General features: G+C 74.6%; 51 protein-coding genes and 1 pseudogene (1 of these 52 cut by a window edge). 32 read left to right on the plus strand and 20 right to left on the minus strand.

Features of this window, described 5'->3' with window-relative positions:
- Positions 1-41: 41 nt before the first annotated feature.
- The 4 genes from NPS70_RS09770 to NPS70_RS09785 all read right to left on the minus strand — a co-directional run bounded on the left by NPS70_RS09770 (position 42) and on the right by NPS70_RS09785 (position 3291).
- A complete protein-coding gene (locus NPS70_RS09770) occupies positions 42-728 on the minus strand; it encodes a response regulator transcription factor (protein ID WP_256523721.1) in 687 nt (228 codons plus the stop codon).
- The gene (locus NPS70_RS09775; RefSeq protein WP_256523722.1) at positions 725-1996 is read right to left on the minus strand and encodes a sensor histidine kinase; all 1272 of its coding nucleotides are present in this window, start codon (positions 1994-1996) and stop codon (positions 725-727) included. The genes NPS70_RS09770 and NPS70_RS09775 overlap by 4 nt, the downstream gene beginning before the upstream one ends.
- Positions 1997-2164: 168 nt before the next feature.
- Positions 2165-2446 (minus strand): hypothetical protein, encoded by a 282-nt coding sequence (locus NPS70_RS09780; RefSeq protein ID WP_256523723.1) that lies wholly within the window; start codon positions 2444-2446, stop codon positions 2165-2167.
- A gap of 50 nt (positions 2447-2496) precedes the next feature.
- Entirely contained in the window at positions 2497-3291 is a 795-nt protein-coding gene (locus NPS70_RS09785; RefSeq protein ID WP_256523724.1) for a PspA/IM30 family protein, read from the minus strand.
- Positions 3292-3572: 281 nt separating this feature from the next.
- Here NPS70_RS09785 and NPS70_RS09790 point away from each other — a divergent pair, with 281 nt between their 5' ends.
- The 3 genes from NPS70_RS09790 (at position 3573) to NPS70_RS09800 (ending at position 6227) form a co-directional block, all read left to right on the plus strand.
- Positions 3573-4172, plus strand: coding sequence for a DUF3043 domain-containing protein (locus NPS70_RS09790; protein WP_256523725.1), 600 nt, complete (start codon positions 3573-3575; stop codon positions 4170-4172).
- 59 nt (positions 4173-4231) lie between these two features.
- Positions 4232-5002 carry a class I SAM-dependent methyltransferase gene (locus NPS70_RS09795; RefSeq protein ID WP_374211975.1) on the plus strand — a complete coding sequence of 257 codons (771 nt, stop codon included), beginning with the start codon at positions 4232-4234 and terminating at the stop codon, positions 5000-5002.
- Between the two features lie 142 nt (positions 5003-5144).
- Positions 5145-6227, plus strand: coding sequence for a S1C family serine protease (locus tag NPS70_RS09800; RefSeq protein ID WP_256523727.1), 1083 nt, complete (start codon positions 5145-5147; stop codon positions 6225-6227).
- Positions 6228-6308: 81 nt separating this feature from the next.
- On the opposite strand, the gene NPS70_RS09805 is transcribed toward NPS70_RS09800, so the two are convergent.
- Positions 6309-6518, minus strand: coding sequence for a hypothetical protein (locus tag NPS70_RS09805; protein WP_256523728.1), 210 nt, complete (start codon positions 6516-6518; stop codon positions 6309-6311).
- A 102-nt stretch (positions 6519-6620) separates the two neighbouring features.
- On the opposite strand from NPS70_RS09805, the gene NPS70_RS09810 reads away from it, so the two are divergent.
- From NPS70_RS09810 to NPS70_RS09820, 3 genes and pseudogenes are all read left to right on the plus strand, one after another.
- Positions 6621-7820, plus strand: coding sequence for a bifunctional adenosylcobinamide kinase/adenosylcobinamide-phosphate guanylyltransferase (locus NPS70_RS09810; protein WP_256523729.1), 1200 nt, complete (start codon positions 6621-6623; stop codon positions 7818-7820).
- Between the two features lie 80 nt (positions 7821-7900).
- Entirely contained in the window at positions 7901-8959 is a 1059-nt protein-coding gene (locus tag NPS70_RS09815; protein WP_256524012.1) for a nicotinate-nucleotide--dimethylbenzimidazole phosphoribosyltransferase, read from the plus strand.
- 525 nt (positions 8960-9484) lie between these two features.
- Positions 9485-10219 (plus strand): annotated as a pseudogene (locus NPS70_RS09820) (hypothetical protein); the annotation flags it as partial.
- Here NPS70_RS09820 and NPS70_RS09825 read toward each other — a convergent pair.
- Positions 10156-10926 (minus strand): hypothetical protein, encoded by a 771-nt coding sequence (locus NPS70_RS09825; RefSeq protein ID WP_308314995.1) that lies wholly within the window; start codon positions 10924-10926, stop codon positions 10156-10158. The pseudogene NPS70_RS09820 and the gene NPS70_RS09825 sit on opposite strands and share 64 nt — an antisense overlap.
- Before the next feature lie 67 nt (positions 10927-10993).
- Here NPS70_RS09825 and NPS70_RS09830 point away from each other — a divergent pair, with 67 nt between their 5' ends.
- The gene (locus tag NPS70_RS09830) at positions 10994-11770 is read left to right on the plus strand and encodes an adenosylcobinamide-GDP ribazoletransferase (protein ID WP_256523731.1); all 777 of its coding nucleotides are present in this window, start codon (positions 10994-10996) and stop codon (positions 11768-11770) included.
- Positions 11771-11805: 35 nt separating this feature from the next.
- On the opposite strand, the gene NPS70_RS09835 is transcribed toward NPS70_RS09830, so the two are convergent.
- Positions 11806-13851, minus strand: coding sequence for a hypothetical protein (locus NPS70_RS09835; RefSeq protein ID WP_256523732.1), 2046 nt, complete (start codon positions 13849-13851; stop codon positions 11806-11808).
- A 349-nt stretch (positions 13852-14200) separates the two neighbouring features.
- Between NPS70_RS09835 and NPS70_RS09840 the strand changes: the two genes are divergently transcribed.
- From NPS70_RS09840 to aceE, 5 genes are all read left to right on the plus strand, one after another.
- Positions 14201-15712 carry a leucyl aminopeptidase gene (locus NPS70_RS09840; protein ID WP_256523733.1) on the plus strand — a complete coding sequence of 504 codons (1512 nt, stop codon included), beginning with the start codon at positions 14201-14203 and terminating at the stop codon, positions 15710-15712.
- A 315-nt stretch (positions 15713-16027) separates the two neighbouring features.
- Entirely contained in the window at positions 16028-17416 is a 1389-nt protein-coding gene (gene lpdA, locus NPS70_RS09845) for a dihydrolipoyl dehydrogenase (RefSeq protein ID WP_256523734.1), read from the plus strand.
- 55 nt (positions 17417-17471) lie between these two features.
- Positions 17472-19199 carry a 2-oxoglutarate dehydrogenase, E2 component, dihydrolipoamide succinyltransferase gene (gene sucB / locus NPS70_RS09850; RefSeq protein WP_256523735.1) on the plus strand — a complete coding sequence of 576 codons (1728 nt, stop codon included), beginning with the start codon at positions 17472-17474 and terminating at the stop codon, positions 19197-19199.
- A gap of 137 nt (positions 19200-19336) precedes the next feature.
- A complete protein-coding gene (locus tag NPS70_RS09855; RefSeq protein WP_256523736.1) occupies positions 19337-19960 on the plus strand; it encodes a GntR family transcriptional regulator in 624 nt (207 codons plus the stop codon).
- A 291-nt stretch (positions 19961-20251) separates the two neighbouring features.
- Entirely contained in the window at positions 20252-22933 is a 2682-nt protein-coding gene (aceE, locus tag NPS70_RS09860; protein ID WP_256523737.1) for a pyruvate dehydrogenase (acetyl-transferring), homodimeric type, read from the plus strand.
- Positions 22934-23012: 79 nt separating this feature from the next.
- Here the strand turns inward: aceE and NPS70_RS09865 are convergent, their stop codons facing one another.
- The 3 genes from NPS70_RS09865 to NPS70_RS09875 all read right to left on the minus strand — a co-directional run bounded on the left by NPS70_RS09865 (position 23013) and on the right by NPS70_RS09875 (position 26744).
- Positions 23013-23150 (minus strand): methionine/alanine import family NSS transporter small subunit, encoded by a 138-nt coding sequence (locus NPS70_RS09865; RefSeq protein WP_256523738.1) that lies wholly within the window; start codon positions 23148-23150, stop codon positions 23013-23015.
- A complete protein-coding gene (locus tag NPS70_RS09870; RefSeq protein ID WP_256523739.1) occupies positions 23150-24682 on the minus strand; it encodes a sodium-dependent transporter in 1533 nt (510 codons plus the stop codon). The genes NPS70_RS09865 and NPS70_RS09870 overlap by 1 nt, the downstream gene beginning before the upstream one ends.
- A 439-nt stretch (positions 24683-25121) precedes the next feature.
- On the minus strand, positions 25122-26744 hold the full coding sequence (locus NPS70_RS09875) for a protein kinase (RefSeq protein WP_256523740.1): 1623 nt from the start codon (positions 26742-26744) through the stop codon (positions 25122-25124).
- Between the two features lie 184 nt (positions 26745-26928).
- Between NPS70_RS09875 and NPS70_RS09880 the strand changes: the two genes are divergently transcribed.
- Both NPS70_RS09880 and NPS70_RS09885 read left to right on the plus strand, forming a co-directional pair.
- Positions 26929-27747, plus strand: a complete 819-nt coding sequence (locus tag NPS70_RS09880; RefSeq protein WP_256523741.1) for a MerR family transcriptional regulator — start codon at positions 26929-26931, stop codon at positions 27745-27747.
- A 71-nt stretch (positions 27748-27818) separates the two neighbouring features.
- The gene (locus NPS70_RS09885; RefSeq protein ID WP_256523742.1) at positions 27819-28802 is read left to right on the plus strand and encodes a YafY family protein; all 984 of its coding nucleotides are present in this window, start codon (positions 27819-27821) and stop codon (positions 28800-28802) included.
- 33 nt (positions 28803-28835) lie between these two features.
- Here NPS70_RS09885 and NPS70_RS09890 read toward each other — a convergent pair whose 3' ends face one another.
- Positions 28836-29810: an SDR family oxidoreductase gene (locus NPS70_RS09890; RefSeq protein WP_256523743.1), complete on the minus strand. Its 975-nt coding sequence runs from the start codon at positions 29808-29810 to the stop codon at positions 28836-28838.
- 140 nt (positions 29811-29950) lie between these two features.
- Here NPS70_RS09890 and NPS70_RS09895 point away from each other — a divergent pair, with 140 nt between their 5' ends.
- A complete protein-coding gene (locus NPS70_RS09895; protein WP_256524013.1) occupies positions 29951-30469 on the plus strand; it encodes a DUF4240 domain-containing protein in 519 nt (172 codons plus the stop codon).
- On the opposite strand, the gene NPS70_RS09900 is transcribed toward NPS70_RS09895, so the two are convergent.
- The gene (locus tag NPS70_RS09900) at positions 30457-31086 is read right to left on the minus strand and encodes a GNAT family N-acetyltransferase (RefSeq protein WP_305885698.1); all 630 of its coding nucleotides are present in this window, start codon (positions 31084-31086) and stop codon (positions 30457-30459) included. The two genes, NPS70_RS09895 and NPS70_RS09900, sit on opposite strands and share 13 nt — an antisense overlap.
- A gap of 56 nt (positions 31087-31142) precedes the next feature.
- Between NPS70_RS09900 and NPS70_RS09905 the strand changes: the two genes are divergently transcribed.
- Both NPS70_RS09905 and NPS70_RS09910 read left to right on the plus strand, forming a co-directional pair.
- Complete coding sequence (locus NPS70_RS09905; protein WP_256523744.1) at positions 31143-32042, plus strand: TIGR01777 family oxidoreductase; 900 nt, start codon at positions 31143-31145, stop codon at positions 32040-32042.
- A gap of 411 nt (positions 32043-32453) precedes the next feature.
- Positions 32454-33761 carry an NAD(P)/FAD-dependent oxidoreductase gene (locus NPS70_RS09910; protein WP_256524015.1) on the plus strand — a complete coding sequence of 436 codons (1308 nt, stop codon included), beginning with the start codon at positions 32454-32456 and terminating at the stop codon, positions 33759-33761.
- A 145-nt stretch (positions 33762-33906) separates the two neighbouring features.
- Here NPS70_RS09910 and NPS70_RS09915 read toward each other — a convergent pair whose 3' ends face one another.
- A complete protein-coding gene (locus NPS70_RS09915) occupies positions 33907-35367 on the minus strand; it encodes a regulator (protein WP_256523745.1) in 1461 nt (486 codons plus the stop codon).
- Positions 35368-35618: 251 nt separating this feature from the next.
- Here NPS70_RS09915 and lipB point away from each other — a divergent pair, with 251 nt between their 5' ends.
- The 4 genes from lipB to NPS70_RS09935 all read left to right on the plus strand — a co-directional run bounded on the left by lipB (position 35619) and on the right by NPS70_RS09935 (position 38725).
- On the plus strand, positions 35619-36458 hold the full coding sequence (gene lipB, locus NPS70_RS09920) for a lipoyl(octanoyl) transferase LipB (protein WP_256523746.1): 840 nt from the start codon (positions 35619-35621) through the stop codon (positions 36456-36458).
- Positions 36459-36581: 123 nt separating this feature from the next.
- Positions 36582-37535 carry a lipoyl synthase gene (gene lipA, locus NPS70_RS09925; RefSeq protein ID WP_256523747.1) on the plus strand — a complete coding sequence of 318 codons (954 nt, stop codon included), beginning with the start codon at positions 36582-36584 and terminating at the stop codon, positions 37533-37535.
- 253 nt (positions 37536-37788) lie between these two features.
- Entirely contained in the window at positions 37789-38007 is a 219-nt protein-coding gene (locus tag NPS70_RS09930) for a hypothetical protein (protein WP_256523748.1), read from the plus strand.
- A gap of 10 nt (positions 38008-38017) precedes the next feature.
- The gene (locus NPS70_RS09935) at positions 38018-38725 is read left to right on the plus strand and encodes a DUF4191 domain-containing protein (protein ID WP_256523749.1); all 708 of its coding nucleotides are present in this window, start codon (positions 38018-38020) and stop codon (positions 38723-38725) included.
- A gap of 154 nt (positions 38726-38879) precedes the next feature.
- Here NPS70_RS09935 and NPS70_RS09940 read toward each other — a convergent pair whose 3' ends face one another.
- Positions 38880-39347, minus strand: coding sequence for an RDD family protein (locus NPS70_RS09940; RefSeq protein WP_256523750.1), 468 nt, complete (start codon positions 39345-39347; stop codon positions 38880-38882).
- Between the two features lie 222 nt (positions 39348-39569).
- Here NPS70_RS09940 and glnA point away from each other — a divergent pair, with 222 nt between their 5' ends.
- Entirely contained in the window at positions 39570-40979 is a 1410-nt protein-coding gene (gene glnA / locus NPS70_RS09945; RefSeq protein WP_256523751.1) for a type I glutamate--ammonia ligase, read from the plus strand.
- Positions 40980-41267: 288 nt separating this feature from the next.
- Here the strand turns inward: glnA and NPS70_RS09950 are convergent, their stop codons facing one another.
- Positions 41268-41603, minus strand: coding sequence for a helix-turn-helix transcriptional regulator (locus tag NPS70_RS09950; RefSeq protein WP_256523752.1), 336 nt, complete (start codon positions 41601-41603; stop codon positions 41268-41270).
- Positions 41600-41971, minus strand: a complete 372-nt coding sequence (locus NPS70_RS09955) for a type II toxin-antitoxin system RelE/ParE family toxin (protein WP_256523753.1) — start codon at positions 41969-41971, stop codon at positions 41600-41602. Before NPS70_RS09955 ends, NPS70_RS09950 begins: the two co-directional genes overlap by 4 nt.
- Before the next feature lie 240 nt (positions 41972-42211).
- Here NPS70_RS09955 and NPS70_RS09960 point away from each other — a divergent pair, with 240 nt between their 5' ends.
- Positions 42212-43075, plus strand: coding sequence for an MOSC domain-containing protein (locus tag NPS70_RS09960; RefSeq protein ID WP_256523754.1), 864 nt, complete (start codon positions 42212-42214; stop codon positions 43073-43075).
- 46 nt (positions 43076-43121) lie between these two features.
- On the opposite strand, the gene NPS70_RS09965 is transcribed toward NPS70_RS09960, so the two are convergent.
- Positions 43122-43388, minus strand: coding sequence for a hypothetical protein (locus tag NPS70_RS09965; RefSeq protein ID WP_256523755.1), 267 nt, complete (start codon positions 43386-43388; stop codon positions 43122-43124).
- Between the two features lie 121 nt (positions 43389-43509).
- Between NPS70_RS09965 and NPS70_RS09970 the strand changes: the two genes are divergently transcribed.
- Both NPS70_RS09970 and NPS70_RS09975 read left to right on the plus strand, forming a co-directional pair.
- On the plus strand, positions 43510-43881 hold the full coding sequence (locus NPS70_RS09970) for an ArsC/Spx/MgsR family protein (RefSeq protein WP_256523756.1): 372 nt from the start codon (positions 43510-43512) through the stop codon (positions 43879-43881).
- Positions 43882-44044: 163 nt separating this feature from the next.
- Positions 44045-44671, plus strand: coding sequence for a septal ring lytic transglycosylase RlpA family protein (locus tag NPS70_RS09975; protein ID WP_256523757.1), 627 nt, complete (start codon positions 44045-44047; stop codon positions 44669-44671).
- Between the two features lie 118 nt (positions 44672-44789).
- On the opposite strand, the gene NPS70_RS09980 is transcribed toward NPS70_RS09975, so the two are convergent.
- The gene (locus NPS70_RS09980; RefSeq protein ID WP_256523758.1) at positions 44790-45692 is read right to left on the minus strand and encodes a Gfo/Idh/MocA family protein; all 903 of its coding nucleotides are present in this window, start codon (positions 45690-45692) and stop codon (positions 44790-44792) included.
- A gap of 220 nt (positions 45693-45912) precedes the next feature.
- On the opposite strand from NPS70_RS09980, the gene glnII reads away from it, so the two are divergent.
- On the plus strand, positions 45913-46947 hold the full coding sequence (glnII, locus tag NPS70_RS09985) for a glutamine synthetase (protein ID WP_256523759.1): 1035 nt from the start codon (positions 45913-45915) through the stop codon (positions 46945-46947).
- 399 nt (positions 46948-47346) lie between these two features.
- A complete protein-coding gene (locus NPS70_RS09990; RefSeq protein WP_256523760.1) occupies positions 47347-48840 on the plus strand; it encodes a DUF1996 domain-containing protein in 1494 nt (497 codons plus the stop codon).
- Positions 48841-49051: 211 nt separating this feature from the next.
- Here NPS70_RS09990 and NPS70_RS09995 read toward each other — a convergent pair whose 3' ends face one another.
- Positions 49052-49534 (minus strand): hypothetical protein, encoded by a 483-nt coding sequence (locus tag NPS70_RS09995; RefSeq protein WP_256523761.1) that lies wholly within the window; start codon positions 49532-49534, stop codon positions 49052-49054.
- 145 nt (positions 49535-49679) lie between these two features.
- On the opposite strand from NPS70_RS09995, the gene NPS70_RS10000 reads away from it, so the two are divergent.
- The 5 genes from NPS70_RS10000 (at position 49680) to NPS70_RS10020 (ending at position 55526) form a co-directional block, all read left to right on the plus strand.
- The gene (locus tag NPS70_RS10000) at positions 49680-50486 is read left to right on the plus strand and encodes a tyrosine-protein phosphatase (protein WP_256523762.1); all 807 of its coding nucleotides are present in this window, start codon (positions 49680-49682) and stop codon (positions 50484-50486) included.
- A 71-nt stretch (positions 50487-50557) separates the two neighbouring features.
- The gene (locus NPS70_RS10005) at positions 50558-52531 is read left to right on the plus strand and encodes a hypothetical protein (protein WP_256523763.1); all 1974 of its coding nucleotides are present in this window, start codon (positions 50558-50560) and stop codon (positions 52529-52531) included.
- Between the two features lie 72 nt (positions 52532-52603).
- On the plus strand, positions 52604-53326 hold the full coding sequence (locus NPS70_RS10010; RefSeq protein ID WP_256523764.1) for a TetR/AcrR family transcriptional regulator: 723 nt from the start codon (positions 52604-52606) through the stop codon (positions 53324-53326).
- A gap of 89 nt (positions 53327-53415) precedes the next feature.
- Positions 53416-54504 (plus strand): LacI family DNA-binding transcriptional regulator, encoded by a 1089-nt coding sequence (locus NPS70_RS10015; RefSeq protein WP_256523765.1) that lies wholly within the window; start codon positions 53416-53418, stop codon positions 54502-54504.
- A gap of 74 nt (positions 54505-54578) precedes the next feature.
- Positions 54579-55526, plus strand: coding sequence for a phosphatase PAP2 family protein (locus NPS70_RS10020; protein WP_256523766.1), 948 nt, complete (start codon positions 54579-54581; stop codon positions 55524-55526).
- Positions 55527-55578: 52 nt separating this feature from the next.
- On the opposite strand, the gene NPS70_RS10025 is transcribed toward NPS70_RS10020, so the two are convergent.
- On the minus strand, positions 55579-55888 hold the 3' end of the coding sequence (locus NPS70_RS10025; protein ID WP_256523767.1) for an oxidoreductase. The gene runs 521 nt beyond the window's last position; 310 of the gene's 831 nt are visible here — the last part of the coding sequence; its start codon lies off the right edge, out of view — the gene reads right to left on this strand; it ends in the stop codon at positions 55579-55581.

The following is a 55888-nucleotide window of genomic DNA, read 5'->3' on the forward strand; positions in this document are numbered from 1 at the left end:
GCCCCGGGCCCGCACGCTGACCGCCCGCCCCGGGCGGGCGGTCAGTCCGCCCCGGGGCGGACCAGGCCCGACTCGTAGGCCGTGACCACCAGTTGCGCGCGGTCCCGGGCGCCGAGCTTGGCCATGGCCCGGTTCACATGGGTCTTCACCGTGAGGGGGCTGACCTCCAGCCGCTCGGCGATGCGGTCGTTCGACAGGCCGCCCGCCACCAGGACGAGCACCTCCCGCTCGCGCCCGGTGAGCGCGGCGAGCCGCCCGCCGGGGTCGGGCACGCCGTCGCCCGCGCCGTACCCGCCGCCCTGCGCGAGGAACCGGGCGATCAGCCCCTTGGTGGCGGCCGGCGAGAGCAGCGCCTCGCCCCCGGCCGCGACCCGGACGGCGTTCAGCAGCTCACCCGGCTCGGCGCCCTTGCCGAGGAAGCCGGAGGCCCCCGCGCGCAGCGCCTGCACGACGTACTCGTCCACCTCGAAGGTGGTCAGGATGACCACCCGCACGCCGGACAGCCCCGGGTCCGCGCTGATCCTGCGGGTCGCGGCGAGGCCGTCGCAGTCCGGCATCCGGATGTCCATCAGGACCACGTCGGGCAGCTCGGAGCGGGCCAGCGCCACCGCCTGGTGCCCGTCGGCCGCCTCGCCGACGACCTCCATGTCCGGCTCCGAGTCCACCAGCACCCGGAAGGCGCTGCGCAGCAGCGCCTGGTCGTCGGCGAGCAGCACCCTGATCGTCACGCGTCCTCCCCCGTGCCGGCGGGTCCCCCCGCGGGGACCGGTCGGCCCGCGGACCCGAGGCGGGCGGCGCGGGCGGTCAGGGGAAGTATCGCCTGCACCCGGAAGCCGCCCCCGTGGCGGGGGCCGGCCGTGAGCACCCCGCCGAAGGCGGTGACCCGCTCGCGCATGCCGACCAGCCCGTGGCCGCCCCCGTCGGGCGGGGCCGCTCCGGTGCCGTCGTCGAGCACCGTGATCTCCAGGGTGTCGCCCACGGACACCACGCTGACCTCGGCCCTCGCCCCGGCCCCCGCGTGCTTGTGCACGTTGGTCAGCGACTCCTGGATGATCCGGTAGGCCGCCAGGTCCACGGCGGCGGGGAGCGAGGCGCCCTCGTCGGCGCGGGCCACCTCGACGGCCAGACCGGCCCGGCCGAAGGACTCGGCGAGCTCGGCGAGCAGGCCGAGGCCGGGGGCGGGCTCGGTCGGCGCCTCCGGGTCGTCGCCCTGGCGCAGCAGCCCCACGGTGGCCCGCAGCTCCTCCAGGGCCGAGCGGCCCGCCTGGCGGACATGGGCCAGCGCCTCCCTGGCCTGGTCCGGCCGGCGGTCCATGACATGGGCGGCCACTCCGGCCTGGACGTTGACGAGGGCGATGTGGTGGGCAACGACGTCGTGCAGGTCGCGGGCGATCCTCAGCCGCTCCTCGGCCACCCGGCGGCGGGCCTCCTCCTCCCGGGTCCGCTCGGCCCGCTCGGCCCGCTCCCTGATGGCGTCGACGAAGGCCCGGCGGCTGCGGACCGCGTCCCCTCCCGCGGCGGCGAGCCCCGACCAGGCCAGCACGCCGAGGTTCTCCTGGGAGTACCAGGGAAGGGTGCCGAAGAGCATCGCGGCCCCGGTGAGCAGGGCCATGGTCAGCAGCCCCGCCCGCAGGGTGGTGGGGCGGTCGGTGTGCGCGGCCACGGTGAACAGGGCGACGACGGCGCTCATCGCGACGGGGGCCGCCGGGTCCTCGGCCACCAGCTCCAGCACGGCGAGGGCCGTCGTGGCCCCGAGCACCGCGAACGGCCGGCGGCGGCGCAGCACGAGCGCCGAGGCGGCGAGCACCATCAGCACGGCGCTCAGCGGCTCCGGGGCACGGGTGCCGAAGGTCGGCCCGTGCGGCCCGTGCGGGTCGGTGAAGGACGCGGCCGCCATGCACAGCAGCACGGCGAGGGCGAGGGCGCCGTCGAAGGCCGCGGGATGCCTGCGCAGCCGGCGCCGGGCTCCGGCGCACCGGTCGGCGAGAGAGGTCACGGGGCGCAACGTTACGCGGTGGCGCCCGGCCCGGTGGGGGCTCCGGCGGGGCCGGGATGTGCGGGGCGCCGCCGTGCGGGGCACGGCGGCGCCTTGTGGAGCGGGTGCCGGGGAGCGGGGGGTGGAGTGCCGCCCCGGGCCGCCGGGGCCCGGGTGCCCCGCACCGGATCAGGGCCCGGGGATCAGGCCGTCGTCGCCGAGGAGCGCGCGGACCTCCTCCAGGGTCGCGTCCGGGGCCGGGAGGATCAGCTCCGACGGTTCGAGCAAGTCCTCGGGGAGGGGGGTTCCGTACGCGCGCACCTGGTCGAGCAGCTCGTGCAGGGTCCGGCGGAAGCCGGGCCCGTCACCGCTCTCCATCTCCGCGAGCAGTTCGTCGTCGAGCTTGTCGAGGCCGGCCAGGTGGCTCTCCGCCACCTCCAGCTGGCCCTCCCCCATGATCCGCACGATCATGTCGAGATCCTTCGCTGCCGATACCGGGCCCGGGCGGGCCCGGAGCGCCGTCACTGCTTGTCGAACCGGGGCGTGCCCTGCTGCTGGGCGTTGCCCTCCTGGCGGTCCGCGCCGCCTTCGATGGCCTGCTGCTGGGCCGGGCCGCCGGCCAGCTCGGCCTTCATCCGCTGGAGCTCCAGCTCGACGTCCGTGCCCCCCGAGAGCCGGTCCAGCTCGGCCTGGAGGTCGTCCTTGGCCAGCCCCGACTGGTCGTCGAGGGCGCCGGAGGCCAGGAGCTCGTCGATGGCGCCGGCCCGCGCCTGGAGCTGGGCCGTCTTGTCCTCCGCCCGCTGGATGGCGACGCCCACGTCGCTCATCTCCTCCGAGATGCCGGAGAAGGACTCCGCGATGCGGGTCTGCGCCTGGGCGGCGGTGTAGGTGGCCTTGATGGTCTCCTTCTTGGTGCGGAAGGCGTCCACCTTGGCCTGGAGCCGCTGCGCGGCGAGGGTCAGCTTCTCCTCCTCGCCCTGGAGGGTCTGGTGCTGCGTCTCCAGGTCGGTGACCTGCTGCTGGAGCGCCGCGCGGCGGGAGAGCGCCTCGCGCGCCAGGTCCTCGCGCCCGAGCGCGAGCGCCTTGCGGCCCTGGTCCTCCAGCTTGGTCGACTGGCCCTGGAGCTGGTTGAGCTGGAGCTCCAGGCGCTTGCGGGAGGTGGCGACGTCCGCGACGCCCCGGCGAACCTTCTGGAGGAGCTCCAGTTGCTTCTGGTAGGAGTAATCAAGGGTCTCGCGCGGGTCCTCGGCCCTGTCCAGGGCCTTGTTCGCCTTCGCGCGGAAGATCATCCCCATACGCTTCATGACACCGCTCATGGGCTTCGCGCGCCCCCTTCTGACGGACTGGGCTTCGGCACTCCAACAGAACCCACAGTACGGGCCCTGCATCCATTACCGCACTGTTCGGGAGCGGATGCGCTCCTCCCCAAGGACGACTGCGGACGGCGTTGATCCGGCCCAAGGAGTAGAAGACCGGTCAGGGTCCGCCGACCCGCGTCCGCTGTGTGGTGTTTCCGTCCTGTACGGACGCGTGCCGTTGCGGGATCGTTCCCCGCGGACGGCGGGTCCATGCCCGCCACCCCGTACCCTTGGGTTTCGTGTTCCGTAGCCGTTCCAAGGAAGAGAAGGCCCCCACCGGCAAGGTGACGGCGGACCTCTCCAAGCAGCCCCGAGACCCCGAGGCCCCCAAGGGCCGCCCGACGCCGAAGCGCAGCGAGGCACAAGGGCAGCGGCGCGCCCGTGCCAACAGCGCGCCGCTGGACCGCAAGGCAGCCATGCGCCGCCAGCGCGAGGCCCGGCGCGCGGACCTGGCGCGGCAGCGCGAGGCGCTGGCCACCGGTGACGAGCGCTATCTGCCACCCCGGGACAAGGGCCCGGTGCGGCGCTTCGTCCGCGACTTCGTGGACTCGCGCTTCTGCATCGCCGAGTTCTTCCTGCCGCTCGCGGTGGTGATCCTGGTGCTGAGCATGGTGCGCGTCGCGCAGCTCCAGAACATCGCCCTGCTGCTGTGGCTGGGTGTGATCGTGATGATCGTGGTCGACTCGATCGGCCTCGCGATCCGCCTGAAGAAGCAGCTGCGGGAGCGCTTCCCCGACGAGCCGAAGCGCGGTGCCGTCGCCTACGGCCTGATGCGCACCCTCCAGATGCGCCGGCTGCGGCTGCCCAAGCCGCAGGTCAAGCGCGGAGAACGGCCCTGAGCACCGCTGCCTCACCCGTCCCCGGCCCCGTGGCGGGGACGGACCCCGCCCCCGTGGAGGTGCCCGCGGGCCGCCCCCCTGCCGCGGGCGGCCTGCGGGACGCCGTGCGCCAGGAGCTGGTCGCCCGGCAGCTGGAGGAGCAGATCACGGCCCGCTACCCGGTCGGGCAGCGCCTTCGCGTGCTCGACGTGGGAACGGGCCGGGGGGCTCAGGCCCTGCGGCTGGCCCGCGCCGGGCACGCGGTGACCGGCCTGGAGTCGGACCCCGCACTGCTGGAGGCGGCCCGCGAGGCGCTGGCCGCCGAACCGGCCGGGATCCGCGCGAGGGTCCGGTTCGTCGAGGGCGACGGCCGGGACACCGGGGTGCACTTCCTGCCCGGCGCCTTCGACGTGGTGCTCTGCCACGGCGTGCTGATGTACGCCGCGGACGCGGACGCCATGCTGGCGGGTCTGGCCCGGATGCTGGCACCCGGCGGCCTGCTGTCGCTGGTGGTGCGCAACGGCGACGCCCTGGCCATGCGCCCGGGACTGGCCGGGAACTGGGCCGCGGCACAGGCGGCCTTCGCCTCGGACACCTACACGGACCGCTTCGGCCTCAGCGTGCGCGCCGAACGGCTCGGGGCCCTGACGGCCACGCTGGAGGGGGGCAACGCGCCCCTGCACGCCTGGTACGGCGTGCGGGTCTTCACCGACGGCGCCGACGACGAGGCTCCCCTGCCGCCCGCGCAGGAGTTCCAGCGGCTGCTGGCCGCGGAGGAGCGGGCCGGCCGCACCGACCCCTACCGCCGGGTGGCGGCGCTGCTGCACCTGTGCGGCGTCCGCCGCGGTTAGGGCGCCGTACCGGGCGGCCCGCCGGAGACCGGCGGGGCGCCCCGCGGCCGCCCGCCCGGCGATGCGGCGGCATCCTGCCGCGGCCCCCTGTTCGGCGGTGCACGACGGGCAGGCCCGCCGCCGCGAAAGGGATACTCCGGGCATGAGCGCTCCCCCGTACCGCGCGCCCTCCCGGCGGCTCCCGGTGGCCGCGGCGGCCGCACTGGGCGCGGCCGTCCTCGCGGCAGGCTGCTCGGCCCCGCCCGTGCCGCAGGCGGCGCCGGCGCCGAGCCGGGGTGCGCGGGCCGCGGCCCCGGCCGCCGCGAACGAACTGGAGGACGACTACCAGTCCGTCATCACCCGGGTCCTTCCGTCGGTCGTGCAGATCGAGGCGGGCGACAGCCTGGGCTCGGGCATCGTCTACGACGACCGGGGCCACATCGTCACCAACGCGCACGTGGTCGGCGCCGCGCGGTCCTTCCGGGTCACCGTGGCCACCGGGGACCGGCCGCTGCCGGCGACCCTGGTGTCCGCCTACCCCGAGCAGGACCTGGCCGTGATCCGGCTGGGGAACCTGCCGGACGGTCTGCGCCCCGCGTCCTTCGGCGACTCCGCCTCGGTGGAGGTCGGGCAGATCGTGCTCGCCATGGGCTCCCCGCTGGGCCTGGCCGGCAGCGTGACCCAGGGCATCGTCTCGGCGACCGGCCGCACGGTGACGGCCGACGCCTCCGGCGGCGGCGCCGGGGCGACCATCCCGAACATGGTGCAGACCTCGGCCGCGATCAACCCCGGGAACAGCGGGGGCGCCCTGGTCGACCTGGACGGCGAGGTCATCGGCATCCCCACGCTGGCGGCGCGGGACCCGGGCCTCGGCGAGGGCGCCGCGGCGGGGATCGGCTTCGCCATCCCCGCGTCGATGGTGACGACCGTCGCGGACCAGATCATCGCCTCGGGCCGGGTCACCGACTCCGGCCGGGCCGCGCTCGGCATCACCGGCCGCACCGTCCTCGACGACGACTACAACCCCTCCGGGGTCGCGGTGGTCGAGGTGGTCCCGGGCGGCCCGGCCGACCGGGCGGGGCTCAGGGCCGGGGACGTCATCACCCGCCTCGGCGACGCCGAGGTCACCACGATCACCACCCTGGCCGAGGCGCTGGCCCAGGAGCAGCCGGGGGACCGGGTGGCGGTCCGCTACACCCGGGGCAGCGCCCAGCGCACCGCCGAGGTCACGCTCGGCGAGGTCTGACGGGCCGCTCCCGCGCGGGAGCGGCCCGCGGGACGGGCGTGCGGGCCCGGGCGGCGCCGGGCCCGCACGCCCGTCAGCGCCTCACGCCTCCTCGGCGTGCAGGCTCATCGGCCCGTAGACCACCGCCCCGTCCTCCGAGAGCACGACCTGGTCGGCCCCGCCCTCCTGGAGCTGCTTCCAGTACTCCCCGATCCACGACTCGGCATCGCCCTGGGTGGTGAACTCCTCGGGCTCCACCGCCGGCGGCACCTCGGTGCCGTCCGCCTTCTCGAACCGCCACGTCCATGCCATGTGCGCCTCCCGGGTACCCGGCTCGTGCCACTGATCACTGTCGTGCTGCCCGCAGCGTAGCCGGGCGCGCACCCGTCGCGGGGACACGGGAGGATCAGGGGCGTGGACGTGACTCTGCTCGGCACCGGCGCCCCCGCCGGCCTCCCCCTCCCCGACTGCCCCTGCGCCGTCTGCGGGTCCGCCCGCGGCACGGAGGCCCGTGCCCCGACGGCCCTGCTGGTGGACGGCGCCCTGCTGCTCGACCTCACCCCCGGCGCGGCGCTCGCGGCGGCACGGGCGGGGCACTCGCTGGCCGGGGTCCGCCAGGTCCTGCTGACCCACCCGCACGACGGTCCGGCGGTGGACCTGCCCGCCGGGCTGCCGACCGCCGGGCGGGTGCCGGACGGGCGGGTGCTGACCCTGATCAGCGGGCACCGGGTGCGCGCGATGCCGGTCGACCACCCGGGCACCGGCTACGAGGTCACCTCCCCGGAGGGCGAGCGGCTGCTCTACCTCCCCCCGCTGGCCGCGCCCGCCGGGCTCGCGGAGGGCTCGGCCCCCTACGAGATGGTCCTCGCGGACGTCGAGGGCCGCCCGGACGGCCTCGCCCGCCTGCGGGCCGCGGGGGCCGTCGGCGCGACCACGGACGTGGTCGCCGTGCACCTGGGCCACGAGGCGCCCGGGGGGCCGGAGCTGGCCCGGCGGCTGGCCGCCTCGGGCGCCCGGGCGGTGCCGGACGGGACCACGCTCGCCGTCGGCGAGTACCACGCCGTGCCGGACGTGCCCCGGCGGACCCTGGTGACGGGAGGGGCGCGCTCGGGCAAGTCGCTGGAGGCGGAACGGCGCCTGGCGGCCTTCCCCGGCGTCGTGTACGTGGCCACCGGCGGTACGCGGGACGGGGACGCCGAGTGGGCCGCCCGGGTCGGCGCCCACCGCGAGCGCCGCCCCGGCACCTGGCTGACCGAGGAGAGCCGCGAGCTGGTGCCCCTGCTCGCGGCCGAGGGCCCCCCGCTGCTGATCGACTGCCTGTCGCTGTGGCTGACCGACGCGATGGACCGGGCGGGCGCCTGGGACGACGCGCGGTGGGCCGACGGCGGGGAGCGGGAGCTGCGCGAGCGGACGGCCGCCCTGGTGGCCGCGGTCCGCGCCACGGAGCGCACGGTGGTCGCGGTGACCAACGAGGTGGGCTCGGGAGTGGTGCCCGCGACGGCCTCGGGACGCCGCTTCCGCGACGAACTGGGCCGTCTGAACGCGGCGTTCGCGGCGGAGTGCGAGCAGGTGCTGCTGGTGGTGGCGGGCCAGGCACTGGTCCTGCGGCGCTGAGGCTCCGGCGGGCGGACGCGGAAGGAGCGCGGCCCACCGCGGCGTGCGCCGCTGCCGGTACTGTTCGGCGAATGAGCAGGTTGAATCTCGACGACTTCTCCGATCTGATCGAGCGCCCCGACGGCGGCATCCGGCGTGCGGCCGAGGAACGGCGGGAGCGCCTGGTCGTGCCGGCCGGTGCGCTGGGGCGCCTCGACGAGCTGGCCGAGTGGCTGTCCGCGGCCCAGGCCCGGGTACCGGCGCGGGCGGTCGAGCGTCCGCGCGCGGTGCTCTTCGCCGGCGACCACGGCGTGGCCCGGCTGGGTGTCTCGGCGCGGGAGTACGGCACGGCGCACGAACTCGTGCGGGCGGTGCTGGAGGGCGAGCGGCCGGTGGCGGTGCTGGCCCGCGCCGAGGGCGTCCCGGTGCGGATCGTCGACGCGGGCCTGGACTGCGACGAGGAGCTGCTGCCCGAGGAGGTCGTGCGCCACCGGGTGCGGCGGGGCTGCGGGAGCATCGGCTCCGAGGACGCGCTGACCGTCGAGGAGGCGGAGCGCGCGGTCCGCCTCGGCATGGCGGTGGCCGACGAGGAGGCGGACTCGGGAACGGACCTGGTGGTACTGGGCGACCTGAGCGTCGGCGGCACGACGGCGGCCGCCGTCCTGGTGGCCGCGCTCTGCGGCACCGACGCCTCGGTGGTGACGGGCCGCGGCGGCGTGCGGATCGACGACCTGGCGTGGATGCGCAAGTGCGCGGCGGTGCGGGACGCGCTGCGGCGTGCCCGGCCGGTCCTCGGCGACCAGTTGGAGCTGCTCGCGGCGGTCGGCGGCGCCGACCTCGCCGCGATGACGGGCTTCCTGCTCCAGAGCTCGGTGCGGCGGATGCCGGTGGTCCTGGACGGAGTGGTGTCGGCCGCCTGCGGCATGGTGGCGCAGCGGGCCGCCTTCCGGTCGCCCGACTGGTGGCTCGCCGGTCAGCTCAGCGGGGAGCCGGCGCAGGCGAAGGCGCTGGACCGGCTGGCGATGGTGCCGCTGCTGGACCACGGTGTGACGGTGGGCGAGGGCGCGGGGGCGATGCTGGCGCTGCCCCTGGTCCGGGCGGCCGCACGGCTGGCGGCGGAGCTGCCGGAGCGGGCCGCGGAGCCGGCCGCCGCGGAGTAGGGGCCCGGGGAAGGCCGCCCCGGGAGCCGGTTCCGGGGCCTCGGTCAGGACCTGGCCGTCACCCGTGCTGGCACGCTGCCGTCCGTCCCCGCGGCGGGGCGCTCCGCCGCGGGACACGCCCACCGCGGGCCGCCGTCGGTCCGTCGCACCGCGTCCTTCCCCCGACCTGCCGGGTGCGGTGGGGGCCTCGTGCGGCGGGCCCCTGCGGCGGGGAAGGCCCGCACCCGGGACCGCCGGGAAGGCCCGGAGCCGGGGAGACGGGGATCACTCCGGTCGCGCTGAACTCCGCGCTGTCCGGACCGGTCTTCGGACAGGGCCGCGAACCGGCGCGGGACGGGTGCCGGGGGCCGCGGGCTGCCCGGCTCCTTCTCCCACCGGTGCCGGACCGGGCCCCCGTACCGGGCGCACGCCCCGTACCGACCGATCCGGGAGCCGCGATCCATGCTGTTCGAGACGTCAGCCGCCGTGCCGGGCGCCGGGCCTCCCCGGGCGGCCGCGCCGGGGCCGCCGGCCGGGGCGCCGGCGGTGAGGCCGGCGGCGGGGCCGCGCAGGAGGGCCGCCGCCTTCGCCCGCCGGGAAGGGGGGCCGCTGTACGCGGCCGTGCGCCGGGGCCTCGCCGCCCGGCGCCTGCGCGCGGTCCCCGTGACGCTGGCGGCGGTGGGGCTGACCGGCGCCTGCTATCTGCTCCAGCACACGCCGGCGGGCCTCGGCCTGGTCCGGGACGCGGGCTTCGTCAGGGCGGAGGACCCCCTCTGGCTCGCGCTGCTGCGCACCCCGCTGTCCCTGTTCGTGCCCGCGCTCGACCTGCCCGTGTGGGGGGCCCTGGCGCAGCTCCTGGTGGTCTTCGGGATCGCCGAGATCGCCGTCGGGCGCCGGGCCCTGCTCGCCGTGGCCTGCCTCTCCACCCTCGCGGGGTCGGCGTACGCCCGCATCGGTGTGGCGCTCGGCCCGGACGCCCTGCTCGGGCTGCCCGCCTCGGACGCGCGGATCGCGGACACGGGGCCCTCGGCCGCGGTGGTGGGGGTCGCCGTGTGGGTCTGCCACCGCTACCGGGCCCGGCTGACCGGGGCCGCGGTGGTCGCCGCCATGGTGGTCGAGGCGGCGGTGAAGCCGAACCTCGCGGGCAAGGAGCATCTGGCGGCGATCGCGGCGGCGCTGGTGCTGTGCGCGGGGGACGCACTGCGGCAGCGGCGGCGTCAGCGTTCCCCGTCGGGCGCCCCGGGCTCCTCGGAGCGGTCCGGCGCCCCGCCGATCAGGTCCTGGAGGGCACGGCGCGGCTTGGCCCACCTGCGGTCGTGGTGGACGGCCCGCAGCGTGGCCCGCGCCCTGGCCCGCGGCCGGTTGCGGTAGAAGCGGCGGGCCCAGGGCGAGTCGGGACGGGCGAGCCGCACCGCTCCGACGAGGGCGACCAGGGGCACCAGGGTGCCGATGAGCCCGAGGCGGAGCTTGCCCTTGGCGAACGAGACGATGACGAAGACGAAGTTGCCGATGAGCGTGGCGATCAGCGAGGCGCGGCCCTGCTGCTCCTCGTCGGTCAGCCCGTTGACGCCCAGCGGGGAGGCACCGCTGAGGGTGAGCAGGGCGAGGGCCGTGGCGAGCACGACGACCTCGACGCTCTGGCGGCCCTGCTCGCTCCAGTACACGTCGTCGAGGTGGAGGATCAGGGCGAACTCGTCCAGGACGAGGCCCGCGCCGATCCCGAAGATCACCGCGCAGACCGCCAGGCCCACCCCCTGGCGCGCGCTCCCGACGGCACCGAAGCCGCCGATGACGGTCAGCACGACGCCGGGGACCACGTGGTGGATGTGCATCCCGCCGGGCGTGACGTTGCGGAAGGGCCCCTTGCCGGCCCGGATCATCCGGACCACGACCCGGGTGACGGCGAAGGTCAGGACGAAGGACGCCAGCGCCAGGAACATGGGGAGCTTCCCCGGCTCGACGATGTTGCGATAGAACCAGTGACCCATACCCTCTGCTCCCGTTTCGCGCGTTATGCGCAACTTACCGTCCGGAGCGGCGGGCTACCCTCGCGCCGTGACTGCACTGCACGGCATCCGCTTCGCCTTCGGCACCCTGACCGTCGTCCCCGTGCGCGTGACGCGCTGGGACCGCGCCGCCGCGCGCGCCGGGATGCTCAGCGCCCCCCTCGCCGGCCTCGTGGTGGGCGCGGCGGCCGCCGCGGCGGGCTCCGCGCTCGCCCTGTTGGGCGCCGGCGCGCCCCTGGCCGCCGTCGCCGCGGTGGCCGTCCCGGCCGCGCTCACCCGCGGACTCCATCTGGACGGCCTGGCCGACACGGCGGACGGGCTGGGCAGCGGCAGGCCCGCCGAGGACGCCCTGCGCATCATGCGGCAGTCGGACATCGGGCCGTTCGGGGTGGTCACCCTGGTGCTGGCGCTGCTCGCCCAGACCGCCGCGCTCGCGGAGCTGTTCGCCCGGGGCTGGGCGCACGGCGCGGCGGCCGCGGTCCTCGCGGCCGTGGCGGCCCGGCTCACGCTCACCCTCGCCTCCCGGGCGGGGGTGCCCGCGGCCCGCCCGGAGGGTCTGGGCGCGGCGGTCGCCTCGGTCGTCCCCGTGGCGGGGGCCCTCGCGGCCGCGGCGCTGGTGACGGGGGCCGCCGCCGGGGCCGGGGGGCTGCTCGGCGGTCCGGCCGCCGCCGCCCGGGCGGCGGCGGCCGTGCTGGTGGCGCTCGCCGCCGGGCAGCTGCTGCTGCACCGCTGCGTACGGCGCCTGGGCGGAGTGACCGGCGACGTCTTCGGCGCCCTCGCGGAGACGGGGGCCACCGCCGCGCTGGTGGTGCTCGCGCTGGGATGACCCCCGTGCCGGGGCGGCCTGTTGCCGCCGGTTGCTCAGGAGGACGGGAGCCGCAGGGTGATCGACGACTGGAGCAGGGCCGGCTCGGTCCACGCGGAGCGGGTGCCCGCGTAGGCCTCGCCGAAGCGCACGCTGCCCAGGAGCAGCTGCCTGCGGGTGCCCTCGGGTGCGGTGACGGGGACGGCGACGCCGCGCGGGGCCTTGACCGTCACCGTGTCCCCGATCCGGTAGGCCGTGACCCTGCCGTCGGCGAGCGCCTCCTCCCACGCGGCGCGGCGGGCGAACTCGGCGCCCACCTCCCGCTGACGCGGGTTGACCAGCGGGGTGTTGTCGGCGAAGAGGTCCCGGTGGCCGGCGAGGACGCGGTCCAGCACCGGGTAGAGCAGGCGCTCCTCGGCCAGGTTGGACTGGTGGACGTAGTGCGGGCGGGGGTCGTTGGAGACGACGTGGGAGAGCGCGGTGTGCGCCTCCTGGGGCACGATGTGCCCGGTGAAACCGGTGGCGGTGTCCAGGGGTTCGTCCAGGCAGGTGGAGGCCGCGTGGGTCTCGCAGATCCCGCTGCCTCCGTCGGCGGCGGAGGTGTAGATCCAGTTGTACTCGTCGGCCATCTCCGCGGCCGTTCCGACGTTGTAGTAGACGTTCACCGGGTGGCGCGGCACGGTCAGCGCCGAGCCGACCGGCCGCTGGGCGGGCTCGCGCGAGTTGTCGGAGGCGATCCACCGCACGCCGTTGTCGGCGAGGGCCGGCGCCAGGTGGGGGTTGTCCACGGGCTGCTGGGGCAGGGTCCTCAGCCCGGAGTGCTCACCGGTGACCAGTTCGGTACGGTCCACGGGCAGGCCGTGCCGCACCGCCCAGTCGTGGTTGTCGCGGATCTGGCCGGAGATCTCCTCCCGGCTCACCCAGCGGACCGCGCCCGAGGCGTCCCGCTCGCACTGCCAGGGGACCACCGAGACGTCCTGCACGCAGCCGAGGAAGGGGTGGGTGTAGGTGTGGTTGATCCAGCGGTACTCGTGGCGGTCGGCCAGCAGCCGGTCGGTGAGCGGGTCGCTGCCCCCGTGCTCGGCCTTCCAGTCCTCGCCGGCGCCCGCGTTGTGCACCATGTCGAGGGTGAAGCCGGAGGCGCGCTGCCAGTCGGCGGCGTACGCGGCGTCGGCCGCCGTCATGCGGATGTCGGGGACCTCCTGCCCGCCGCCGCCCGCGCAGTCGATGTCGCCGGGGGTGCAGTTGCGCTCGGTGTCCCAGCGGGCGTCCGCGGCGAAGACGTCGTCCACGTGCACGGAGAGGTAGTTGCGGCTCTGCCCGAGGTGGACGCCGCGGGTGAGCCAGTCGACGATGCCGCGGGCGAGGACCCGGAACTGCCGCTGGTGGCGGTTGTAGGCGAAGGTGACGACGAGTTCGCTGCGCCCGTCGTGGGTGTACTCGCCCATCAGGCTGGCCCGGCCCCCTTCCGGCAGGGGCATCTCCAGGAAGCTCGTGTAGCCCTCGCGGCCGCGGGCCGCGTAGCCGTAGCTCTCGCTCACGCCGGGGGCGACGTCCTCGAAGACGACCGTGCCGTCGAGGTAGCCGAAGGCCCCGCCGCGGCCCTGGGTGGTGACCTCGCTCGCGACGCCGTCGAGAACGCCGGCGTGGCCCCCGGAGTCGATGTAGTCCAGGCCGACGCCCGGGTGCGCCCAGGTGTAGGCGTCCACCTGGCGGATGCCGAAGGTCCGCTCGTAGGCGAAGAGGGCCGCGTTCTCCGCGGCACCGGTCTCGGAGTAGGCCCCGAAGGGGTCCTCGTCGGGGACGACGACGCCCTGGAAGCGTGCGCGCGGCCGCCCGTCGACGGTGTCGCTCAGGAACGCGGCGTCGACCCGGGGGCGGTCCGGGTCGTTCAGGTCGACGGTGCGGTAGGCGACTCCGGTGGCCTCCAGCTCCGACACGATCGCGTCGACCGTGCCGAGGCCGTCGTCCACGACCAGGACGGTCAGGTCGATCCGCGGCGTGGGCGCGGCCCCGGCCGCCGCAGGCAGTCCGGTCGCCAGCACGGCCGCGACCGCGGCGGTGGCGGCCAGCCGGCCCGTGCGTGATGTCCGCAGGGTCATGTTCCCCCCTTGTGCGTCCTCCCCAGGACGCTGTCGAACGCCCTCCACCCGCCCTGAGCAGGGCGGAGGACATGTGAAGACGGAGCGAAGGAGCGGTGAGGCCCCTGCCCGAACGCGCCGATTCTGGCTCAGATCAAGCCTTCTTCGTCTGAAAACGGCGAGAGACACCACGGACGAGTGAACGCCCGCCGCCGTGAGCGCAGGGCGCGACCCCGCGTAGGCTCTCCTGCGGCATGGCGGCGGGATCCGTCACCGTGCCACCTACCAGGGGTCTGTCTTCCGGCCCCGGGCCGCCTGCTGACGCAAGGCCCCGGAAGCCCGGAACTGAAGGAAGCGAGATTTCACCACCGTGACTGCTCTCACTCTCAGCACCGCAGGCGCAGCGACGCTGCGCGCCGACGCCGTCGTCGTCGGGGTCGCCAAGGGCGCGAAGGGGCCGGTCCTCGCACCGGGCGCCGAGGCGGTGGACCAGGCGTTCGACGGCAAGCTCGCCACGGTCCTGGAGACGCTCGGTGCGAGCGGGGGCGAGGGCGAGGTGACCAAGCTCCCGGCCCCGGACGGCCTGCGGGCGCCGGTCGTCCTGGCCGTCGGCCTCGGCCCGGAGCCCGAGGAGGGCGACGCCTACGGCACCGAGGCACTGCGCAGGGCGGCGGGTACGGCCGCCCGGGCGCTGAGCGGGTCCAGGAAGGCCGCCTTCGCACTGCCGATAGAGGAGGCCGAGGACGCCGCGGCCGTCGCCGAGGGCGCGCTGCTGGGCGCCTACGCCTTCACCGCCTACCAGGAGAACGGCAAGGGCGCGAAGAAGCCGCTGGCCGAGGTCGCCCTGCTGGGCGCCAAGCCGCGCGACAAGGCCTTCAAGGCCGCGGCCGAGCGGGCGCTCGCGCTCACCGAGGAGATCAACCGCGCCCGGGACCTGATCAACACCCCGCCGAACGACCTCACCCCCGAGGCCTTCGCGGCGATCGCCACCGCGGCCGGCAAGGAGCACGGCCTCAAGGTCCAGGTGCTCGACGAGAAGGCCCTGCTCAAGGGCGGCTTCGGCGGCATCCTGGGCGTGGGCCAGGGCTCGCAGAACCCGCCGCGCCTGGTCAAGCTCTCCTACACCCACGCCAAGGGCGCCAAGCACCTCGCGCTGGTCGGCAAGGGCATCACCTACGACTCGGGCGGCATCTCCCTGAAGCCGGCCGGCCACAACGAGACGATGAAGTGCGACATGAGCGGTGCCGCCGCGGTCTTCGCCGCGGTCGTCGCCGCCGCCCGCCTGGGCCTCGCGGTCAACGTCACCGGCTGGCTGGCGCTGGCGGAGAACATGCCGTCCGGCTCCGCCACCCGCCCCGGCGACGTGCTGCGCATGTACAGCGGCAAGACCGTGGAGGTCCTCAACACGGACGCCGAGGGCCGCCTGGTCCTCGCCGACGCGCTGACCAAGGCCTCGGAGGAGAAGCCGGACGCGATCGTGGACGTGGCCACCCTGACCGGTGCCATGGTGCTCGCCCTGGGCAACCGCACCTTCGGGATCATGGCCAACGACGACGACTACCGCGCCGCGCTCCACGAGACGGCCGAGGAGGCCGGCGAGGCGTCCTGGCCGATGCCGCTCCCCGCGGACCTGCGCAAGGGCATGGACTCCCCCACGGCCGACATCGCCAACATGGGAGAGCGGATGGGCGGCGGCCTGGTCGCCGGCCTCTTCCTGAAGGAGTTCGTGGGCGAGGGCATCACCTGGGCGCACCTGGACATCGCGGGCCCGGCCTACCACGAGGGCGCCCCCTACGGGTACACGCCCAAGGGCGGCACCGGTTCCTCGGTCCGGACGCTGGTGCGGCTGGCGGAGCGCACCGCGGCCGGTGACCTGGGCTGACGCTCCCGGCCCCGCAGGCACCGCACCCCGGCGGGCGCCGTTCCCCCCTCGCGGGAAGAACGGCGCCCGCCGGGGTGTTCCCCTCTGCGGGAGTCCGGGGTACGCGCGGGTAACCGGAGACGAGCGCAAGCTCACCGTCCCAAGCGGCGGCCCCGCGTCCCACCGTCGGCCGACAAGTGCGAAGATGGGTTCCCGGCAGGACAGGGCCCCCACCACAGGGCCGAAGACAAGCGGCCGCACACCAGCCGACCGGCCGGTCGTCCCCCGCAAGGGAAGGGGACCCGGCGAACGGCGCACATGCATGGAGGACGTGACGTGGCGAACGACGCCAGCACCGTTTTCGACCTAGTGATCCTCGGCGGCGGTAGCGGCGGTTACGCTGCGGCCCTCCGCGGAGCTCAGCTGGGCCTGGACGTCGCACTGATCGAGAAGAACAAGCTGGGCGGCACCTGCCTGCACAACGGCTGCATCCCCACCAAGGCCCTGCTGCACGCCGGTGAGATCGCCGACCAGGCCCGCGAGGCCGCGCAGTTCGGTGTGAAGACCTCCTTCGAGGGCATCGACATCGCGGGCGTCCACAAGTACAAGGACGACGTGATCTCGGGCCTGTACAAGGGCCTGCAGGGCCTGGTCGCCTCCCGCAAGGTGACCTACATCGAGGGTGAGGGCCGGCTGTCCTCGCCGACCTCCGTCGACGTGAACGGCCAGCGCGTCCAGGGCCGCCACGTCCTGCTGGCGACCGGCTCCGTGCCGAAGTCGCTGCCGGGGCTGGAGATCGACGGCAACCGCGTCATCTCCTCCGACCACGCCCTGACCCTGGACCGCGTCCCGCAGTCCGCGATCATCCTCGGCGGCGGCGTGATCGGCGTCGAGTTCGCCTCGGCGTGGAAGTCCTTCGGCACCGAGGTCACGGTCATCGAGGGCCTGAAGCACCTGGTCCCGGTCGAGGACGAGAACAGCTCGAAGCTCCTGGAGCGCGCGTTCCGCAAGCGGGGCATCAAGTTCAACCTCGGCACCTTCTTCGAGAAGGCCGAGTACACCGAGAACGGCGTGCGGGTCACCCTGGCCGACGGCAAGACCTTCGAGGCCGAGGTGCTGCTGGTCGCCATCGGCCGCGGTCCGGTCTCGCAGGGCCTGGGCTACGAGGAGCAGGGCGTCGCCATGGACCGCGGCTACGTCCTGGTCGACGAGTACATGCGCACCAACGTCCCCACGATCTCCGCGGTGGGCGACCTGGTCCCCACGCTCCAGCTCGCCCACGTCGGCTTCGCCGAGGGCATCCTGGTGGCGGAGCGCCTGGCCGGCCTCAAGCCCGTGCCGATCGACTACGACGGCGTGCCCCGGGTGACGTACTGCCACCCGGAGGTCGCCTCCGTCGGCATCACCGAGGCCAAGGCCAAGGAGGTCTACGGTGCGGACAAGGTCGTCGCCCTGAAGTACAACCTCGCGGGCAACGGCAAGAGCAAGATCCTCAAGACCGCCGGCGAGATCAAGCTGGTGCAGGTCAAGGACGGTGCCGTCGTCGGCGTCCACATGGTCGGTGACCGTATGGGCGAGCAGGTCGGCGAGGCGCAGCTGATCTACAACTGGGAGGCCCTGCCCGCCGAGGTCGCGCAGCTCGTCCACGCGCACCCGACGCAGAACGAGGCCCTCGGCGAGGCCCACCTGGCCCTCGCCGGCAAGCCGCTGCACTCCCACGACTAGTCGGTCACGGGCGCGACAGACCACCACCGCACTTCTGTTAGGAGCAACTGGAACCATGGCGGTTTCCGTAACCCTTCCGGCGCTCGGCGAGAGCGTCACCGAGGGCACTGTCACCCGCTGGCTGAAGGCCGAGGGCGAGCGCGTCGAGGCCGACGAGCCGCTGCTGGAGGTGTCGACCGACAAGGTCGACACCGAGATCCCCGCCCCCGCGTCCGGCGTGCTTGCGTCGATCAAGGTCGCCGAGGACGAGACGGTCGAGGTCGGCGCCGAGCTGGCGGTCATCGACGACGGCAGCGGCGCCCCCGCCGCCGCCCCGGCCCCGGCCGCCGCCGAGGCCCCCGCCCCCGAGGCCCCGCAGGCCGCCCCGGCGCCCGCAGCCGAGGCCCCGCAGGCCGCTCCGGCCGAGGCCCCGGCCGCCGGCGGTTCGGCCGAGGGCACCGACGTGGTCCTCCCGGCGCTCGGCGAGAGCGTCACCGAGGGCACCGTCACCCGCTGGCTGAAGGAGGTCGGCGAGGAGGTCTCGGAGGACGAGCCCCTGCTGGAGGTGTCCACCGACAAGGTCGACACCGAGATCCCCGCCCCCACCTCCGGCGTGCTGCTGGAGATCGTGGTCGGCGAGGACGAGACGGCCGAGGTCGGCGCCAAGCTGGCCGTGATCGGCGCGAAGGGCGCGGCCCCGGCCGCCGCCCCGGCGGCACCGGCGGCACCGGCGGCACCGGCTCCGGCTCCCGAGCCGGCACCGGCACCCGCGCCTGCCGCGGCCCCCGCCCCCGCGGCACCGGCGGCACCGGCACCGGCCCCCGCTCCGGCCGCCCAGGCGCCCGCACCTGCCGCGGCCCCCGCGCCCACGGGTGCCCCGGCGAGCGACGCCTACGTCACCCCGCTGGTGCGCAAGCTGGCCGCGGAGAACGGCGTGGACCTCGGTGCGGTCAAGGGCACCGGCGTCGGCGGCCGCATCCGCAAGCAGGACGTCATCGCCGCCGCGGAGGCCGCCAAGGCCCCGGCACCGGCCCCCGCCGCCGCCCCCGCGGCGTCGAAGGCGCCGTCGCTGGAGGCGTCCCCGCTGCGCGGCCAGACGGTGAAGATGACCCGCATGCGCAAGGTCATCGGCGACAACATGATGAAGGCCCTGCACGGCCAGGCGCAGCTGTCCTCGGTCGTCGAGGTCGACATCACCAAGCTGATGAAGCTGCGCGAGCAGGCCAAGGCCGGCTTCGCCGCCCGCGAGGGCGTCAAGCTGTCCCCGATGCCGTTCTTCGTCAAGGCGGCGGCCCAGGCGCTGAAGGCCCACCCGGTCATCAACGCCCGGATCAACGAGGACGAGGGCACCATCACGTACTTCGACTCGGAGAACGTCGGCATCGCCGTCGACTCCGAGAAGGGTCTGATGACCCCGGTCATCAAGGGTGCGGGCGACCTGAACATCGCCGGCATCGCCAAGGCCACCGCCGAGCTGGCGGGCAAGGTCCGGGAGAGCAGGATCACCCCGGACGAGCTCTCCGGTGCGACCTTCACCATCAGCAACACCGGTTCGCGCGGCGCGCTGTTCGACACGATCATCGTTCCGCCGAACCAGGTCGCGATCCTGGGCATCGGCGCCACGGTGAAGCGCCCGGCGGTCATCGAGACCGCCGAGGGCACCGTGATCGGCGTGCGCGACATGACCTACCTGACCCTCTCCTACGACCACCGCCTGGTGGACGGCGCCGACGCCGCCCGCTACCTGTCGGCGGTCAAGGCGATCCTGGAGGCGGGCGAGTTCGAGGTCGAGCTGGGTCTCTGAGGGGCCCGGCTGTAACCAGCCTCACCTGCGGCGCCCCCGCACGGGAGTACATCCCGGCGGGGGCGCCGCCGTATTGTCTAAGGGCCAGCGCGTTGTCTCAGGGCCGGCGCGGTCAACGCGGCCTGAAGGAGCCCTTCATGACCATCCCCGTCGTCCACTCGCTCCGCGACCAGATCCGCGAGCACATCGTGGAGGGGATCGTCAGCGGCCGCTGGAAGCCCGGGGAACGCATCGTGGAGCGCCGCATCGCCACCGAGCTGGAGGTCTCCCAGACGCCGGTGCGCGAGGCCCTGCGCGAGCTGGAGTCGCTGCGGCTCATCGAGTCGGCCCCGAACAAGGGGGTGCGGGTGCGCAACCTGACGGCGGCGGACCTGGAGGAGAGCTATCCCGTCCGGGCGGGCCTGGAGCAGATCGCGGCGGAGCTGGCGGCGGACCGGCTGGCGGACGACTGCTCGGCCCTGGAGCCCCATGTGGCGGCCCTCTACGAGGCCGACCGGCTCGCCGACGGGACGGGGCAGGTGAGGCACACCGTGGCCTTCCACCGGGAGCTGGTCAAGGCGGCCGGGAACGGCGTGCTGCTGCACACCTGGGAGGGGCTGGGCATCGAGGTGTTCACCGCGCTGTCCATCAGGTGGCTGGGCACCGTGCAGAAGTCCTATGCGGAGGAGCACCAGGACCTGGTGGAGGCGTTCCGGCGGAGGGACCCGGAGATCGGCTCCCTGGTCAAGGCCCACGTGCTCGGCTGCGCCCCCCGCGCCTGAGGGGCCGCGGCCGCTTCAGGCGGGATCCCGGGCCTCCCGGCCCCTGGTCCGAGGTCCCGCTCCGATGGCGCCCCGGGCGCTCGAACGCGCAGGTCAGCGCCCGTTACACCCGATTTGCGGCGGCACAGCGTGCCCATTTTTGCGGCACTCGATGCCAATTTCAGCCCAGGCTTTGATCGATCATCGATCAGCGTCTTACAGTCTTCGGCGGGTCCACCGACCCGTTCGCCCTGTCCTGCCAGACACGGCACCCCCTTTCTCCACCCCCCTCCTGTCCGGAAGGCGGCGATCATGACCGACCCCGTAGGCATGCCTCCGAGCGAGCTCGACCAGCTCCCGGACCGCGACGCCGAGGAGACCGCCGAGTGGGCGGCGTCCCTCGACGCCGTCGCGGAGCACGCCGGCTCCCACCGCGCCGCGTACCTGATGCGCCGCACGCTCCAGCACGCCGAGAAGGCGGGCGTGGCCCTGCCCCGCCTGCTGGAGACGGACTACGTCAACACCATCCCGACCTCCGCGGAGCCCGCCCCCGACGGCGACGAGGAGCTGGAGGCCCGCATCACGGCGTGGAACCGCTGGAACGCGGCCGCCATGGTGACCCGTGGATCCCGGTTCGGCGTCGGCGGCCACATCGCCACCTTCGCCTCCGCCGCCTGGCTCTACGAGACCGGCTTCAACCACTTCTTCCGCGGCAAGGAGGGGGACGGCAGCGGCGACCAGCTCTACATCCAGGGCCACGCCTCCCCCGGCATCTACGCCCGCGCCTTCCTCGACGGGCGCCTCACCGAGGCGCACCTGGACAACTTCCGCCAGGAGGCGGGGGGCGCCGGACTGCCCTCCTACCCGCACCCGCGGCGGCTGCCCTGGCTGTGGGAGTTCCCCACCGTCTCCATGGGCCTGGGCCCGCTCTCGGCGATCTACCAGGCCCGGTTCAACCGCTACCTCGCCGGCCGGGGCATCAAGGACACCTCGGGCTCCCATGTCTGGGCCTTCCTCGGCGACGGCGAGATGGACGAGCCCGAGTCGACCGCGGCGCTGGCCCTCGCCGCCCGCGAGCGCCTGGACAACCTGACCTTCGTGGTCAACTGCAACCTCCAGCGCCTCGACGGCCCGGTCCGCGCCAACTTCAAGATCGTGCAGGAGCTGGAGGCCCAGTTCCGCGGCGCGGGGTGGAACGTCGTCAAGACCCTCTGGGGCAACGCCTGGGACGAGCTCTTCCGGCTCGACACCACCGGCGCGCTGGTCCGCCGGCTCCGCGAGGTCCCGGACGCCCAGTTCCAGACCTACGCCACCCGCGACGCCTCCTACATCCGCGAGCACTTCTTCGGTGCCGAGCCGGCTCTCGCCGAGCTGGCGAAGCTGCTCACGGACGCCAAGATCTCCGAGTGCTTCCACACCTCCCGCGGCGGCCACGAGGCCCGCAAGGTGTACGCGGCGTACCAGGCGGCCCTCTCCCACAAGGGCGCGCCGACCGTGATCCTCGCCCAGACGGTGAAGGGCTTCACGCTGGGCAAGGGCTTCGAGTCCAAGAACGCCAACCACCAGATGAAGAAGCTGACGCTCGACGAGTTCAAGGGCATGCGCGACCTGCTCGGGCTCCCGATCCCCGACAGCGCCTTCGCCGACGGCCTGGTCCCCTACGGCCACCCGGGTGCCGACTCCCCCGAGGTGCGCTACCTCGCCGAGCGCCGCGCCGCCCTCGGCGGCCCCGCACCGGCCCGCCGCGTGCACCCGGTCCCCGCCCTGCCCGAGCCCTCCGAGCGCGCCTTCGCCGCGCTGAAGAAGGGCTCCGGGAAGCAGGAGATGGCCACCACCATGGCGTTCGTCCGCCTGGTGAAGGACCTCATGCGGGACAAGGAGACCGGCCGGCGCTGGGTGCCCATCGTCCCGGACGAGGCCCGCACCTTCGGCATGGAGTCCCTGTTCCCCTCCGCGGGCATCTACTCGCCGCTGGGCCAGACGTACGAGCCGGTCGACCGCGACCAGCTGATGTACTACAAGGAGGCCACCGACGGCCAGATCCTCAACGAGGGGATCACCGAGGCCGGCGCCATGGCCGACTTCATCGCCGCCGCCACGTCCTACGCGACGCACGGCGAGACGATGATCCCCTTCTACATCTTCTACTCGATGTTCGGCTGGCAGCGGACCGGCGACCAGATGTGGCAGCTCGCCGACCAGCTGGGCAAGGGCTTCATCGTCGGTGCCACCGCGGGCAGGACCACGCTCACCGGCGAGGGCCTCCAGCACGCCGACGGCCACTCCCACCTGATCGCGGCCACCAACCCGGCCTCGCTCAACTACGACCCGGCCTTCGCCTACGAGATCGCCGTGATCGTCAAGGACGGCCTGCGCCGGATGTACGGGGAGGCAGCCCCCGGCGAGGACCCGAACGTCTTCTACTACCTGACGGTCTACAACGAGCCGAAGCCGCAGCCCGCCATGCCGGAGGGCGTCGAGGAGGGCATCGTCAAGGGCCTGTACCGGTTCAGGGAGGGGTCCGCGGGCGAGGACGCGCCGCGCCTGCAGCTGCTCGCCTCGGGCACCGCGATCCACTGGGCCCTGGAGGCGCAGGAGCTGCTCGCGGAGGACTGGAACGTGGCCGCCGACGTCTGGTCCGCCACCTCCTGGGGCGAGCTGCGCCGCGACGCGCTGGAGGCGGACGAGGCCCTGCTCCGCGGCGAGCAGCGCACCCCGTACGTGACCCGGGCGCTGGAAGGCGCCCCGGGCCCGGTCCTCGCGGTCTCCGACTGGATGCGGCAGGTGCCCGACCAGATCAGCCAGTGGGTGGAGCAGGACTGGTCCTCGCTCGGCACGGACGGCTTCGGCCTCTCCGACACCCGTGAGGCAGCGCGCCGCCACTTCGGTGTCGACGCCCGGTCGATCGCCGTCGCGGCGCTGGCGCAGCTCGCCCGGCGCGGCGAGGTTCCCGCCTCCGCGGTGAAGGAGGCGCGCGAGCGCTACGGCCTGTAGAGGCGTGACGGGTCCGGGGCCCGGTGGACCGCCGTACGGCGGTCCACCGGGCCCCGGACCCGTGTGCGGCCGAGGCCGCTCACTCCGCCCGGTGCACGCCGGGCGGCATGGGCTCCGTCTCCTGGGGGTGGCTGCGCAGGCGCAGGATCGCGGCGATCAGCCCGCCCCAGACGATGACGATGGCGACGATCATCATGACGATGGCACTGGCGGACATCAGACGTCCTTCCGGTCGGCGGGGGCTTCCATGTCGAGGTCGATGTCCTCACCGCCGGCCGGCCAGGGCATCAGGGTGAGGATCACGCCGACCAGCAGCGCGCCGATGGCGACGCTCCATCCCGCGGAGAGCAGGAACCCGGTCGAGTAGCCCTCGTAGTTCTCTTCGAACTCCGCCCGGAGGCTGTCGACCATCATCCAGCCGAGCACCAGCGGGGTGATGACGCCGAGGCAGATCCGCCACCAGTGGCCGAGCCGGATGGCGGAGGTGGCGTCGGCGTTCTGCTGGAGGGCGGGCAGCTGCCGCAGCACCCAGGCGATGACGACCAGCGCGACCAGCGAGGCCAGGGCGATGCCGTACTGGTTGATGAAGTGGTCGGAGGCGTCGAGCAGGAAGATCCCGGACTCCGTGGGGAAGAACAGGATCGACACCAGCGCGACGAGGCCGCCGACGCCGAACACGGCCGGCATCCGGCGCATCCCGGTGCGGTCCTGCACGGCCGAGACGACCACCTGCACGATGGAGATCAGCGAGGAGAGGCCCGCGATCACCAGCGAGCAGAAGAACAGCACGCCGAACAGGCCGCCGAGCGGCATCTCGGAGATGACGGCCGGGAAGGCGACGAAGGCCAGGCCGATACCCGCGCCCGCGACCTCGTCGACCCCGACCCCGGCGGCGGTGGCCAGGTAGCCGAGGGTGGCGAAGACGCCGATGCCGGCAAGGATCTCGAAGGAGCTGTTGGCGAAGCCCGCCACCATCGCGGAGCCGGTCAGGTCGGCCCGGCGCCCCAGGTAGGAGGCGTAGGTGACCATGATGCCGAAGCCGATCGAGAGCGAGAAGAAGATCTGGCCGTAGGCGGCGACCCAGACGCTGCCGTTGCCGAGTTCGGACCAGTCGGGCGAGAAGAGGGCGTCCAGTCCGGCCGCCGCGCCGTCGAGCGTGAGCGACCGGATCACCAGGGCGACGAACAGCACCGCCAGCAGGGGGATGAAGAGCTTGTTGGCGCGCTCGATGCCGCGCCGGACACCGAAGGCCAGGATGACCAGCACGACGATCCAGACGGCGATCAGCGGCCACACGATGCCGGGAACGTAGCCGTCCATGAAGCCGGGGGTGTCCGGCGCCCGCAGGAAGTCGGCGAAGAGGAAGGCCTCGGGGTCGTCGCCCCACTGCTGCCCGAAGGAGAAGCCGACGTAGCGGACGGCCCAGGCGATGATGACGGCGTAGTAGGTGGCGATCACGAAGGAGATCACCACCTGCCACCAGCCGATGGCCTCGACGGGTCGCGACATCCGCCGCAGGGCCGCGGGGGGCGACATGCGGTACTTCCGCCCGATGCTGTACTCCATGATCAGCAGCGGGATGCCCGCGGTCAGCAGGGCGACGAGGTAGGGCAGCAGGAAGGCCCCTCCGCCGTTGCCGTAGGCGATGGCGGGGAAGCGCCAGATGTTGCCGAGCCCGACGGCGGAGCCGATGGCCGCCAACAGGAAGCCCGTGCGGGTGGCCCATTGCTCGCGAGGCTGGTCCGTCATGGTGCGCGCCCTTCCGTGTGCTCGTCGCGTCGCCGTGTGCCCGGGGCCCGCGCCGACCGGGGCACCGCCGTCGGCACCGGGCCCCGTCGTCCGGGCGCGCGGTAGCGGACCGCGACGGTCCGCCCACTGCACGTTAGCGCCGAACGCCCTCTTCGGCCCGGTGGCGGGGCGCCCGGGCAACCCGCGGTACGGCGAACGGGTGAGCGGCCCCGGCGCCCGCGGGACGTGCCGGGCACGGGGCGAGGGGCGGGAGGGGCCCGCGGGGCGGACCGGCCTCCCCCGGGCCCTCCCGTACGACCCGGCGGATCGGCGTGCGGCGTCGCATGCGGTGCACCGCACGGCGGGGGCATCCCCGGACGGGACGTACGGGGACGGCTCCGGCAACGCGGCGCGTGCGCGTGCGGGCGTCGCACGCCACGCGGGATCTGTCAGGCCCGGCCTACGGGGCGGGGGCCCGGCCGAGCCCGGACTGCTGCCCGGAGCCGTGCGCGACGGCCTCGGCCAGCCGGGCGGCCTCGGCGAGCACGTCCTGCAGCGAGGTCAGGCGCCCGAGCACCTCCGCGTGCCCCGCCCGGAGGTCGTCCGCGTCCGCGGCCGAGCCGGCCGCGAGCACGCCGGCGATCCTGGACCGGGCCCTGGCGAGCGAGGCCGCCGCGCGCTCGGCCTCGGCGCGCACCGCGTCGAGGCGCCGGGCGGCCTCCTTCTCGGCGGCCGCCACCCGCTCCCGGGCGTCGGACACCATCTCGCGGGCCCGCTCCTCCGCCTCCTTGCGGCGGCGCTCGGCGTCGCGCTTCACCTGCTCGGCGCGGTTCTCCACCCCGCTCAGCCGGGTGCGGGCCTGCGCCTCGAGGTCCTCGATCTCGCGTTCCTTCCGGGCCCGGCGCCTGGCCAGGCGGTCCTCCAGGCCGCCGAGGGCCAGAGTGGCACGCTCCTCTTCCCGGGCGGAGACCACGGCAGCCTCCTCCCGGGCGCGGCGGCGGATCTCACCGCCCTCGGCACGGGCCGCGGCCAGCACCCGCTCGGACTCCTTCCTGCGCTCCTCCGCGTCGCGCAGCGACGCCTGGTAGATCTCCTGCGCGCCCGCGAGCCGGGCATCCACCTCGGCGAGCCGGGCGTCGACGCCCGCCAGCCGCTCCCGCGCCGCGGCGAGGCGGGACTCGGCCTCCCGCGCCGAGGCGTCCGCGGGGGGCGTGCGGGCGGGGGGCGCCTGACCGTCGGCGGACAGCTCCCGCAGCCGCGCCAGGACCTCGGCCGCGGACTGGGGCCGCTGCCCCGGCGCGACGGCGAGCAGGTGCATGATCAGGGCGTCGAGCCCGGCCGGGATCGCGGGGACGTGCTCGCGGGGCCGGGCCACCTGCCCCTCCTCCAGCCGGACCAGCAGCGCGCCCACGTGGTCCACGACGATGGGCGGCCCCCCGGTGACCATGAAGTAGAGCAGGCAGCCCAGGGCGTAGAGGTCGGAGCGGTGGTCGACGTCGGTGCGGCCGTGCGCCTGCTCCGGCGACATCCAGTGCAGGGTGCCGATGGGCGCTCCGGTGGCGGTCAGCCGCCCGGAGCGGTCGGTGGCGCCGACGAACTTGGCGATCCCGAAGTCCAGCAGCCTGACGTCGCCGTCGGCCGCGAACATCACGTTCTGCGGCTTGAGGTCGCGGTGGACGATGTGCTGCCGGTGCGCCGCGTCGAGCGCCGAGGCCACCTGAGCCGCCCAGTCGGCCGCGGTGCGCCAGTCGGGCCGCCGCCGCCGGACCGCGTCGGCGAGGGTCGGGCCGTGCAGGAGCTCCATCACCATGTACAGCCTGCGCTCGTCCTCCACGAGGGCCTCGCCCCAGTCGTGGGCGGTCACGGTGTGCCGGCCGGGGAGGCGCGCGGCCGCCTGGACCTCGCGCCGGAAACGGCGGCGGAGCTCGTCCGAGCCGGCCTCGTCCCTCGGCCTGCCGTAGAGGAGCTTCACCGCGACCTGGCGCTCCATCCTCACGTCGCGGGCGACCCAGACCTCGCCCATGCCACCGCGACCCAGCCGCTGGAGAAGCTCGTACCGGCCGTCGAGGATCTCCCCCTGCATCCCGCGTCCCCCTCCCGTGAAACGACTGCTCCCAAGTATGCCGTTCACCTGCGCCTTGCGTGTTCGCGCGGTCACGCTCGGCTCCCCCGGGCGGGGCTCGGACCGGGGGCGGAGGGCGGACCCGGCACGGGCCCGGTGGATGCTTGACCCTCACACCGTGTGAAGCCGTGCACTGGGAGACGTCATGTTCACCATCGGAGACTTCGCCCGGCACGGCCGCGTATCGGCCCGGATGCTGCGGCACTACGACGCCGTGGGGCTGCTGCGCCCCGAGCGCACCGACCCCTTCACCGGCTACCGCTACTACACCGCCGCCCAACTCGCCCGCCTCAACCGGCTCGTCGCACTCAAGGACCTCGGCTTCACCCTTCAGCAGGTGAAGCAGATCCTGGACGACGACGTGTCCACGGAGGAGCTGCGCGGGATGCTGGCGCTGCGGCGGGCGGAGCTGGAGGAGGCGATGGCCGCGGCGGCGGCCCGGCTGGCCCAGGTCGAGGCGAGGCTCCGGTCCATCGAGAGCGAGGGACGCATGTCCGGTCAGGACGTCGTCGTCAAGAACATCCCCGCGGTACGGGTGGCCGAGCTGTCGGCGACCGCACCCGGATACTCCCCGGAGCACATCGGCCCGGTGATCGGCCCGCTGTACGAGGAGCTGTACCGGCGCCTCGCCGCGGCCGGGATCACCCCGACCGGCCCGGGGGTGGCCCGCTACGAGGACGCCCCGGAGGGCGGCGGCGCGGTACGGGTGCGCGCCGGGTGCCAGGTCGCGGCCGGCACGCCGTCCGGCGACGGCTTCGAGGTGCTGGAGGTGCCGCCCGTGGAGCGCGCCGCGACGGCGGTGCACCGCGGGTCGATGGACACGGTCCTCGCCACCGAGCAGGAACTCGCCCGGTGGGCGGAGGCGGGCGGGCACCGGACCGCCGGCTACGCCCGCGAGGTGTACCTGGAGTGCCCGCCGGACCGGGAGGGGTGGGTGACCGAGATCCAGCAGCCGCTGGCCTGAGCGCGGCGCCCCGGCCGGGTGCGGGCGGACCCCCCGCCGCGCCCCGCCGGGGGGTGCGCCACGATGAGGGCATGCGCGCTGCCCGCCTGATCAAGATGGTGCTGCTGCTCCAGTCGAGGCCCGTGATGACGGGTGCGGAGCTGGCACGGGAGCTGGAGGTGTCCGAGAGGACGGTGGCCCGGGACGCCCTCGCGCTGTCGGAGGCGGGGATCCCCGTCTACGCGGACCGGGGACGTGCCGGGGGCTACCGCCTCGTCGGTGGGTACCGCACCCGGCTGACGGGTCTGGCCCCCGACGAGGCCGGGGCGCTGTTCCTGTCCGGACTGCCGGAGGCCCTGCGCGAGCTGGGCCTGGCGGACGCCGCCTCGACCGCGCGGTTGAAGGTCGAGGCGGCGCTGCCGCCCGCGGCGGGCGACGCGGCCGGTTCGGCGGCGCGGCGCTTCCACCTGGACGCACCGGGCTGGTACCACGCGCCGGCCACGCCCGGGTTGCTGCGCCCGATCGCCGAGGCGGTGTGGGGCGACCGCAGCCTGCTGGCCCGCTACCGCCGCCGGGGGACCGAGGTCGAGCGGCTGCTGGACCCCCACGGCCTGGTGCTGAAGGCGGGCGTCTGGTACCTGTGCGCCCGCACCGAAGGGGTGTTCCGGGTCTACCGGGTGGACCGCTTCACGGCGGTGGGGCCGGCTCCGGCGGACCGGGTCGGCGGGGCGTCCTTCCGGCGGGACACGGGCTTCGACCTGCCGTCGTTCTGGGCCGAGCGGTCGGCCGAGTTCGCCCGCTCCCTGCTGCGCGCCGAGGTGGTGGTGCGCCTCTCGCCCGCCGGTGCGCGGCGGCTGCCCTCGGTGGTGGACCGCCGGGCGGCCGAGGAGGCGCTGGCCGCGGCCGGGGATCCGGACGCCGGTGGGTGGCTGACGCTCACGCTGCCGGTGGAGTCCGCGGAGGTGGCCTACGACCAGTTGCTCCGCCTCGGGCCCGAGGCGGAGGTGGTGGCCCCGGCGCAGCTGAGGGAGCGCTTCGCCCGGGCGGCCGAGGGACTGCGCCGGCTCTACGGCTGAGGCGCCCGGGACGCGCCCGGGCGCCGCCCGCCCTCAGCGGTAGTCGTGCGCGGACGGCGAGCCGCCCGCCTTCTCGGCGCGCATGTAGCCCCAGACGTCCGGGCGGCTGCCGTCCGCGTCGGTCAGCCCGTACTCCCGCGCCAGCCGCCCGCTGTCCAGCGAGGTCCCGTTCCAGCGGTCGCGCCGCGGGTCGGAGGCGAGCGCGGCCACCCCGCGGCCCAGGTAGACCGGCGACTCCGAGAGTTCCCAGTAGCGCTCCCGGCCGATGCCGTCCCGCCAGGTGTCCTCGGTGAGTCCGAAGATGTCGAGCATCTCCTCGGAGCGCAGGAAGCCCGGGGTGACCGCGACGGCGCTCGCGCCCACCTGCCGGAGCTCCTCGCCCAGGATGCGGGCCATCCGCAGGGGGGCGTTCTTGGCGAGGTCGTAGTAGAAGTTCTCCCGGAAGTCCCGGTTGCTCTCCTCGGTGCCGTCCGTGACCTCCACCAGCAGGCCGCCCGGGTGACGGACCAGCAGGGGCAGCGCGATGCTGCTGGTGATGATGTGGGTGCGCACGCCGAGGTCGAGCATCCGCAGCCCGCGTTCGAGGTCGACGTCCCACATGCGGGTGTCGAAGTCGAGCAGCGGGTTCCCGCCCCAGACGTCGTTCACCAGGATGTCGAGCCTGCCCCGCTCGCGGTCGATGCGTGCGACCAGGTCCCGGACCCGGTCGGGGAGCAGGTGGTCGGTCGGCACGGCGATCCCCTCGCCGCCCGCCGCGGTGACCAGCTCGGCGGTCTCCTCGATGGTCTCCGTCGGGCGGCCCAGTTCGCTCGTGCGGGTGCGCGTGGTGCGCCCGGTGGCGTACACGGTCGCCCCCGCGGCCCCGAGCTCCACGGCGATGGCCCGGCCCGCCCCCCGGGTCGCCCCGGCGACCAGGGCGACCCTCCCGGCGAGCGGTCCCCCGGCGGGGCGCGGGGCGGGGGCGGGGGCGGTGCGGCCGTCGCCGGCCGAGATGTGGTTCTTCGTCATGGGGCGACCGTCGCACGGATACCGGACATCCTCTGTCGGGCTTCCCGGGCCGGACGGGCGGCTCTCCCGCCGGGGGCGGCGGTGTTGCGGACGCGGCTCCGCGTGCGCGGGCACCCGCCGACCGCGATGCTGGGTGCGTGATGGACGAGACGGAGTTCTGGGAGATCGTCGACGGGGCCCGGGAGGCGTCCGGGGGCGACCCGGAGGACCAGGCGGACCTGATGGTCGAGCGGCTGCTCCGGCTCGACCCGGAGTCCGTGGTGGACTTCGCCCGGCACTTCGAGGCGCGCTGGAACCGCGCCTGGACCTGGGACCTGTGGGGTGCGGCGGCGCTCCTGCTGGGGGGCGTGTCGGACGACGCCTTCGACTCCTTCCGCTGCTGGCTGATCGGCCAGGGCCGCACGGTGTTCGAGGGCGGGGTGCACGACCCGGACTCCCTCGCGGAGCTGCTGGACGGCTTCGACGAGGACCTGGACGGCGACGGCGAGGAGCTGGGGTACGCGGCGGACGAGGCGTACGAGCGGCTGACCGGTGCCGAGACGCCCGACCTCGGGGTCCCGGGGCAGCCGGCCGAACCGGAGGGCACGCCCCTGGACCTGGACGACGACACGGCCCTGGCCGCCCGGCTGCCCCGCCTGTGGGAGCGCTACGGCGCGTGAGCGGTGAGCGGCCGCCCCATCAGGACGTCGTCCACGTACTGCCCGCCGATCAGGAACTCCCCGGGCAGCACGCCCTCGACCCGGAAGCCCTCGGCCTCGTAGAGGGCGCGGGCGGGCCGGTTGTGCCCGAGGACCCGGAGGGTGACCCGGTGCGCGCCCTGGCGTACGGCCTCCGCGCAGGCGGCCCGCAGCAGCGCCCTTCCGACGCCCCTGCCGCGGGCCCGGACGGCGACCGCCAGGCCCTGTATCTGGCGCACGTGCCGGTTGCTGGGCAGGGGCGTCGGCGGAACGAGGCGGATGTAGCCCAGCAGGTGCCCGTCCTCCTCCGCGACGAGGAAGTCGGCCGGGCGGTGGGCGGCGTCGAAGAACGGCGGGTACGGCGGCAGGGGCCTCGGGTACACGGCGTGCAGCGTGGACCAGGACTCCCGGTCGAGGCGGGCGAGCGGCTCCTCGTCCGCGGCCCGCGCCGGGCGCACCCGGAAGGCGGCCGGGGGGACCGCGGCGCCGGGCCGCGGTCCGCCCTCCGGGTCGGCCGGGGGCGGGACGCGGGCGGGCTGCGGGGCGGGCGCACCGGGGCCCGCGGCCCCGGGCCCCGGCTCGGCGGGGGTGTCGGGCATGGGGCAACTGTTCCACGCACCCGTGAGAGTCCGGTAGCAGGGGGCAGGATGGGATCATGCAGAGTTCCCGCATCGCCGTCACCGGTTCCTCCGGACTCGTGGGCAGCGCCCTGGTCCGCTCGCTGCGCGCCGACGGGCACCGGGTGGTCCGCCTGGTGCGCCGCCCGGCCCGCTCGGCCGACGAGGTGGAGTGGGACCCGGGGCGCCAGTACGTGGACGCGGCCGGGCTGGCCGGCTGCGACGCGGTGGTGCACCTCGCCGGGGCCGGGATCGGCGACCACCGCTGGACCGACGCCTACCGCAGGGAGATCCGCGACAGCCGGGTGCTGGGCACCGCGGCGATCGCCGAGGCGATCGCCTCCCTGGACCGCCCGCCCCGGGTCCTGGTCAGCGGGAGCGCGGTCGGCTACTACGGCGACACCGGCGACCGGGCCGTGGACGAGGACGCCCCGCCCGGGGAGGGCTTCCTGCCCGAGGTGTGCGTGGCCTGGGAGGAGGCGGCCGCTCCCGCCCGGGAGGCGGGGGTGCGGACCGCGTTCGCCCGCACCGGACTGGTGGTCTCCCGTGAGGGGGGCGCCTGGGGCCGGATGTTCCCGCTGTTCCGGGCCGGGCTCGGGGGGCGGCTCGGCGACGGGCGGCAGTACTGGAGCTTCATCGCGCTGCACGACGAGGTGGCCGCGCTGCGGCACATCCTGGACACCGGGTCCCTGTCCGGTCCGGTGAACCTGACGGCGCCCGAGCCGGTGACGAACCGCGAGGTGACCGCGGCGATGGGGCGGGTGCTCCACCGCCCGGCGGTGTTCGCGGTGCCGACGCCGGCGCTGCGCCTCGCGCTCGGGGAGATGGCCTCCGAGGTGCTGGGCAGTCAGCGGGTGCTGCCCGCCCGCCTGCTGGAGTCGGGTTTCTCCTTCGCGTTCCCCCGGATCGACGGGGCGGTCGCGGCGGCCCTGGGGTAGGACCGCGGCGGGCCGCGCCCCGCCCGGTGCACCCGCCCGTCGCCGCACGCGCGTCGCGGGGCGGACGTGCGCCCCCGGCGCTCCGGTGCCCCGGGACGTGCGCGACCACACGGCGCCGCGCGGCTGCCTAGGCTCGGTACGAACTCGGGTATTCCTCGGGCCTGTTGGGGGCATCACCCTCCCACCAGCCGCGCCGACCTCGGGGAGGGGCACGTGCTCACCACCGCTTTCCAAGCGGACGACGCACCACACGCGGACCGCACGGACCGCGCAGAGGGTGCGGAGAACACCGCACAGGCCGAAGACACCGCGCACACACCGTGCGCCTCGGGCACCGCGCACGCGGAACCCACCGCACGGACGGGGAGAAGCCAGGGGCCCGTCGGCACGGAACGGGCCGGCCACACGGACGTGGTCATCGTCGGGGCCGGACCCGCCGGGCTGGCAGCGGCCCACCGGCTCACCGGGGCCGGGGTGACGGTCCGGGTCCTGGAGGCCGGACCCGGCGTCGGCGGGACGATGACCACCGAGCACGTCGACGGCTTCCTGCTGGACCGCGGGGGGCGCCTGCTCAGCACGGCGCTGCCGGAGCTGCGGCGGACACCCGCGCTGCGGGACGTGGAGCTGCGGCTCTTCGCCCCCGGGGTGCTGGTGCACGACGGGGAGCGGCTGCACCGCACCGGTGAGGTGGGCGCGTCGCCCCTGTCCCTGCGGGCGGCGCGGATGCCGAGGAGCACGGGGGTCGCGTCGACCGTGGCGCGCGCCCTCGCGAACGCCCCCCGGCCGCGCCAGCTCGACCAGGCCCGGCTCGGCGCCTCGCTGGCCCGGCTGGCGGCGACCCCGGTCTCCCGCATCCTGGCGCGGCCCGAGCGGCCCGTCGCCGAGGTGCTCTACGCCCGCGGGCTGCCCGCCCGCACGGTGCAGGGATTCCTGCGGCCGCTGCTGGCCGCGCTGCTCCACGACCCGGAGCTGACCACCTCCAGCCGGGTGGCCGACCTGGTGCTGCGCGGCTACGCCCGGGGCCGGCTGTGCGTCCCCGCGGGCGGGGCGGGCATGGTGCCGCGGCTGCTGGCGGCGGGGCTCCCGGAGGGCGCGGTCCTGACGGGCGTCACGGTCACCGAGGTGGCGACGAACCGGGTCACCACGGCCGAGCACGGCGTGTTCACCTGCCGGGCGGTGCTGGTGGCGACGGACGCACGGTCGGCGGCCCGGCTGCTGCCGGGGCTGCGGGTGCCGGCCTTCCGGCCGGTGACGGTGCTGCACCACGCGGTGCCCCGGGCCCCGCTCACCGAGCCCGCGCTGGTGCTGGACGCCGAGCAGAGCGGGCCGGTGGCGTACACCGCGGTGATGAGCGAGGTGGATCCGCTGCGTGCGCCGAACGGGCGGGCGCTGGTGTCCTCGACGGTGCTCGGCGCACCGCCGGAGGACGTCGACCGGCGGGTGCTCCGGCAGCTGTCCCGGTTGTACGGGACGCCGACGGACGCGTGGGAGCTGCTGGCCGTCCACCACGACGCGCAGGCGGTCGCCGCGATGCCCCCGCCGCACGACCACCGCCGCGCGGTGCGCCTGCTGTCGGGGCTGTACGTCTGCGGCGGCCACCGGGACACGGCCACCCTCCAGGGCGCCCTGTTCTCGGGCCGCAGGGCGGCCCACTGGATCCTGACGGACTTCGGCATCCGCCCCGAGTACGCCGCGCCTCCCCTGCCCGCGGCGGCCTGACGCCCCCGGGGCCGGCGCCTGCGCGCGGACCCCGGGGAAGGTCGGCGGACCCCGGCCACGGGGCGGGTTCCGCCGACACGGCACCTGCCCGGCCCCTCGCGTGGGCCGGGCAGGACCGTGCACCGGGGTGTGCCGCCCCGTGCGCTCACCTCAGTGCGGAGACCCGGTCGCGATAGGTGCGTACCGGGCCCGCGTCCCGGTAGGGCTCCAGGCGGCGCTCGAAGTCGCGGACGTACTCCGTCGCCCGCACCGAGCGCATCTCGGAGGCCTGGAGCGCCGCCTCGGCGCCGAGGGCGCAGGCCTGGTCCAGCTCCCCGACGGCGAGCCGCGCGGTGGCCAGCACCACCCGGCACAGCAGGCGGCTGCGGGCGTAGGCGGGCGGGCTGAGCTGGAGCGCGCGCTCCGCGTGGCGGATCGCCGAGCGGTACTGCTGGAGGTCCCGGTGGCAGTGGCCGACCTCCGCCGCGAGCCGCCCCTCGTCGAAGGTCCGGGCCCAGTGGGGGGCGTCCTCCCCCGGGCGGGCCGACTCCAGGGCGCGTTCGGCGCGGGCCAGGGCGGCGTTGCAGGCCCGGACGTCGCCGAGGACGCCGTGGCCGCGCGCCTCGGCGGCGTGCAGCAGCGCCTGCACCAGGGGCGGGGCGGCGGCTCCGACGCCCTGCTGGGCCACCCGCGTCAGCTGGACGGCCTCCCGTCCGTGCCCCAGGTAGACGGCCTGGCGGCTCATGGTGACGAGGACGTAGGAGCCGTACGCCCGGTCCCCGGCGGCCTGTGCGAGCCGCAGCGCCTGCACGTAGTACCGCTGGGCGAGCCCGTGGGCCGCGAGGTCGTAGGAGGTCCAGCCCGCCAGCCGGGTCAGGTCCGCGGCCGCGGCGAAGAGCCGGCGGCCCAGGTTCTCCCCGTAGGTGCCGCGCAGCATGGGCTCGGCCTCGTGCTCCAGGTAGCGCACCAGGGCCTGGCGGGCGTGGCCCCCGCCGTAGGCGTGGTCCAGCGCGCGGAAGAGCTCGCCGACGGAGCGCAGCGCGGCCACGTCCCCGCCGGACACCTTCTGCCCGGGGCCCCGCTCGGCCCCCCGCTGCCGGGGCACGGCCAGACGGGCGCCCTGCTGCGGGACCCGCCCGGAGCCGGCGTGCGGCGCGACCGGCGGGGGCTCGCCCCGGCCGACGCGCTCGTCGGCGCGCCCGATGAGCCAGTCGCGGCTGGGCACGACCAGCCCGGCGGGGGTGAACGCGATCTTCCGCAGCTCCGCATGGCTCCCGGAGTCCTTGCGCCAGAGCCCGCTGACGATGTCCACCGCCTCCTCGGGGGTGGCGGCGAACTCCAGGCCCGCGTAGACCGGGGCGCAGGCGTCCAGCCCGAGGTCCTGGGCGGACAGGCGGCGGCCGAGCCGCCGGGTGAAGACCTCGGCGATGAGCGCCGGTGTCGTCCCGCGCGGCTGCTGCCCGCGCAGCCAGCGGGTGACCGAGGTTTTGTCGTACCGCAGGTCGAGGCCGTGTTCGAGGCCCAGCTGGTCGACTCTGCGGGCGAGCCCCGCGTGGGAGAAGCCCGCCTCCGCGATGAGCGCGGCAAGCTGCCGGTTGGGGGTGCGCTGTGGGGCTCGTTCCGTCATCTGCTGTCAGGTCTCCTGCCTTCCGGGCCGGGAGCAGGCCTCAAGGAACGGCGCGAATTTAGCGGCCCGAGCGGCCCATTCCGTCGGCTTCGCCCCACATTCATCCGATCGTGTGAGTATTGACGGCAGTACTGACCGCCACGCTGACGGGAACCGGCCGGTAGCGACCTGCCCGGACGGTCCGCGCGGAGCCGCCGTACAGTGGCGTGGGCCCGGATGACTGCTGGGCGGAGTTCGAGGGAGGCACAACCGTGAGTGAGCTGCGGTTCGTCCGACTGGGGTTCGGCGCCGAGGCCGTCGAGTACCAGGAGGCCTGGCAGAGGCAGCGCGAGGTCCACGCCGCCCGCTTCGCCGACGAGATCCCGGACACCTGCCTGCTGCTGGAGCACCCTCCCGTCTACACCGCGGGGCGGCGCACCGAGGACAGCGAGCGCCCGCTGGACGGCACCCCCGTGATCGACGTCGACCGCGGCGGCAAGATCACCTGGCACGGGCCGGGCCAGCTGGTGGGCTATCCGATCCTGAAGCTGCCGCGCCCGGTGGACGTCATCGCCCACGTCCGGCGCCTGGAGGACGCGCTCATCCGCACCTGCGCGGAGTTCGGCGTCCACACCACCCGGGTGGAGGGGCGCAGCGGCGTGTGGATCCTGGGCGACGCGGTCGGGGACCGGCCCGCCCCGGGGGCGGCCACGGGGCTGTCCCTGGACTTCGACCCGCGGCTCGCCGCACCGGCCGGCCCGGAGGCGGACGAGGAGTTCGACCCCCGGCTCCGGGGCCCCGAGTACGCGCCGTCCAACGCGGGCCAGCGCCGTGAGGACCGCAAGCTCGCGGCGATCGGGATCCGCATCGCCAAGGGCGTGTCCATGCACGGCTTCGCCCTGAACGTGAACCCGGACAACACCTGGTTCGACCGGATCGTGCCGTGCGGCATCCGGGACGCGGGCGTCGCCTCGCTCGCCGGCGAGCTCGGCCGCGACGTCGCCATCGAGGAGGTCCTGCCGGTGCTGGAGCGCCACCTGCGGGAGGTCCTGGAGAGCGCCGATCCCCGGCCGCGCCCGGTGGCGCCCCGGGCCGAGAAGGCCACCGCCTGACGCCCCGCCGTCCCCGGCCGGGGAATGCGCACCTCAGGCCATGGGTTGGCCAAGCGTAGGGCCACACTTTTAACGGGCGTACCCTGGTGTTCGCCGAAGAATCGAAGCTGTAGGGAGCTGGTCGTGTCCGCAGTCGCACCCGACGGACGCAAGATGCTGCGCCTGGAGGTCCGCAACAGCCAGACCCCCATCGAGCGCAAGCCCGAGTGGATCAAGACCCGGGCGAAGATGGGTCCCGAGTACAACCAGCTCCAGAAACTGGTCAAGAGCGAGGGGCTGCACACGGTCTGCCAGGAGGCGGGCTGCCCCAACATCTTCGAGTGCTGGGAGGACCGGGAGGCCACCTTCCTCATCGGCGGCGACCAGTGCACCCGCCGCTGCGACTTCTGCCAGATCGACACGGGCAAGCCGCAGGCCCTGGACCGGGACGAGCCTCGGCGCGTCGGCGAGTCGGTCGTCACCATGGACCTCAACTACGCCACGATCACCGGCGTCGCCCGCGACGACCTGGAGGACGGCGGCGCCTGGCTGTACGCGGAGACGGTCCGCCAGATCCACGCCCAGACCGCGGAGCGGGAGGCCGGCCGCACCAAGGTCGAGCTGCTGATCCCCGACTTCAACGCGGTCCCCGAGCAGCTGGCCGAGGTCTTCTCCTCGCGCCCGGAGGTGCTCGCGCACAACGTGGAGACCGTGCCGCGGATCTTCAAGCGGATCCGCCCCGGCTTCCGCTACGAGCGCTCGCTGGAGGTCATCACCAGGGCCCGCGAGGCCGGACTGGTGACCAAGTCGAACCTGATCCTCGGCATGGGCGAGACCCGCGAGGAGGTCAGCGAGGCGCTGCAGCACCTCCACGACGCGGGCTGCGAGCTCATCACCATCACGCAGTACCTCCGCCCCTCGGTACGCCACCACCCCGTGGAGCGCTGGGTGAAGCCCGAGGAGTTCGTGGAGCTGAAGGACGAGGCCGACCGGATCGGCTACTCGGGCGTGATGTCGGGGCCGCTGGTGCGGTCCTCCTACCGGGCCGGACGGCTCTTCCAGCAGGCCATGGAGCGGCGGGCGCAGGCCGCGGCGTAGCCCGGCAGCCGTGTGAATCCAGGCACAAGTGATTACCGGCCAGTAATGGCCGAGACGGGCGCGGCCCGCACTCCCCCGCAGGTCGGGGCGGGGTGCGGGCCGCACCCGCACGTACGGCAGGCGGTGGGATCTGCGCCGGGACGTTTCATCGTGGTTTGACCGACCGGTCACGCCCTGGTAACACCGAACTGTGACGCTGGATGCACGCACAGCTCCCATACCGCCCACCCCGCCACGAGGGGAAGTCCCGCCCATGCACGCCGCTCCGGCACGTCCCGTGACCGCCACCGCCCTCCCCACCGTCACCGGAACACTGCGTGCGGTGGAGGCCCTGCTGCTGGGCAGCGGGCAGCGCACGGCCCGCCGCAACGCCTGGACCGCGGTCCTGGAGGACCGCCGCCGCGCCAAGGACCGCGTCGAGACCGAGCACGTACTGGAGGCCGTTGCTGCCCGCACCTCGTGGGGCACGTAAACTTCCCCGTATGGCGAGGAAGGCAAATTCAGACAGCAGTGATGCTGCTGCGAACCCGGGGCGACTGAAGCAGATCGCCCTGACGTACAAGATGACCCGCAAGGCCGACCCGAAGGTCGGTCTCGTCGTCGCGGGTGTGGGAATCGTCACCTTCGGTGTCTTCCTCGGGATCGGCTTCCTGATCGGCCACCCCGTCTATCTGGCGATCCTGGGCTTCCTGCTCGCCTTCCTGGCGATGGCGATCATCTTCGGCCGCCGGGCAGAGACGGCGGCGTTCGGGCAGATGGAGGGGCAGCCCGGCGCTGCGGCGGCCGTCCTGCAGAACGTCGGGCGCGGCTGGACCACGACCCCGGCGGTCGCGATGAACCGCAACCAGGACGTGGTGCACCGCGCGATCGGCAAGGCGGGCATCGTGCTGGTGGCCGAGGGCAACCCGAACCGGCTGAGGAGCCTGCTCGCCGCCGAGAAGAAGAAGATGAACCGTGTCGTCGTGGACGTACCGGTGCACGACATCATGGTGGGCGACGGCGAGGGGCAGGTGCCGCTGAAGAAGGTGCGCACCACCATGCTCAAGCTGCCCCGCGTGCTCACGGGCGCGCAGGTGACCGCCACCAACGACCGGCTCCGCGCCATGGGCGACCTGATGAGCAACATGCCGCTGCCGAAGGGGCCGCTCCCCAAGGGCATGCGGATGCCGCGCGGCGGAAAGATGCGCTGAGCGCGCCGCGGGTACGGCGAGGGGGCCGGGACGATGTCCCGGCCCCCTCGCCGTACCCGCGGTCCTGCCCGCGGTGCCCTCCCGCGCGGGAGGCGCCCCGGAGGGCCCCGCCGGATCCTGATCCGCAGTGCGGCCGGATCCCGGTCCGCACCGGTCAGATCCTGATCTGCACCGCGCGGGCCAGCCGGTCGTGCAGCCCGCGCCCGTCGCGGTCCCACACCAGGGCCGGCAGCGCCAGGCACAGCAGGACACTGCGCACCAGCACCCGCCCGAAGCCCAGGCGACCGCCGTTCTCGCCGACCACACGGAGGCCGAAGATCCGCTTCCCGGGGGTGGAGCCGATGGTCCCGACCGTCAGCACCGCCATCACCAGGAAGACGAGCAGCGCCCGGTTGGAGGTCGCCTGCTGGCTGCTCCCCGCGAAGAGGCCGTACGCGATCAGGAAGCACATCCCCCAGTCGAGGAACAGTGCGCCGAAGCGGCGCCCCAGGGGCGCCACCGACCCCGGCCCGCTCTCCGGCAGGCCGAGGCGCTCACCCCGGTAGCCGAAGTCGACGCCCATCTCCTCGGCCGCCGCGCGGGGCCCGGAGAGCCACGATCCGATTGCTTGCCTGTTGTCCACGCGACCACGGTACTGTGCCCCCTTCGGATCACTTTGCCCCGGGTACCCGGGGCACTCTCCCGGCGGACACCCACCGCCGCGCCGGTTAACGTCGCCGAAACAAATGGGTCATGCTTGAGAAATCCGGTCTGCCTAAGGTCGGGTCTGCGTGTGCCACCGCACTGGCCGCACGAACGAGCAGCAACCCCCACCCCTCCCCCGGGTGGGAGTAGGAGGAGTTGGATGTTCCAGAACGCCGACGAGGCCAAGAAGTACATCGCCGACAACGACGTGAAGATGATCGACGTCCGGTTCTGCGACCTTCCGGGCGTCATGCAGCACTTCTCGATCCCGGCGACGGCCTTCGACCCGGCGGACGAGCTCGCCTTCGACGGCTCCTCGATCCGCGGCTTCCAGGCGATCCACGAGTCGGACATGGCCCTGCGCGCCGACCTGTCGACCGCCCGGCTCGACCCGTTCCGCCGTGACAAGACGCTGAACATCAACTTCTTCATCCACGACCCGATCACGGGCGAGCAGTACAGCCGCGACCCGCGCAACATCGCCAAGAAGGCCGAGGCCTACCTCGCCTCCACCGGCATCGCGGACACCGCCTACTTCGGCCCCGAGGCGGAGTTCTACGTCTTCGACTCGGTGCGCTTCAACACCTCCGCCAACGAGGGCTTCTACCACATCGACTCCGAGGCCGGCGCCTGGAACACCGGTGCGGTCGAGGACAACCGCGGCTACAAGGTCCGCTACAAGGGCGGCTACTTCCCCGCCCCGCCGGTCGACCACTTCGCCGACCTCCGCTCCGAGATCTCCCTGGAGCTGGAGCGGGTCGGCCTCCAGGTCGAGCGCCAGCACCACGAGGTGGGCACCGCCGGCCAGGCCGAGATCAACTACAAGTTCAACACGCTGCTGGCCGCGGCCGACGACCTGATGCTCTTCAAGTACATCGTGAAGAACGTCGCCTGGCGCAACGGCAAGACCGCGACCTTCATGCCGAAGCCGATCTTCGGCGACAACGGCTCGGGCATGCACGTCCACCAGTCGCTGTGGCAGGGCGGCTCCCCGCTCTTCTACGACGAGCAGGGCTACGCGGGCCTCTCGGACACCGCCCGCTACTACATCGGCGGCATCCTCAAGCACGCCCCGTCGCTGCTGGCCTTCACCAACCCGACGGTGAACTCCTACCACCGCCTGGTGCCCGGCTTCGAGGCCCCGGTCAACCTGGTGTACTCGCAGCGCAACCGCTCGGCCGCCATGCGCATCCCGATCACCGGCTCGAACCCGAAGGCCAAGCGCGTCGAGTTCCGCGCCCCGGACCCGTCCTCCAACCCCTACCTGGCGTTCTCCGCGCTGCTGCTCGCGGGTCTGGACGGCGTCAAGAACAAGATCGAGCCGGCCGAGCCGATCGACAAGGACCTCTACGAGCTCGCCCCCGACGAGCACGCGGGCGTCCCGCAGGTCCCGACCTCGCTCCCGGCCGTGCTCGACGCCCTGGAGGCGGACAACGAGTACCTCCAGGCCGGTGGCGTCTTCACCGCGGACCTGATCGAGACCTGGATCGACTACAAGCGCACCAACGAGATCGCCCCGATCCAGCTGCGCCCGCACCCGCACGAGTTCGAGCTCTACTTCGACATCTAGAGATCGGGTCCGGGCCACCTGGGCGGGAGAGCTGAGGAAGTGGCCGTCGAGCACACGTCTCGGAGGCTCCCTCCGACGCCCGCCACGCTGCACACCGCGCTGCCGGATCTCCCGGGCCGGCACCCGGCGCAATGAGGGCCGCCACCCCGGACGGGGTGGCGGCCCTCGGCCGCTTGCCCCAGGGGCAGCCGCAGTCATGGCCGGGGGCGGGTCGCGGACGTATATCCGCGGGTATCCCCCGGACCGTGTGCAATCACCCGGCCGCGGTTCGTCATGTTCGACCAGAACTCACGCCGCTCGCGGGTCGGTGCCCCGAAGGATGTACAGGTCGTCCCCGAACACGGCCGAGATCTGGATGTGCCCGCCCAGCGCCGCCACATACCGGGCGACCGCCTCCACCGTGGCGACCTCGCCTCTCTCGATCTGCGACACACGGCTCTTCGTCACTCCCATGCGCTGTCCGACCTCGGCCTGGGACAGCCCCAGTGCCTTGCGTCGTTCCGTCAGCCGGTGCGCGTCGATGTACGCCTGGTTGCGCCGCCGGGCCTCGGCCACCTTCTCCTCGCCACCGGCCTCGGCGACGAACTCGTCGCGCACATCGCTCCACTTCTGGTAGCCCGTCACTGCTCTCCCTCCTCCGCCTCTCGCTCCTTCAGATACTCCGCGTACAGCTCCTCGGCCCGAGGAATGGCTCGCTTGTACCAGCCCGACCAGTTCCCCGACTTGTCCCCGCCGAGAAGGAGAATGGCCGACCGCCATGGGTCGAACGCGAAGACGATCCGGACCTCCGAGCGCCCGGCGGACCCGGGCCGCAGTTCCTTCAGGTTGTGCACCAACGAACCCTCCAAACGGTCGACCAAGGGCCTCCCTATCCCTGGGCCTTCCTCAGCAAGCCGGTCGATGGCATCGACGACCAGCCCCTTGGACCGTTCGTCCAGCGCCTTGAACCACGCCCGGCAGTCGTCGGTGATGCGAATGTCCCACTCGTCCACCCGGGAAAGTGTAGCGAATTCTCTACTTTCAGGGTGTGGACGCCGGCTTCACCCCCACCCACCTACCACCGGAACTCGTCGAGTCCTTACGCACGCGCAGGCCACCCCACCGCACGGCCGCCACACGCGGGGTCCGGGCGCCGTCGGGGGCAGTCCGGGGTGCGCACGTCCGTCGGCCCGCAGGCCCCCACGCCCCCCGGCACCGTCCGCACGGTGCGCGCCCGGTACTACGATCGCGCCATGGGGATCACAGTGCAGAGGCTGACCTACTACCCGGTGAAGGGCTGTGCCGGGATCGACGTGGACCGGGCCGCCGTGGGAGCGACGGGGCTGGAGCACGACAGGACGTTCATGGTGGTGGACGCCGCGGACGGTGCCTTCCGCAGCCAGCGCACCCACCCCGTGATGGCGGCGGTCCGGACGGAGGTCCTGGACGGCGGCGGTGTTCTGAGGCTGGCCGCCGAGGGGCTCGGGGACCTGGTGGTGAAGGTGGACCCCGGGGCGGAGCGGCGTCCGGTGAGCCTCTTCGACAAGCCGGTGGGGCACGGTGTGGACCAGGGGGACGAGGCGGCCGCGTGGCTCTCCGAGGTGCTCCGGGCCCCGTCGCGGCTCGTGCGGGTGCCGGAGGACTTCGACCGGGACGGCTGGGGCGACACCCCCGGCAAGGTGGCGTTCGCCGATGCCCACGCGGTACTGGTGGCCTCGCAGGCCTCGCTCGACGGCCTGAACGCACGGATCGAGGCCGCCGGGGCGGCGCCCGTGCCGATGGACCGCTTCCGGGCCAACATCGTGCTCGCCGGGTGCGGGCAGGCCCATGACGAGGACCTGATGCGGCGCCTGCGGATCGGCACGGTGGAGCTGGCGCACTCGGTGCGGGCGACGCGGTGCGCGGTGCCGATGGTGGACCAGGCCACCGGGTTGCGGGCCGGGCCCGAGCCGGTGCGCAGCCTGTCGGGGTACCGGCGCGAGCCCGTGTACGGCAACAAGGTCAGCTTCGGGGCCAAGGCCGCGGTGCTGCGCACCGGCGCACTCGCCGTCGGGGACGCGGTGGAGGCGGAGTGGTACGAGGGCGGCTCGCCCGACCCTCTGCGCCCGGCCTCCTGAGCCCCGCGGCGGCCGCGGGCACCCGGGGTGCCCGCGGCCGTGCGGATCAGCGGCCGTAGCGGATCAGGGTCCTGACCATGCGGCAGGTCGTGTCGGAGGGTGCGTGGACGCCGATGCGCTCGGCAGCCGCGCGTATCCGGCGGTTGTCGGCGGACGCCGGGTGGTACACCCCGGAGTCGAGCAGGGCGATGGTCAGGCGCATGGCCTTGAGCCGGCGGTTGTGGGAGACGTACCAGTCGCGGGGCTGTCCGGCGGGGAGCGGCTTCCTGTCGAGAGCGGGCGGGGGGTTCGTCGTGAGTGCGGTTGCGGCCATCGAACGACCTCCTGGCGCGGTGGCGGGACCTTCCCGAACTGCCTCCCATTCTACCGGCGGGGACTGACAATTCCCCCTGGCCAGAGGGGGTTTGGGCGGGCCGGACGGTACCGTGGGGGGCATGGAGATCTGGATCAACCCGGCCTGTTCCAAGTGCCGCGGAGCACTCGGCCTGCTCGACGCCGAGGGCGCCGAGTACACCGTGCGGCGCTATCTCGACGACGTCCCGACCGAGCAGGAACTGCGCGAGGTGCTCGACCGGTTGGGCCTGGAACCGTGGGACATCACCCGCACCGGGGAACCGGACGCGGAGGAACTCGGCCTGGCCGCGCTGGCCCGGGAGCCCGCCGAGCGCGAACGCTGGATCGCCGCGCTGGTCCGGCGCCCGCGGCTGATCCAGCGTCCGATCATCACGGCGGACGACGGCTCCGCGCTGGTGGCCCGCTCCGAGGAGGCGGTCCGGGAGGCACTGGCGCGGAGCCGGGGAGCCTGAACCCCGGTCGGCTCCCCCTCTGCTCCTCCCCGGCTGCACGCGAACCTTAAGGAAAGTTAAGGAAGCCGCGGCCGGGTGGCTGAGCGCACGGCCTCCGGCGTCGCGTATGTATCGGCACAAGCAACCAGCCGGCCGCCCCCGCGGCCGGGGACGGGAGCCCTACGTGTCACGCAAGAAGACCCTCAGCGGCAAGAAGAAGCTCGCTCTCCTGGTCGGCGCCGCGGCGATGGTCGGCGGTACTGCGATTGTCATGACCGGCACAAGTCAGGCCAGTGTGGCCTGCGACGGACTGGCCCAGGCGATCCGCAACAACGAGAACTTCATCGCGGGCCAGCGCGCCAACCCGGACGCCCAGTCCGCAGCCCGGATCGCCAACCGCGAGGCCGTGATCGCGCAGATCAGGGTGCAGCAGGAGGCCGCGGGCTGCGCCTCCGGCGGGGGCCAGGCGGCCCCGCCCGCGCAGCAGGCGCCCCCCGAGGACGGCGCCGGGGAGCAGGACGGCGGCCAGGAGGCCGGCGCGGGGCAGGGCGGGAACGCGGGCGGGGAGGTGGTGTGCGCCGGATCCACGGTCACCCTGTCCGGAGAGGGCGGCGCGCCCGCGGCATCCAGCGGCGAGTTCCCGGTCGGCACCCGGCTGAAGGTCACCAACCTGGACAACGGCAAGTCGACCACGGTCGAGGTGACCTCGCCGTCCGGCAGCTGCGCCCTGCTGAACAACGCGGCCTTCGAACAGGTCAGGGAGCCGGGCAAGTTCCTCATCCGCAACGCACGGATCGAGCGCGTCGGCTGACGGGCGGCGCGGTCGCGCACCCGGGGCCCGGACCGCCGCCACGGGCGGCCGTGCCCCGGGTGCGCGCCGGGGCCCCGCCGGAGACCGCCCGGGCACCGGAGGCGGGGGCGCCCGGCCGTCAGCCGGAGAGCGCCGCCTCCGCCTGCGCCAGCAGCTCGGTGATCCGCAGGCCGAAGCGCACGTCGCACGGGTGCGGCCGCCCCTCCCGGGCGGCCTGGCGCAGTGCGTCCACCGCGCTGCGGAACGAGTCCACCGGGTCCCCCCAGCTCTCCGGCAGCTCGGCCCGGCCGTGCTCCCCGAGGAGCACCAGGCCGGCCCCGGCGGCCCGCTCCGGTGCACCGAGGCCGACGGTCACCGTGCTGGAGGCCCCGCCGGCGTGGCGGAGCACCAGGTGCGCGGTGCCGGCGGGGCCCCGTGCGCCGGAGAGTGCGGTGACGTCGCCGAGCACCGGCAGCAGGACGGAGAGCAGATGCGGGCCCACGTCCCACAGCCCGCCCTTCTCACGGCGCCACGCCGAGGCCGCGAAGGGGCTCTCGGAGCCCGGGACGTGGAGCGAGCCGAGCCAGTGGCCGTGGGCGGTGAACCAGCCGCCCGTCTCGCGCTGCGCGGCGATCCACCCGGCGGTCGGCGCGGCGAACCGCAGGGTGCAGAAGACGACCGAGGCCACCGCCGCCTCCCCGGCTGCCCTCGCCACGGCCCGGGCCCCCTCGACCGAGGTCGCCACCGGCTTGTCCAGGAGCAGGTGGCAGCCCGCCTCCGCGGCACGCGCGGCGAGGGGTGCCTGGACGTCGGGAGGGACGGAGAAGGCGACGGCGTCACTGGAGGCGAAGAGGGCGCTCAGCCCGTCCTCCCCGGTGAACGCTGCGGTCCGATGGGCGTCGGCGAGCAGGGCGGCGGCCTCGGGGCGCCGCCCCCACACGCCCGAGAAGGCGACGCCGGGGTGCCCGGCGAGCGCGGGCGCCTGGGTCGCTCCGGCCCAGGGGCCGGTCCCGACGAGTCCTATGCGCAGCGGGGTTTCCATGGCCACCAGTGTGCCCGCCGGGACGTCTTGCGGGGCGGTGCCTGCCTGTATACGACACGGTGCGGACGCGGTGGGGCCGGGAGGTGCGCGGGCCCCGGGATCCCCTGCGGCACCGGGCCGGACGCCGCGTAACGCGGGCTTCACATAGGAGCAACGGTCGGGAAATCGCCGATTGCGAGGCTTCGCGGCATACCGCTGCACCCGCAAAGGATGAGGCCCCGTGAGCATCAAGGCTGAGTACATCTGGATCGACGGCACCGAGCCGACCGCCAAGCTCCGCTCGAAGACCAGGATCCTGCCGGCCGGTTCCGCGACCGGCCTTGCCGACCTGCCCGTCTGGGGCTTCGACGGTTCCAGCACGAACCAGGCGGAGGGCCACGCCTCCGACCGCGTCCTCAAGCCGGTCTTCGTGTGCCCGGACCCGATCCGCGGCGGCGACAACATCCTCGTGCTCAACGAGGTGCTCGACATCGACATGACCCCGCACGCGTCCAACACCCGCGCCGCGCTGGCCGAGGTGGCGCAGAGGTTCGCCGCCCAGGAGCCGATCTTCGGCATCGAGCAGGAGTACACCTTCTTCGAGGGCGAGCGCCCGCTCGGCTTCCCGGTGGGCGGCTTCCCGGCCCCGCAGGGCGGCTACTACTGCGGTGTCGGCTCGGACGAGATCCACGGGCGCGACGTGGTCGAGGCGCACCTCGACCACTGCCTCGCCGCGGGGCTGGGCCTCTCCGGCATCAACGCCGAGGTCATGCCGGGCCAGTGGGAGTTCCAGGTCGGCCCGCTGTCGCCGCTGGAGGTGGCGGACCAGCTGTGGGTGGCGCGCTGGCTGCTCTACCGGACCGCCGAGGACTTCGGCGTCTCCGCCACCCTGGACCCGAAGCCGGTCAAGGGCGACTGGAACGGCGCCGGTGCGCACACCAACTTCTCCACCAAGGCGATGCGCGAGGGCTACGACGCCATCATCACCGCCTGCGAGTCCCTCGGCGAGGGCTCCAAGCCGCTCGACCACGTGAAGAACTACGGCGCCGGCATCGACGACCGCCTCACGGGCCTGCACGAGACCGCCCCGTGGAACGAGTACAGCTACGGCGTCTCCGACCGCGGCGCCTCGGTGCGCATCCCCTGGCAGGTCGAGCAGGACGGCAAGGGCTACATCGAGGACCGCCGTCCGAACGCCAACGTCGACCCGTACGTGGTGACCCGCCTGCTGGTGGACACCTGCTGCTCCGCGCTGGAGAAGGCCGACCAGGTCTGATCCCGCTCCCGCCCGGGTTCGAAGGGGCGTCCGCCGAGGGGGCGGACGCCCCTTCGCGCGTGCCCGGACGGGGCTGCGGGCCCCGGGCCGCACCGGCCGCAAGCGCGCCGCCCCGGCCGCCCGCCGGGCACCGGCGGCCGCCCCGGAGCGCTGTCCCCGCGCGCCGCTCCAGCGCCCTCCCGCACCCCTCGCACGGCGGGCCCGCGCGCCCGCCGACGGTCGCGTCCGCTGTGCGCCCTATGCGGCCGTATGGCGCTGGAGCTTCCCACGAATCACCGGGGGCGGTGAACGCCCCGCACGCCCCACCCGTATGGAACGGCGCGCTTCTCCCTCTGCCGGGACCCCCTTCTTACCCCCTTCCCATCCCTTGCGCCCCCGGCAACGAAGCAGAGGAGTTCCATGGGACGCACATCAAGAAAACGCTCGAAACTGGCCAACCGGGCGATCGCCGCCTCGGCTGCCCTGATCCTGGGCGGGGGTGGGCTGCTCGCGGTCAACTCCTACGCCTCCGCCGGTCAGGGGTGGTGGCCGAGCGGGCACGGCAAGCAGAACAAGATCCGGGCTGCCGCCGGACAGCAGGTCTCCACGATCGACTGCCCGGACGTCGGCGACTCGTTGGAGGTGGTCCCCGACGACCAGAGGTTCGCGGTCGACCGTCAACTCGCCACGCTGGACAACCAGATCACGGTCGCCTACCAGCGCTTCGCCCAGAACCGGCAGCGGGTGGTGGCTGACCGGCGGTACGGCGAGAACCAGATCCTGACGCCACTGCGCAACGAGCGCCTGGTGATCATCCAGCGCATCGTCGCACTGATCGACCGCTCGGCGGAGCGGCCCAAGGGGCTGGAGAAGATGGCCCCCTGCACCCTGCGCGCCGATGACAACGGCGGCGGCCAGAACGGCAACGACCAGAACGGCGGGCAGAACGGCGGGCAGAACGGCAACGACCAGAACGGCAACGACCAGAACGGCGGCGGCCAGGCGGGGAACGGCCCGGTCGCGGGCGACTTCGTCCAGATCGAGAACGTCCGGCCCAACGTGAAGGAGCCGCGCAAGCGACGCGGCGCCTCCCGGGGCACGTTCACCACGGAGTGCGGGGTGAACGCCAACGGCAAGTTCAACCCGGACAACATCATCGTCGCGCCCGGCGTGGCCAACGGCGCACACCACATGCACGACTACGTGGGCAACCAGGCCAACGACGCCTTCGCCAGCGACGACGACCTCGCGGCAGGCGACACGACCTGCCGCAACCAGGGCGACCGGTCGAGCTACTACTGGCCCGTGCTGCGCCTGCAGAACGGCCAGCAGGAGGCCGACGCCAACGAGGACGGCGGCGGCAACGACCAGAACGTCGGCGAGATCCAGACGCCGTCCGAGGTCACCCTGACCTTCGTCGGCAACCCGCGGAGCAAGGTGACGGCGATGCCGCGCTTGCTGCGCATCATCACCGGTGACGCCAAGGCCTTCGTGAACGGCGACGCCAACGCCAACGCCTCCTGGAGCTGCACGGGCTTCGAGAACCGGCAGCTGAAGGACAAGTACCCGATCTGCCCCGAGGGCAGTTCGGTGGTGCGGACCTTCAAGTTCCAGAGCTGCTGGGACGGCCAGAACATCGACAGCGCGAACCACCGCACCCATGTGGCCTTCGCCGACGGGAGCGGGCGGTGCCCGAACGGCTTCCGTGCCATCCCGCAGCTGGTCCAGCGCATCGTCTACGACGTGCCGGCACCGGACTTCGACAGCGGGAACCCGGTGGTGTTCGCGGTGGACTCGTTCCCGGAGCAGTTGCACAAGCCCATCACCGACCACGGCGACTTCGTCAACGTCTTCGACGAGCGGCTGATGAGGACGGTGGTGAAGTGCATCAACGGCGGGCGCTCGTGCCGCTGATCCGCCAGGGGCGGGTGGTCCGCTAGGGCCGCCGTCACCCGCGGAACCGCCAGGGGCCGGGGCCCGGCTGGAGTACCAGCCGGGCCCCGGCCCCCGTGCGTGCGGACGGTGCCGTGGCAGCGGTCCTTCCGGGCCGGCCCGGAGCCTTCCGGGCCGGCCCGCTCGGGCCTGTTCTCCGGCCTCGGGCCGGCTTCTGCGCTCCGCGGGTGCGCTACCCGCCGTGTCCTCCGTCCCCGTGGTCCTCCCCGTGGGCGCCGTCCTCCGGGTCCCCGCTCGGGGTGTCGTGGGCGGAGCCGTGGTCGGCACCCGTCTCCACCGTCCCGCCGAGCCGCCCTCTCAGGGCCGCCACCACGGTCTCGTCCCCGACGGCGACCCACTTGCGGCCCACCAGATAGGTGCCGCCGTAGTCGTTCGCCTCGTTGATCCACTCCCGCTGGCCGCGGTCGGTGGCGAAGGTGGTCAGGATGTACCGCCCGTCGGCCGTCGTGCAGTTGGCCTGCCGCAGTTCCTCGGCCTCGGTCTGGATGTTGGGGTCGCAGTCGGCTTGGCGCGCCAGCTCCTCCAGGCTCCCGGATGCCTCCTCGGGCACGTCGGCATCGCCGCCCGAGGCGCAGCCCGCCGCCAGCAGGAGGGCCCCGGCGGCCAGTGCCGCCCGGGCCGCCCGCCCCGTGTGTGTTCTCTTGCTCGTCCGCATCCGGCCATCGTGCCGCTTCGCTCCCCCTCCCGGGGGCCGAACCGCGGGTAAGGCCCGGCCGCCGCACCGCCCGCGGTACGGCCGGGTGGCGTGTCGGGGCCGTGACGGCAGGGCCCCCGCGCGGCGCGCCACTAGATTCCGCCGTATGAACGCCATCCCCTCCACCACCGTCGCCAACCTCCGGGACCTGGGCGGCATCCCGCTGCCGGGCGGGCACCGGGTGCGCGAGGGGGTGCTCTTCCGGTCCGGGCAGCTGGACCGGCTCGACACCCGGACCGACCCCGCGGTCGCCTCCCTGGGGGTGCGCACGGTCGTCGACCTCCGCACCCGCGGGGAGCGGGAGGAGCGTCCGGACCGGCTCCCGCCGGGGGCACGGCTGCTCTCCGCCGACGTGCTCGCGGACCAGATCGCCGCGGGGCTCCTCCCGGCTGCCGCCCGGCTGCGGGGACTGCTCGTGGACCCGGTGGCTGCGGAGCGGGAACTCGGTGGCGGGCGGGCCGCGGAGCTCTTCGGCGCGATCTACCGCGGCTTCGTGACGACCGCGTCGGCGAGGGCGTCGTACCGGGTGCTCCTGGAGGAGCTGGCCCGGCCGGAGGCGGTTCCGCTGCTGTTCCACTGCACCGCAGGCAAGGACCGCACCGGCTGGGCGGCGGCGGTGGTGCTGATGCTGCTCGGGGCGGAGCGCGAGGTGGTTCAGGCGGAGTACCTCGCCGTCAACGCCGCGGTGCGCGAGGCGCTGGCGCCCCTGGTGGAGGGCTTCACCATGCAGGGGGGCCGCCCCGAGACGGCGCTGGCCCTGATCGGGGTGGTGCCGGAGTACCTGGCGGCGGGCCTGGACGAGGCGGAGTCCCGGTACGGGTCGGTGGAGGGCTACGTCCGCGAGGGGCTCGGGGTGTCCCGGGAGGACGTGGCGGCCGTGCGGGAGCGGCTGGTCGCGCCGGCGGACGGCTGACCCGCGGGCGCAGGGGCGCGGGTGACCGGGAGCACGGGTGACCGGGGGGCGCGGCCCTCGTTCTGCTGGACGTGCACCCACAGCAAACGAACACCGCGTCCGCCGTGCCACCGCAGCGCCCCTCCCGGGAGGGTGCCGCCGCATCCGCTCCGGTCGAGGACTACACCCTGCTGGTGCGGTTCGCCTACCTGGTGCTGCCCTCGGCGGCGGGGCGCGGGCGCCGGGTGCTCGCCGCGCACGCGCTGGTCCAGCGCGTGCTGGCGCCCTCCGGGTCCGGGGAGTACCCGGCCCGCGGCGCCTACGGCGGCGGGCGCGAAGGGCTCCCGGCCGGTGGTGCCGGGCGGGGCCGGGCGGCGGCGGTACCGCGTGCCCGGCGGCCGGAACCAGGGGGCGCGGACCCCGGTCCGGGCTATGCCCGCGCCCGCGAGCGGCTGCTGCGGCACGCCCTGCGCCCGCCCCGGTTCGGCACCCGGCTGCCGCGGCTGCTGCCGGGGATCTGGGGGTTGCGGGTGCTCCCCCACCCGGGCGGCTGCGCCGAACTGGCGCTCGACCAACGCCTCGCGGCCCTCTCCCCGCAGGGGAGGGCGGCCTGTGTGCTGCGCGGTCTGGACGGCCTGGACGACGCGGGCGCGCACCGGGTGCTGGCCGCCGCGGGAGCCGCGGACCCGGCCGCCGCCCTGGCGGAGGCGGACGGGGTCCCGCTGCGGGAGTACGGGCCGGAGCTGTTCCGCTCGCCGGAGTTCGACGCGTGCTCGCTGCGGGTGCGGCCGCCGGACCTGGCCCGTCGGCGACGGCGGGTGAGGACGGGTGCCGCGGCGCTCGCGGCCGCCGCCGTCTGCGGGCTGCTGCTGGGTCCCCCGGGGACCGGCGGGACGGCCGGGGGCGGGGCGCCGGGGGCGCCGGTCGATCCGGCCCGGCTGGAGCGGGCGGCACCGGCGGCGTGGGAGACCGCCGCACGGCGGGACTTCTCGGTCTGGCCGGCCCGGGGGGCCCTCGTCGACGACACCGCGCTGCTGGGCAGGGCCCTCCGGGTGTGGGCCTCCCCGGGGGAGCGGGTCGCGGTGTCGGCGGCACCCGGCACCGCGTCGGGGCCGCCGGCCGGCCCGGCCCGCCTGCTGTTCGCCGGGGAGGTGGGGCGCGCCAGGGTGGTGCTGCTGCACGACGGGCTGCGGGCCGTGCGGTACAGCGAGCCCCTGCGCGAGGGCTCCGGCGCCCCCGCGCTGGACTTCGCCCGCACCGACGCCGCGGACGCGGTGTCGGCGGCGGCACTGGTGGTCGGACGGGCGGGCGGCCGCGTCCGCTACCTCACCGCGCCGTGGGTGCGGGAGGTGTCCGCGGGCAACCTGCTCGCTCCCGGCGCGCCGGACCGCGCCCTGGTCCGGGACGCCTCGGGGGTGACGGCCCCGCTGCGCGGTGCGGCCCGCGGGCGGGGGTGCTCGGCGTGGCCGGTGATGGCGGTGCGCGATGCGGAGGGCGGGCGGCGGCTCCTGACCGACCTGGGCGAACTCACCCCCGCCCGGCTCACCTTCGGACCGCCGGACGCCCCCGCCGACGCGACCGGCCGGGAGGCCGGGGACCTGTGGGCGCGCACGGCCTGCGCCCTGCCTGGGCTGCGGGCGCACGGTGTCCGGGAGGTCAACGCCTGGGCGTACGCGCGGCAGCGGCTGCCCGAGGCGAACGGGACGGCCACCTGGCTGTGCACGCGCGCGGAGACCTGGCGGGGGGACGGCGTGCGGGTGAGCGCCCGGTTCCAGGCGCCCGGCACGCGGGCCGGAGTCCCGGCGGCTGTCGTGGCCGAGGCGGAGGACTCCCCCGCGTGCGGGGCGCGCACGCCCCGGGTGCTCGCGGGGGTGATGTGGCGGTCGCGGGCGGGGCAGTGGTACGCGCTGGCCGCGGGCGGCGGACCGTTCCGCTCGGTGGCGCTCTCCGGCGGGGTGCGGGGCGAGGGCCCCGGCCCGGTGCTGGCCGTCCGCGCTCCCGAGGGGGTCCGGGCGGAGCCCAACGGGGTGCTGGCGGACGGCACTCGGGTCGGTGCGCTGCGCTGAGCGGCTCCGCTGCCGCACGGACCGGGGCACGCACGGCGGGTGCCTGTTGCGGGCGCTCGATAGGGTGTACGCATGACGACCGGGGTGCGCAGAAGGATGGGCGTCGAGGAGCGCAGGCGGCAGCTGATCGGCGTGGCGCTGGAGTTGTTCGGCAGCCGCTCCCCCGACGACGTCTCGATCGACGAGATCGCGGCCGCGGCCGGGATCTCCCGCCCGCTGGTGTACCACTACTTCCCGGGCAAGCAGAGCCTGTACGAGGCGGCGCTGCGGCGGGCCGCGGAGCAGCTGGCGGCGCTGTTCGAGGAGCCGCACGAGGGCCCGCTCGGCGCCCGTCTGCTGCGGGTGATGGGGCGGTTCTTCGACTTCGTCGACGAACACGGCCCCGGCTTCTCGGCGTTGATGCGCGGCGGCCCGGCGGCGGGGTCCTCCGCGGCCAGCGCGATGATCGACGAGGTGCGCCAGGCCGCGTACGCGCAGATCCTCGCGCACCTGGGGATCGCCGAACCCTCGCCGCGGCTGGCGCTGGTGGTCCGCTCCTGGGTGTCGCTCGCCGAGTCGACGGCGCTGCTCTGGCTGGACGGCCGGGAGGTCCCCCGGGAGGAGCTGGAACTCCAACTGGTGCACGACTTCGGGGCGTTGACCGCGGTGAGCGCCGCGTACGACGAGGAGATGGCGGCCGTGCTCGTGGAGGTGCTGGCCGGGGAACCCGTGGACGGGCCCTTCGGCGAGCTGGTCGGCCGGCTGTCCCGCCTGGCGCCCGCCGTGCTCGCGGTCCCGCCGCAGCGGACACGCTAGCCGGGCGGGGCGGTCGGACCCCTGCGCGGGATGCCGGCCGGGGCCGGGCGGTGTGTGCACGCGCCGGGCGGACCGGTACAGTCCAATCCGTGACCGCACCCGCACGCCTGGCCGACATAGCCGCCCAGGCGGGGGTCAGCGAAGCGACGGTGAGCCGCGTCCTCAACGGGAAGCCCGGAGTCGCCGCGACCACCCGCCAGTCCGTCCTCGCCGCGCTCGACGTGCTCGGCTACGAGCGCCCGGTGCGGCTGCGCCGACGCAGCGCCGGCCTGGTCGGGCTCATCACGCCCGAGTTGGAGAACCCGATCTTCCCGGCGCTCGCGCAGGTGATCGGGCAGGCGCTGACCCGGCAGGGGTACACCCCGGTCCTCGCGACCCAGACCCCCGGCGGCTCCACCGAGGACGAGCTCACCGAAATGCTGGTGGAACGAGGCGTTTCGGGCATCATCTTCGTCTCGGGGCTGCACGCGGACACCACCGCGGACATGGACCGCTACGCCCGGCTGCGGGCCCAGGATGTGCCCTTCGTCCTGGTCGACGGCTTCTCGCCCCTGGTCAGCGCCCCCTTCATCTCGCCCGACGACCGCGGTGCGATGCAGCTGGCGGTCTCGCACCTGGTCTCGCTCGGCCACACGCGCCTCGGGCTGGCCGTCGGGCCCCGGCGCTTCGTCCCGGTCCAGCGGAAGATCGAGGGCTTCGTCCGGGCCGTGGGGGAGCGGCTCGGCGGCGATCCGGCGGAGGTCGAGCGGGAGCGGATACAGCACTCCCTGTACACGCTGGAGGGCGGCCAGGCCGCCGCGGCCTCGCTGATGGACCGCGGGTGCACGGCGATCGTGTGCGCCAGCGACATGATGGCCCTGGGGGCGATCCGGGCGGCCCGGCAGCGGGGGCTCCGGGTCCCGGGGGACGTCTCGGTGGTCGGCTTCGACGACTCCCCGCTGATCGCCTTCACGGATCCTCCACTGACCACGGTGCGCAAACCGGTCCCGGCGATGGGGCAGGCCGCGGTCCGCGCACTGCTGGAGGAGATCGGCGACGGCGGCCCGGCCGGCGGCGGGCGGCGGGCTCCGGTGCACGGCGAGTTCGTGTTCATGCCCGAGCTGGTCGTCCGCGGCTCGACGGCCTCGGCACCCCGCGGGGCGCCCCTGCCGCACCCCCGGGACACCCCTCGTCCGTAGGGTGGACCGGGTGCGATCCGGACCCACCGGAGGGATGATCAGAGTGGGCCGTGTTTCTGGCAGACTCTCGTCCCATGGGTGAAGCGACCGTGAAGACTCTGGACAGCCGGACGGCGACCCCGTCACCCACGGTGGGCGACGAGGCCGCTGCGGAGTCTGCCCACGGTCGCGAGGAACGCCGCACCGGGTGGTCCCGCCCCCCGCGGTCCCCGCGGCGCCCCAGGATCTGGTTCGAGATCCTGCTGATCGCTGTCAGTTACTGGACCTACTCGCTGATCCGCAACGCGGTACCGGAGCAGCGGGCCTCCGCGCTGCGCAACGCCGACTGGATCTGGGAGGCGGAGAAGGCGCTCGGCATAGCGGTGGAGCAGTCGGTCAACCATGCCGTGAACTCCGTGACATGGCTGGTCGTGTCGATGAACTACTACTACGCGACGCTGCACTTCGTGGTGACCATCGGCGTGCTGGTCTGGCTCTACCGGCGCCACCCCGGCCGCTACGCCGCCGCCCGGACGGTGCTGTTCGCCACCACCGGTGTGGCCCTGGCCGGTTACTACCTGTATCCGCTCGCTCCCCCCCGGCTGATGAACGGGCAGAACTTCATCGACACCGTGCTCGTCCACCAGACCTGGGGCTCGATGGCCTCGGGCAACCTCAAGAACATGTCGAACCAGTACGCGGCCATGCCCTCGATGCACATCGGCTGGTCGCTGTGGTGCGGAGTGATCATCTGCGCGCTGGCGGCCGCCCCCTGGGCGAGGATCCTCGGCGCGCTGTACCCGGTGGCCACGCTGGTGGTCATCGTGGCCACCGCCAACCACTTCTGGCTGGACGCGGTCGGCGGCATGCTCTGCCTGGCCTTCGGCTTCGCCGTCTCCTACGCCTGGTACCGGGCGCTGCCGCACCGGCTGCCGCAGCGGGTGGCGGCCGAGGACGCGAACCGCCCGCGGCGGCCGGGAGCCGTCCGGCTCGGGCGGCTGCGGCACCGGGCCGCCGCCCACTCCGGGGGCCGCCCCGAGTAGACCCGCGCCGCGCCCCCGCCCACGTGGCACCCGGGGCCGCCGCGGGGCGGTGTCAGGCGGGCAGGCGGAGGGCGCGCCGGACGAAGGCGTCGAAGGCCCGGTCGGGCAGCGCGGTGCGGGCGGCGATCATCGGCTTGGCGCCGAATCCGACGGCATAGCGGGTGCGCGGGCGGCGGGCGGTGGCGGCCTTGGCGACCGCCTCGGCGATGACCGACGGCGGCGAGCTGCGCCGCGGTCCGGCCTCTCCGGCCAGCACGTCGGCCATCGCGGACGCCCCGCGCGCATAGGCGCCCTCCCCCGAGGCGGCACGCAGCCCGTCGGCGGCGATGCCGCCCCACTCGGTGCGGATGCCGCCCGGCTCG

The sequence above is a fragment of the Streptomyces sp. C10-9-1 genome (assembly GCF_024497955.1).
GTDB lineage: Bacteria > Actinomycetota > Actinomycetes > Streptomycetales > Streptomycetaceae > Streptomyces > Streptomyces sanyensis.

Bases quoted from the DNA above. Each gene is read 5' to 3' on its own strand.
- NPS70_RS10010 (WP_256523764.1), top strand. From the start codon at position 52,604: ATGACGACCGGGGTGCGCAGAAGGATGGGCGTCGAGGAGCGCAGGCGG.
- NPS70_RS09805 (WP_256523728.1), bottom strand. From the start codon at position 6,518: ATGGCATGGACGTGGCGGTTCGAGAAGGCGGACGGCACCGAGGTGCCG.
- NPS70_RS09885 (WP_256523742.1), top strand. From the start codon at position 27,819: ATGCGCGCTGCCCGCCTGATCAAGATGGTGCTGCTGCTCCAGTCGAGG.
- NPS70_RS09995 (WP_256523761.1), bottom strand. From the start codon at position 49,534: ATGCGGACGAGCAAGAGAACACACACGGGGCGGGCGGCCCGGGCGGCA.
- NPS70_RS09870 (WP_256523739.1), bottom strand. From the start codon at position 24,682: ATGACGGACCAGCCTCGCGAGCAATGGGCCACCCGCACGGGCTTCCTG.
- aceE (WP_256523737.1), top strand. From the start codon at position 20,252: ATGACCGACCCCGTAGGCATGCCTCCGAGCGAGCTCGACCAGCTCCCG.
- NPS70_RS09785 (WP_256523724.1), bottom strand. From the start codon at position 3,291: ATGAGCGGTGTCATGAAGCGTATGGGGATGATCTTCCGCGCGAAGGCG.
- NPS70_RS09980 (WP_256523758.1), bottom strand. From the start codon at position 45,692: ATGGAAACCCCGCTGCGCATAGGACTCGTCGGGACCGGCCCCTGGGCC.
- glnA (WP_256523751.1), top strand. From the start codon at position 39,570: ATGTTCCAGAACGCCGACGAGGCCAAGAAGTACATCGCCGACAACGAC.
- NPS70_RS09930 (WP_256523748.1), top strand. From the start codon at position 37,789: ATGCACGCCGCTCCGGCACGTCCCGTGACCGCCACCGCCCTCCCCACC.
- NPS70_RS09865 (WP_256523738.1), bottom strand. From the start codon at position 23,150: ATGTCCGCCAGTGCCATCGTCATGATGATCGTCGCCATCGTCATCGTC.
- NPS70_RS09990 (WP_256523760.1), top strand. From the start codon at position 47,347: ATGGGACGCACATCAAGAAAACGCTCGAAACTGGCCAACCGGGCGATC.
- NPS70_RS09890 (WP_256523743.1), bottom strand. From the start codon at position 29,810: ATGACGAAGAACCACATCTCGGCCGGCGACGGCCGCACCGCCCCCGCC.
- NPS70_RS09880 (WP_256523741.1), top strand. From the start codon at position 26,929: ATGTTCACCATCGGAGACTTCGCCCGGCACGGCCGCGTATCGGCCCGG.
- NPS70_RS09800 (WP_256523727.1), top strand. From the start codon at position 5,145: ATGAGCGCTCCCCCGTACCGCGCGCCCTCCCGGCGGCTCCCGGTGGCC.
- NPS70_RS09905 (WP_256523744.1), top strand. From the start codon at position 31,143: ATGCAGAGTTCCCGCATCGCCGTCACCGGTTCCTCCGGACTCGTGGGC.
- NPS70_RS09875 (WP_256523740.1), bottom strand. From the start codon at position 26,744: ATGCAGGGGGAGATCCTCGACGGCCGGTACGAGCTTCTCCAGCGGCTG.
- NPS70_RS09965 (WP_256523755.1), bottom strand. From the start codon at position 43,388: ATGGCCGCAACCGCACTCACGACGAACCCCCCGCCCGCTCTCGACAGG.
- NPS70_RS09935 (WP_256523749.1), top strand. From the start codon at position 38,018: ATGGCGAGGAAGGCAAATTCAGACAGCAGTGATGCTGCTGCGAACCCG.
- NPS70_RS09825 (WP_308314995.1), bottom strand. From the start codon at position 10,926: ATGGGTCACTGGTTCTATCGCAACATCGTCGAGCCGGGGAAGCTCCCC.
- NPS70_RS09780 (WP_256523723.1), bottom strand. From the start codon at position 2,446: ATGATCGTGCGGATCATGGGGGAGGGCCAGCTGGAGGTGGCGGAGAGC.
- NPS70_RS10000 (WP_256523762.1), top strand. From the start codon at position 49,680: ATGAACGCCATCCCCTCCACCACCGTCGCCAACCTCCGGGACCTGGGC.
- NPS70_RS09895 (WP_256524013.1), top strand. From the start codon at position 29,951: ATGGACGAGACGGAGTTCTGGGAGATCGTCGACGGGGCCCGGGAGGCG.
- NPS70_RS09970 (WP_256523756.1), top strand. From the start codon at position 43,510: ATGGAGATCTGGATCAACCCGGCCTGTTCCAAGTGCCGCGGAGCACTC.
- sucB (WP_256523735.1), top strand. From the start codon at position 17,472: ATGGCGGTTTCCGTAACCCTTCCGGCGCTCGGCGAGAGCGTCACCGAG.
- NPS70_RS09900 (WP_305885698.1), bottom strand. From the start codon at position 31,086: ATGCCCGACACCCCCGCCGAGCCGGGGCCCGGGGCCGCGGGCCCCGGT.
- NPS70_RS09855 (WP_256523736.1), top strand. From the start codon at position 19,337: ATGACCATCCCCGTCGTCCACTCGCTCCGCGACCAGATCCGCGAGCAC.
- NPS70_RS10020 (WP_256523766.1), top strand. From the start codon at position 54,579: ATGGGTGAAGCGACCGTGAAGACTCTGGACAGCCGGACGGCGACCCCG.
- NPS70_RS09960 (WP_256523754.1), top strand. From the start codon at position 42,212: ATGGGGATCACAGTGCAGAGGCTGACCTACTACCCGGTGAAGGGCTGT.
- NPS70_RS09835 (WP_256523732.1), bottom strand. From the start codon at position 13,851: ATGACCCTGCGGACATCACGCACGGGCCGGCTGGCCGCCACCGCCGCG.
- NPS70_RS09915 (WP_256523745.1), bottom strand. From the start codon at position 35,367: ATGACGGAACGAGCCCCACAGCGCACCCCCAACCGGCAGCTTGCCGCG.